49 protein-coding genes are annotated in these 44,388 nt (G+C 70.0%); 33 read left to right on the plus strand and 16 right to left on the minus strand.

Going from position 1 to position 44,388, the window contains the following annotated elements; all coding sequences use genetic code 11:
- Positions 1-25 precede the first annotated feature (25 nt).
- From hpaD to BIU99_RS14120, 6 genes are read right to left on the minus strand one after another with little or no spacing between them, the layout of a single operon-like run.
- A complete protein-coding gene (gene hpaD, locus BIU99_RS14095; protein WP_071261783.1) occupies positions 26-1,165 on the minus strand; it encodes a 3,4-dihydroxyphenylacetate 2,3-dioxygenase in 1,140 nt (379 codons plus the stop codon).
- 52 nt (positions 1,166-1,217) lie between these two features.
- Positions 1,218-2,732 (minus strand): 5-carboxymethyl-2-hydroxymuconate semialdehyde dehydrogenase, encoded by a 1,515-nt coding sequence (hpaE, locus tag BIU99_RS14100; protein ID WP_071261784.1) that lies wholly within the window; start codon positions 2,730-2,732, stop codon positions 1,218-1,220.
- On the minus strand, positions 2,729-3,475 hold the full coding sequence (locus BIU99_RS14105; RefSeq protein WP_071261785.1) for a GntR family transcriptional regulator: 747 nt from the start codon (positions 3,473-3,475) through the stop codon (positions 2,729-2,731). Before BIU99_RS14105 ends, hpaE begins: the two co-directional genes overlap by 4 nt.
- Positions 3,472-4,968, minus strand: coding sequence for a fumarylacetoacetate hydrolase family protein (locus BIU99_RS14110; protein WP_071261786.1), 1,497 nt, complete (start codon positions 4,966-4,968; stop codon positions 3,472-3,474). The genes BIU99_RS14105 and BIU99_RS14110 overlap by 4 nt, the downstream gene beginning before the upstream one ends.
- Before the next feature lie 59 nt (positions 4,969-5,027).
- Complete coding sequence (locus tag BIU99_RS14115; RefSeq protein WP_071261787.1) at positions 5,028-5,840, minus strand: HpcH/HpaI aldolase/citrate lyase family protein; 813 nt, start codon at positions 5,838-5,840, stop codon at positions 5,028-5,030.
- A complete protein-coding gene (locus BIU99_RS14120) occupies positions 5,825-6,607 on the minus strand; it encodes a 2-keto-4-pentenoate hydratase (RefSeq protein WP_071261788.1) in 783 nt (260 codons plus the stop codon). The genes BIU99_RS14115 and BIU99_RS14120 overlap by 16 nt, the downstream gene beginning before the upstream one ends.
- A 157-nt stretch (positions 6,608-6,764) precedes the next feature.
- Between BIU99_RS14120 and BIU99_RS14125 the strand changes: the two genes are divergently transcribed.
- Positions 6,765-8,138, plus strand: coding sequence for an MFS transporter (locus BIU99_RS14125; RefSeq protein ID WP_071261789.1), 1,374 nt, complete (start codon positions 6,765-6,767; stop codon positions 8,136-8,138).
- Between the two features lie 6 nt (positions 8,139-8,144).
- On the opposite strand, the gene BIU99_RS14130 is transcribed toward BIU99_RS14125, so the two are convergent.
- The 3 genes from BIU99_RS14130 to BIU99_RS14140 form a co-directional block, all read right to left on the minus strand.
- The gene (locus BIU99_RS14130; RefSeq protein WP_083397368.1) at positions 8,145-8,843 is read right to left on the minus strand and encodes an IclR family transcriptional regulator; all 699 of its coding nucleotides are present in this window, start codon (positions 8,841-8,843) and stop codon (positions 8,145-8,147) included.
- 48 nt (positions 8,844-8,891) lie between these two features.
- Complete coding sequence (locus BIU99_RS14135) at positions 8,892-9,776, minus strand: biopolymer transporter Tol (protein WP_071261791.1); 885 nt, start codon at positions 9,774-9,776, stop codon at positions 8,892-8,894.
- Between the two features lie 66 nt (positions 9,777-9,842).
- Positions 9,843-10,415: an NADPH-dependent F420 reductase gene (locus BIU99_RS14140; RefSeq protein WP_071261793.1), complete on the minus strand. Its 573-nt coding sequence runs from the start codon at positions 10,413-10,415 to the stop codon at positions 9,843-9,845.
- Positions 10,416-10,520: 105 nt separating this feature from the next.
- Here BIU99_RS14140 and BIU99_RS14145 point away from each other — a divergent pair, with 105 nt between their 5' ends.
- Complete coding sequence (locus tag BIU99_RS14145) at positions 10,521-11,003, plus strand: MarR family winged helix-turn-helix transcriptional regulator (RefSeq protein WP_071261795.1); 483 nt, start codon at positions 10,521-10,523, stop codon at positions 11,001-11,003.
- Positions 11,004-11,100: 97 nt separating this feature from the next.
- A complete protein-coding gene (locus tag BIU99_RS14150) occupies positions 11,101-11,382 on the plus strand; it encodes a hypothetical protein (protein WP_139205460.1) in 282 nt (93 codons plus the stop codon).
- A gap of 64 nt (positions 11,383-11,446) precedes the next feature.
- Here BIU99_RS14150 and BIU99_RS14155 read toward each other — a convergent pair whose 3' ends face one another.
- On the minus strand, positions 11,447-12,655 hold the full coding sequence (locus tag BIU99_RS14155) for a cysteine desulfurase-like protein (RefSeq protein WP_071261797.1): 1,209 nt from the start codon (positions 12,653-12,655) through the stop codon (positions 11,447-11,449).
- A 327-nt stretch (positions 12,656-12,982) separates the two neighbouring features.
- Here BIU99_RS14155 and BIU99_RS14160 point away from each other — a divergent pair, with 327 nt between their 5' ends.
- Positions 12,983-13,477, plus strand: coding sequence for an FBP domain-containing protein (locus tag BIU99_RS14160; RefSeq protein WP_071261798.1), 495 nt, complete (start codon positions 12,983-12,985; stop codon positions 13,475-13,477).
- Between the two features lie 59 nt (positions 13,478-13,536).
- Here BIU99_RS14160 and BIU99_RS14165 read toward each other — a convergent pair whose 3' ends face one another.
- Positions 13,537-14,412, minus strand: a complete 876-nt coding sequence (locus BIU99_RS14165) for an endonuclease domain-containing protein (protein WP_071261799.1) — start codon at positions 14,410-14,412, stop codon at positions 13,537-13,539.
- A 139-nt stretch (positions 14,413-14,551) separates the two neighbouring features.
- On the opposite strand from BIU99_RS14165, the gene BIU99_RS14170 reads away from it, so the two are divergent.
- From BIU99_RS14170 to BIU99_RS14205, 8 genes are all read left to right on the plus strand, one after another.
- On the plus strand, positions 14,552-15,430 hold the full coding sequence (locus BIU99_RS14170) for a CPBP family intramembrane glutamic endopeptidase (RefSeq protein WP_071261800.1): 879 nt from the start codon (positions 14,552-14,554) through the stop codon (positions 15,428-15,430).
- Between the two features lie 43 nt (positions 15,431-15,473).
- Entirely contained in the window at positions 15,474-16,139 is a 666-nt protein-coding gene (locus tag BIU99_RS14175; protein WP_071261802.1) for a YigZ family protein, read from the plus strand.
- Positions 16,140-16,224: 85 nt separating this feature from the next.
- Positions 16,225-16,836, plus strand: coding sequence for a DUF1349 domain-containing protein (locus tag BIU99_RS14180; protein ID WP_064297117.1), 612 nt, complete (start codon positions 16,225-16,227; stop codon positions 16,834-16,836).
- A 113-nt stretch (positions 16,837-16,949) separates the two neighbouring features.
- Complete coding sequence (locus tag BIU99_RS14185; protein ID WP_064297118.1) at positions 16,950-17,327, plus strand: PadR family transcriptional regulator; 378 nt, start codon at positions 16,950-16,952, stop codon at positions 17,325-17,327.
- A complete protein-coding gene (locus tag BIU99_RS14190) occupies positions 17,324-18,085 on the plus strand; it encodes a hypothetical protein (protein WP_071261804.1) in 762 nt (253 codons plus the stop codon). The genes BIU99_RS14185 and BIU99_RS14190 overlap by 4 nt, the downstream gene beginning before the upstream one ends.
- Entirely contained in the window at positions 18,082-18,735 is a 654-nt protein-coding gene (locus BIU99_RS14195) for a hypothetical protein (RefSeq protein WP_071261805.1), read from the plus strand. Before BIU99_RS14190 ends, BIU99_RS14195 begins: the two co-directional genes overlap by 4 nt.
- A gap of 51 nt (positions 18,736-18,786) precedes the next feature.
- Complete coding sequence (locus tag BIU99_RS14200) at positions 18,787-19,380, plus strand: short chain dehydrogenase (protein WP_071261806.1); 594 nt, start codon at positions 18,787-18,789, stop codon at positions 19,378-19,380.
- A gap of 117 nt (positions 19,381-19,497) precedes the next feature.
- Positions 19,498-19,911: a phage holin family protein gene (locus BIU99_RS14205; RefSeq protein ID WP_064297122.1), complete on the plus strand. Its 414-nt coding sequence runs from the start codon at positions 19,498-19,500 to the stop codon at positions 19,909-19,911.
- A gap of 23 nt (positions 19,912-19,934) precedes the next feature.
- On the opposite strand, the gene BIU99_RS14210 is transcribed toward BIU99_RS14205, so the two are convergent.
- A complete protein-coding gene (locus BIU99_RS14210; RefSeq protein WP_071261807.1) occupies positions 19,935-21,227 on the minus strand; it encodes a LuxR C-terminal-related transcriptional regulator in 1,293 nt (430 codons plus the stop codon).
- 101 nt (positions 21,228-21,328) lie between these two features.
- Between BIU99_RS14210 and hxlB the strand changes: the two genes are divergently transcribed.
- From hxlB to BIU99_RS20025, 5 genes are all read left to right on the plus strand, one after another.
- On the plus strand, positions 21,329-21,940 hold the full coding sequence (hxlB, locus tag BIU99_RS14215; protein WP_071261808.1) for a 6-phospho-3-hexuloisomerase: 612 nt from the start codon (positions 21,329-21,331) through the stop codon (positions 21,938-21,940).
- A gap of 69 nt (positions 21,941-22,009) precedes the next feature.
- Positions 22,010-22,636, plus strand: coding sequence for a 3-hexulose-6-phosphate synthase (hxlA, locus tag BIU99_RS14220; protein WP_071261809.1), 627 nt, complete (start codon positions 22,010-22,012; stop codon positions 22,634-22,636).
- Between the two features lie 270 nt (positions 22,637-22,906).
- On the plus strand, positions 22,907-24,430 hold the full coding sequence (locus BIU99_RS14225; protein ID WP_071261810.1) for a carboxylesterase/lipase family protein: 1,524 nt from the start codon (positions 22,907-22,909) through the stop codon (positions 24,428-24,430).
- A 104-nt stretch (positions 24,431-24,534) separates the two neighbouring features.
- Positions 24,535-24,711: a hypothetical protein gene (locus BIU99_RS20020; protein WP_157583609.1), complete on the plus strand. Its 177-nt coding sequence runs from the start codon at positions 24,535-24,537 to the stop codon at positions 24,709-24,711.
- A gap of 352 nt (positions 24,712-25,063) precedes the next feature.
- Positions 25,064-25,228 carry a hypothetical protein gene (locus BIU99_RS20025; RefSeq protein WP_162852292.1) on the plus strand — a complete coding sequence of 55 codons (165 nt, stop codon included), beginning with the start codon at positions 25,064-25,066 and terminating at the stop codon, positions 25,226-25,228.
- 90 nt (positions 25,229-25,318) lie between these two features.
- On the opposite strand, the gene BIU99_RS14230 is transcribed toward BIU99_RS20025, so the two are convergent.
- Positions 25,319-26,068 carry a type 1 glutamine amidotransferase gene (locus BIU99_RS14230; protein ID WP_071261812.1) on the minus strand — a complete coding sequence of 250 codons (750 nt, stop codon included), beginning with the start codon at positions 26,066-26,068 and terminating at the stop codon, positions 25,319-25,321.
- A 137-nt stretch (positions 26,069-26,205) separates the two neighbouring features.
- Between BIU99_RS14230 and dcd the strand changes: the two genes are divergently transcribed.
- Both dcd and BIU99_RS14240 read left to right on the plus strand, forming a co-directional pair.
- Positions 26,206-26,796, plus strand: a complete 591-nt coding sequence (gene dcd, locus BIU99_RS14235) for a dCTP deaminase (protein WP_056009122.1) — start codon at positions 26,206-26,208, stop codon at positions 26,794-26,796.
- A gap of 63 nt (positions 26,797-26,859) precedes the next feature.
- Complete coding sequence (locus tag BIU99_RS14240) at positions 26,860-27,387, plus strand: hypothetical protein (protein WP_071261813.1); 528 nt, start codon at positions 26,860-26,862, stop codon at positions 27,385-27,387.
- Between the two features lie 24 nt (positions 27,388-27,411).
- Here the strand turns inward: BIU99_RS14240 and BIU99_RS14245 are convergent, their stop codons facing one another.
- Positions 27,412-27,897: a MarR family winged helix-turn-helix transcriptional regulator gene (locus tag BIU99_RS14245; RefSeq protein WP_064297129.1), complete on the minus strand. Its 486-nt coding sequence runs from the start codon at positions 27,895-27,897 to the stop codon at positions 27,412-27,414.
- A 45-nt stretch (positions 27,898-27,942) separates the two neighbouring features.
- Between BIU99_RS14245 and BIU99_RS14250 the strand changes: the two genes are divergently transcribed.
- On the plus strand, positions 27,943-28,884 hold the full coding sequence (locus tag BIU99_RS14250; RefSeq protein WP_071261814.1) for an EamA family transporter: 942 nt from the start codon (positions 27,943-27,945) through the stop codon (positions 28,882-28,884).
- Positions 28,885-28,888: 4 nt separating this feature from the next.
- Positions 28,889-29,326, plus strand: coding sequence for a YdeI/OmpD-associated family protein (locus BIU99_RS14255; protein WP_071261816.1), 438 nt, complete (start codon positions 28,889-28,891; stop codon positions 29,324-29,326).
- A 60-nt stretch (positions 29,327-29,386) separates the two neighbouring features.
- Here the strand turns inward: BIU99_RS14255 and idi are convergent, their stop codons facing one another.
- Positions 29,387-29,932 carry an isopentenyl-diphosphate Delta-isomerase gene (idi, locus tag BIU99_RS14260; RefSeq protein ID WP_071261818.1) on the minus strand — a complete coding sequence of 182 codons (546 nt, stop codon included), beginning with the start codon at positions 29,930-29,932 and terminating at the stop codon, positions 29,387-29,389.
- 85 nt (positions 29,933-30,017) lie between these two features.
- Between idi and BIU99_RS14265 the strand changes: the two genes are divergently transcribed.
- Genes BIU99_RS14265 through BIU99_RS14290 form a run of 6 tightly spaced genes read left to right on the plus strand, consistent with a single transcriptional unit; the run spans position 30,018 to position 35,226 of the window.
- The gene (locus tag BIU99_RS14265) at positions 30,018-31,091 is read left to right on the plus strand and encodes a polyprenyl synthetase family protein (protein ID WP_079001229.1); all 1,074 of its coding nucleotides are present in this window, start codon (positions 30,018-30,020) and stop codon (positions 31,089-31,091) included.
- Entirely contained in the window at positions 31,088-32,056 is a 969-nt protein-coding gene (locus BIU99_RS14270) for a squalene/phytoene synthase family protein (RefSeq protein ID WP_071261820.1), read from the plus strand. Before BIU99_RS14265 ends, BIU99_RS14270 begins: the two co-directional genes overlap by 4 nt.
- Positions 32,053-33,633 carry a phytoene desaturase family protein gene (gene crtI / locus BIU99_RS14275; protein WP_071261821.1) on the plus strand — a complete coding sequence of 527 codons (1,581 nt, stop codon included), beginning with the start codon at positions 32,053-32,055 and terminating at the stop codon, positions 33,631-33,633. Before BIU99_RS14270 ends, crtI begins: the two co-directional genes overlap by 4 nt.
- Complete coding sequence (locus BIU99_RS14280) at positions 33,633-33,986, plus strand: lycopene cyclase domain-containing protein (RefSeq protein ID WP_071261823.1); 354 nt, start codon at positions 33,633-33,635, stop codon at positions 33,984-33,986. The genes crtI and BIU99_RS14280 overlap by 1 nt, the downstream gene beginning before the upstream one ends.
- Positions 33,983-34,363, plus strand: a complete 381-nt coding sequence (locus BIU99_RS14285; RefSeq protein WP_071261824.1) for a hypothetical protein — start codon at positions 33,983-33,985, stop codon at positions 34,361-34,363. The genes BIU99_RS14280 and BIU99_RS14285 overlap by 4 nt, the downstream gene beginning before the upstream one ends.
- Positions 34,360-35,226, plus strand: a complete 867-nt coding sequence (locus tag BIU99_RS14290) for a prenyltransferase (protein WP_071261826.1) — start codon at positions 34,360-34,362, stop codon at positions 35,224-35,226. Before BIU99_RS14285 ends, BIU99_RS14290 begins: the two co-directional genes overlap by 4 nt.
- A 99-nt stretch (positions 35,227-35,325) precedes the next feature.
- Here the strand turns inward: BIU99_RS14290 and BIU99_RS14295 are convergent, their stop codons facing one another.
- Entirely contained in the window at positions 35,326-36,126 is an 801-nt protein-coding gene (locus tag BIU99_RS14295) for an isocitrate lyase/phosphoenolpyruvate mutase family protein (RefSeq protein WP_064297138.1), read from the minus strand.
- A gap of 205 nt (positions 36,127-36,331) precedes the next feature.
- Between BIU99_RS14295 and BIU99_RS14300 the strand changes: the two genes are divergently transcribed.
- From BIU99_RS14300 to BIU99_RS14325, 6 genes are all read left to right on the plus strand, one after another.
- Positions 36,332-37,441, plus strand: coding sequence for a LacI family DNA-binding transcriptional regulator (locus BIU99_RS14300; RefSeq protein WP_064297139.1), 1,110 nt, complete (start codon positions 36,332-36,334; stop codon positions 37,439-37,441).
- 188 nt (positions 37,442-37,629) lie between these two features.
- Complete coding sequence (locus tag BIU99_RS14305) at positions 37,630-39,306, plus strand: ABC transporter substrate-binding protein (RefSeq protein ID WP_079001241.1); 1,677 nt, start codon at positions 37,630-37,632, stop codon at positions 39,304-39,306.
- Positions 39,307-39,314: 8 nt separating this feature from the next.
- A complete protein-coding gene (locus tag BIU99_RS14310; RefSeq protein ID WP_064297181.1) occupies positions 39,315-40,286 on the plus strand; it encodes an ABC transporter permease in 972 nt (323 codons plus the stop codon).
- The gene (locus BIU99_RS14315) at positions 40,283-41,203 is read left to right on the plus strand and encodes an ABC transporter permease (RefSeq protein WP_064297140.1); all 921 of its coding nucleotides are present in this window, start codon (positions 40,283-40,285) and stop codon (positions 41,201-41,203) included. The genes BIU99_RS14310 and BIU99_RS14315 overlap by 4 nt, the downstream gene beginning before the upstream one ends.
- A complete protein-coding gene (locus BIU99_RS14320) occupies positions 41,200-42,969 on the plus strand; it encodes an ABC transporter ATP-binding protein (protein WP_071261828.1) in 1,770 nt (589 codons plus the stop codon). The genes BIU99_RS14315 and BIU99_RS14320 overlap by 4 nt, the downstream gene beginning before the upstream one ends.
- A gap of 100 nt (positions 42,970-43,069) precedes the next feature.
- Positions 43,070-44,248 (plus strand): glycoside hydrolase family 1 protein, encoded by a 1,179-nt coding sequence (locus BIU99_RS14325; RefSeq protein ID WP_071261830.1) that lies wholly within the window; start codon positions 43,070-43,072, stop codon positions 44,246-44,248.
- Positions 44,249-44,388 lie beyond the last annotated feature (140 nt).

The raw sequence follows: 44,388 nt of genomic DNA on the forward strand, positions 1-44,388 counted from the left end.
CAAAGATGGGCGAATGAACCGAGGCCTAGAGGGTGTTGCCGAGCTTGAAGCCCTGCGCCTCGTCGCCCTTGCGGGTGTAGGAGAAGCCGTCGGCGCCGATCGTGACCTCGAGTTCGGAGTCGTCGGTCCTGGAGACCACGGGCTTCGGCTCGCCGTCGAGGTCGAGCACGAGCGACGCGTCCGTGTACCAACTCGGCACGACGGCATTGCCCCACCAGTCGCGACGCTGGTTGTCGTGCACGTCCCACGTGACCACCGGGTTGTCGGGGTCACCCGTGTAGTAGTCCTGGGTGTAGATCTCGATCCGGTGGCCGTCGGGGTCCCGGATGTACAGGTAGAACGCGTTCGAGACGCCGTGTCGGCCGGGGCCGCGCTCGATGACGTCCGACATCCGCAGCGCGCCGAGCTTGTCGCAGATCGCGATGATGTTGTGCTTCTCATGCGTCGCGAACGCCACGTGGTGCATGCGCGGTCCGTCACCGCCCGTCATCGCGGTGTCGTGGACGGTCGGTTTCCGCCGCATCCACGCCGCGTACGTCGTCCCGGCCTCGTCCTGGATGTCCTCCGTGACCCGGAACCCGAGGTCCTCCATGTACGCGACCGCCCGCGGCACGTCGGGCGTCACCTGGTTGAAGTGGTCGAGCCGCACGAGCGCGCCCGGCGTGTACAGGTCGTAGCGCCACGCCAACCGCTCGACGTGCTCCACGTCGTAGAAGAACTCGTAGGGAAACCCGAGCGGATCCTCGACGCGCACCGAGTCGCCGATGCCCTGCACATACCCCTCGGCACGACGCTCCACCCGGCACCCGAGTTCCGTGTAGAAGGCGACCGCGCGGTCGAGGTCCTCAGGACTCCGCACCCGGTAGCTGAACGCGGCGACCGCCGCCACCGGCCCCTGCCGCAGCACGAGGTTGTGGTGGATGAACTCCTCGAAGCTCCGCAGGTAGACGGTCGTCTCGTCCTCCTCCGTGACCACGAGGTCGAGGACGTCGACGTAGAACTTCCGGCTCGCGGCGAGATCCGTGACGACGATCTCCATGTACGCACAGCGGAGGATGTCCGGCGGGGTGGCGGCGGGCGTCGGGATGCGGTTCACCGGCACGGGGATCGGGTCGGTGGCGGTCACGACGGGCTCGGCCGACGACGGGGTGATGGGGTTCGACATGATCTGCGTCCTTGCTGATCTCGGTTGCTGGGTGGAAGTCGACCGGGAGCGGTCAGTGCGCGGCCTGCAGCGGCCCGCCGGTCCCGAAGCGTGGGGAGTGCGCCTGGTTCAGCGTGATGTGCACCGCCTGCTGGTCGGTGTAGAAGTCGATCGAGCGGTAGCCGCCCTCGTGCCCGAGACCCGAGGCCTTCACGCCGCCGAACGGCGTGCGGAGGTCGCGCACGTTGTTCGAGTTCAGCCACACCATCCCGGCCTGCACGTTCTGCGAGAAGGTGTGAGCCCGCTTGAGGTCGTTCGTCCAGATGTACGCGGCGAGTCCGTACTTCGTGTCGTTCGCGAGGGCGAGTGCCTGCTCGTCGGAGTCGAACGGGGTGATGGCGACGACCGGCCCGAAGATCTCCTCCTGGAAGATGCGGGCGCTCGGCGGGACGTCGGCGAAGACCGTCGGCGCGACGTAGTTGCCGGTCGGGAATCCCTCGGGGCGACCACCACCGGCGACGAGGCGGCCCTCGGTCTTGCCGATCTCGACGTAGCCCATGACCTTCTCGTAGTGCTCCGGGTGCACGAGCGCGCCGACCTCGGTGGCCGGGTCGTTCGGGTGCCCGACGACGATGTTGCGGGCCCGCTCGGCGTACCGCTCGACGAAGTCGTCGTAGACACTCCGCTCGACGAGGATGCGGCTGCCGGCGGTGCAGCGTTCGCCGTTCAGGGAGAACACGCCGAACACCGTCGCGTCGAGGGCGTCGTCGAGGTCGGCGTCGGCGAACACGACGGCCGGTGACTTGCCGCCGAGCTCCATCGAGAGCCCCTTCAGGAACGGCGCGGCGTTCGCGAAGATGAGCTGACCGGTGCTGCTCTCGCCGGTGAACGAGATGAGCGGCACGTCCGGGTGCTTCACGAGGGCGTCGCCGGCGTCTTCACCGAGCCCGTTCACGAGGTTGAACACGCCGTCGGGCACGCCGGCGTCGCGGAAGATGTCCGCCCACAGGCTCGCCGAGAGCGGGGTGAACTCCGCCGGCTTCAGGACGACCGTGTTGCCGGTCGCGAGGGCCGGAGCGAGCTTCCAGCTCTCGAGCATGAACGGCGTGTTCCACGGCGTGATGAGCCCCGCGACACCGATGGGCTTGCGGTTGACGTAGTTGACCTGCCGCCCCGGGACCTTATAGGTGTCGTCGTGCTGGGCGACGATCAGATCGGCGAAGAACCGGAAGTTCTCGGCGGCGCGCTTCGCCTGACCGAGCGCCTGCGTGATCGGCAGCCCGGTGTCGAAGCTCTCCAGCTCCGCGAGGCGGGCGTCCTGCGCTTCGACGGCGTCGGCGACCCGGTGCAGGATCCGGCTGCGCTCGCGGGGGAGGAGCCGCGGCCACGGACCCTCGTCGAAGGCGCGCTTGGCGGCGGCGACGGCGAGGTCGATGTCGGCCTGCTTGCCGGCGGCGGCTTGGACGTAGGTCTCGTTCGACACCGGGTCGAGGACGTCGAAGGTGTCGCCGTCGACCGAGTCGACGAACGCGCCGTCGATGTAGTGCCGGATACGGTCGGGCAACGCTGCCGGAACGTGCTGGGTCATGGGTGGTTCCTCCGGTCGGTGGTGGACGGCGGTGACGACGGCGGGCGGGCCGTGGTGGGCGGCTGGTGCTCCGCCTGGTACGCGAGCATGGCGTCGAGCGTCGCGGTGCGGTGGTCGCGGGCGGCGATCTCGATCTCGAGCGGCTGCGCGCCGGCGGCGATGAGTTCGAGGATGCCGTCGTGCTCTGCGACCGACTCCCGCGCGCGGCCGGGCACGAAGCTGAACGTGGAGTCGCGGAGCGCGTTCAGCCGCCGCCAGCCGCGGTGGACGAGGTCGAGGACGTGCGGGTTCGGGCACTCCTCGAAGAGGACGGTGTGGAACTCCAGGTTCAACGCCGTGAACGCGTGCGGGTCGAAGTCGTCGAGCGTGCGGCGCATCCGCTCGTTGATCTCGCGGGCGCGGGCCAGGTGGTCGTCGGTCAGGTAGGCGGCGCTCATCGAGGTCGCTGCGCCCTCGACGAGGGCGAGCGTCTGCATCGTGAAGAGGTACTCGGTTTCGTGCAGCATCGCGACCTGCGCGCCGACGTTGCGCTCGAACGTCACGAGCCCCTCGGCCTCCAGCCGACGGATCGCCTCGCGCACCGGGACCACGCTGATGTCGAGCTCACCGGCGATCTGGCCGAGCACCAGCCGGTACCCGGGGACGAAGCGCCCCTCGTCGATGGCCTCGCGGATGAACCGGTAGGCGCGCTCCGACTTGCTGAGCGACGCCTCCTGCCCGGTGGTCGGGTGCGGTCCGCTCATCGTCCCTGCTCGCTCTCGTATCGCGCCCGCCACTCGGCGTTCAGCGGGAAGAGGCCGTCGACCGCGGCACCACCACGGACCTGCTCGGCGATCCAGGCGTCCTCCGCCTCCTGCACGACCGCCTCCGCGGCGACCTCGGCGGCGAGCGCCCGGGGGATCGCGATGACGCCGTCACCGTCCCCGACGATCACGTCGCCGGGCAGGACCGTCGCCCCGCCGCAGGTGACCGCGACATCGGTCTCCCACGGCACATGGCGGCGCCCGAGGACGGACGGGTGCGGACCCTGCGAGAAGGTCGGCAGGTCGAACGCCGCGACCTGCTCGGCATCGCGGATGCCGCCGTCGGTGACGACCCCGGCCGCTCCCCGCTGCTGTGCCCGAAGCGCGAGGACGTCGCCGACGGTGCCCGTGCCGCGCTCGGCGCGTGCCTCGATCACGATGACCTCGCCGGCCTCGACGGTGTCGAAGACACGCTTCTGCGCGTTGAAGCCGTTGCCGCGCTCGGCGAAGAGGTCGGGTCGGTAGGCGACGAAGCGGAGGGTGCGGGCCACGCCGACCATGCGCGTGTTCGGTCGCGAGGCGTGGACGCCCTCGATGAAGACTTCGGTGTACCCGCGAGCCCGCAGCTTGGCGCTGAGCGTCGCCGTCGAGACCGAGGCGAGCTGTTCGGCGACCGTGGGGTCGAGCGGTTCGGCGGGCGATGCAGCGGTGAGAGGCTCAGCCGGTGCAGGCAGACCCGCCGCCGCAGCGTCCCCCCAGGCCTCGATGCGCTGATGGTCGTCGACGGCCGGCTTCGCGCCGAACCCGCCGAAGGGCTCGGTGCCCTCGACGACCGTCGTCACGAGTCGACCGCTCGTCGGGGTGCCTGGTGCGGTCGGTGCGTCGACCTCGACCTCGACGACGTCGCCGGGCACGACGACGGATGAGCCGGCGGGCGTCCCGGTGAGGATGACGTCGCCCGGCTCGAGCGTCGAGAGCTGTGAGAGGTCGGCGATGAGCTGCGCGAAGGGGAAGAGCAGTGTGTCGCTCGTGTCGTCCTGGACCACGACACCGTTGACCCAGGTGCGCACGCGGAGGGCGGCCGGATCGATCTGCTCGGCGGGGATGACGGACGGGCCGAGGGGCGTGTAACCGTCGCCGCCCTTCGAGCGCAGGTTCGACCCCTTGTCGGCACTGCGGAGGTCGTAGAGCCCGAAGTCGTTCGCCCCGGTGACGCCCGAGACGTGCTGCCAGGCGTCCTCGACGCGGACGCGGCGGGCCGCGGTCCCGATGATGATCGCGATCTCGCCCTCGAAGGCGAGCAGTTCCGCGCCGGCCGGGCGCTCGACGGTGCCGCCCGTGCCAGAGACGGAGGACCACGGCTTGAGGAAGTACGAGGGGTACTCCGGCGTGCGGCCGCGCTGGGCCGCCCGTGACGGGTAGTTGAGGTGGACGGCGATGATCTTGCGGCCCCCGCTGTTCGGGAGGCCTTCGATGCCCTGGTGGCTGCTCATCACACGTCCTCGTCGTCGGTATCCAGAATCGTATACGATCTGGACGCAGTGGGAAAGGGTCAGTACCCGTCGCCGCGGCCCGCGTCGCTCCGGCCGTCGATGAAGCGCTCGGCCAACCCCTCGGATGCGCGGGCGAGGAGCGACACATCCGCACCGACGAGGACAAAGGACGCCCCGCGGTCGAGGTAGTGCTCGGCCATGACGGGGTCGAAGGCGTTCACACCGGCGGGCTTCCCCGCGGCGGCGGCGGCATCGAGCACCCGCTCGACAGCGCTGACCACGGTGGGGTGCCCCTGCTGGCCGAGCAGGCCGAGTGACGCCGAGAGGTCGGCCGGACCGACGAACACCGCGTCCACGCCGTCGACCGCGAGGATGTCCTCGACCTGCTCGACGGCCTCCGCCGACTCGATCTGCACCGTGAGCGACACCGAATCGTCCGCCTGCGCGAGGTAGTCGTCGACGCGGTTCCAGCGGGAGGACCTTGCGAGCGCGCTGCCGACCCCACGGACGCCCTGAGGCGGGTACCGCACGGCCTGCACGAGCGCCGCCGCCTGCTCGGCCGACGACACCATGGGCACGATGAGGTTCTGCGCCCCGAGGTCGAGCACCCGCTTGATGACGACCGCGTCGCCGAACGGCACCCGCACCAGCGGACACACCGGGAAGGCGGCGACCACCTGCAGCTGCAGTTGGATGCTCTCCAGGGTGTTCGCCGAGTGCTCGCCGTCGATGAGGAGCAGGTCGAGGCCGCTGCCCGCAGCGATCTCCGCCGCGATCGGGCTCCCCGACACCACCCACATCCCGGCGAGGGGGCGATCCGCGGTGCGCAGGCGCTCGCCGAAGGTCGGCGGCAGGGTCATTCGAATCGGCATGTCACGGCTCCCAGTCCCTGGTATTCGGCGTGGACGGTGTCGCCCCGTTCGACCCACATCGGTCTCGTGAACGACCCCGACAGGATGATCTCCCCGGCGGCGAGACTCCCGCCGTGCTGGGCGAGCTTGCCCGCGAGCCACGCGACGCCGAGTGCCGGGTGCCCGAGGACGGCGCCGGTGACCCCCGACTCCTCGATGGTCTGGTTGCGGTAGAGCAGGGCCGAGACCCATCGCGGGTCGATCGCGTCGGGGCGGACGGGCGTTCCGCCGAGCACCATGGCGCCGAGAGCCGCATTGTCGGCGATGGTGTCGACGATCGTGCGACCGTCGAGTTCGATGTGTGAGTTGAGGACCTCGAGCGCGGGCACGATGTGGTCGGTCGCGTCGAGCACCTCGAAGATCGTGCAGTGCGGTCCCTGCAGCGGGCGTCCGAGGACGAACGCCAGCTCGACCTCCACGCGGACGTTGGAGTAGGCGTCGAAGTCGAGCGTCGCGCCCGAGTCGAAGACCTGGTCGTCGAGGATGACGCCGTAGTCGGGTTCGGTGATCCCGGTGGCCTGCTGCATCGCCTTCGAGGTGAGGCCGATCTTGTGGCCGACGACGCGCCGACCGGCGGCGATGCGGCGTTCGGCCCACAGCGCCTGCACGGCGTAGGAGTCCTCGACGGTCATGTCCGGGTGCCGGGCGGTGAGGAGGGGGATGACGCTCCGCTCCTCGTGCGCCGCCGCCAGTTCGTCGGCGATCGCCTGCCGTTCGTGATCCTGCATCGCATCCCGTCCTCATCTGCGTCGACTGCGGCCTGCGATCACGATACGGTGCGTCGTCGTCGACTGCCTCTTGCGCGGTGAGCATGATTGTATACGATGTGGTGTACATTCTGGCGGTCCAATGGCGGGCCGCGACGGACAAAGGGGTCTCGAGACAATGACAACCGCATCTCTGGCGCGAGCGACGACGCCCGCGGAACTCCGGCGCGTGGCCTTCGCCACCGTCATCGGCACCACGGTCGAGTGGTACGACTTCTTCCTCTACGCGAGCGCCGCCGGACTCGTCTTCTCGCAGCTCTTCTTCCAGCCGGCGGGACCGCAGGCCGCGCTGTTGCTGTCGTTCGCGACCGTCGGTGTGAGCTTCCTGTTCCGGCCGCTCGGCGCGTTCGTCGCCGGGCACTTCGGCGATCGCATCGGCCGGAAGAAGATGCTCGTCATCACGCTCTTCCTCATGGGAGCTGCCACGACGCTCATCGGTCTGCTGCCGACCTACGACCAGATCGGGATCATCGCCCCCGCCCTGCTCGTGCTCCTCCGCATCCTGCAGGGGCTGTCCACCGGCGGCGAGTGGGGCGGCGCCGTCCTCATGGCGGTCGAGCACGCTCCCACCGGCCGCCGCGGCCGGTTCGGGGCGTTCCCGCAGATCGGCGTCCCGATCGGACTCCTCCTCGCCTCCGGCATGCTCGCCCTCATGACGGGCGTGATCTCGCCCGGCGCGGCGTTCCTCGAGTGGGGCTGGCGGATCCCGTTCCTGCTGAGCTTCGTCCTGATCATCGTCGGCTACGTCGTGCGCCGGAAGGTCGACGAGAGCCCCGTCTTCGTCGCCCTCGCCCGCAACAAGGAGCGTCGCCGGGTCCCGATCGTCGAGCTCTTCCGGCACCACTGGCTGCTCGTGCTGCTCGCGGCGCTCACCTTCGCCGGCAACAACGCCGCCGGCTACATGACGACGGGCGGCTACATCCAGAACTACGCGACGACGCCGCTCGCCGACGGCGGCCTGGTGGGCATGGAGCGGACACCGGTCCTGCTCGCGGTCACCGGGTCGGCCATCGTCTGGCTGATCGTCACGTGGTTCGCGGGCTCGCTCTCCGACCGGATCGGCCGACGCAACACCTACATCATCGGCTGGGTCGCGTTCCTGGCAACCGTCTTCGTGCTCTTCCCGCTCGTGAACACCGGTGACCCGTGGCTGTTGTTCCTCGGGCTCGCGCTGTTCACGATCGGCAACGGCTTCACCTACGGGCCGCAGGCGGCGTACTTCGCCGAGCTCTTCCCCGCATCGATCCGCTACACGGGCGTCTCGGTCACCTACGCGATCGGCGCCATCCTCGGCGGAGCGTTCGCCCCGACGATCGCGACCTGGCTGGTGCAGGTCACGGGGTCGGCGACGAGTGTCGCGTTCTACATCGCCGGCATGATCGTGATCGCCTTCGCGGCGACCCTCCTCTTGCGCGACCGCACCGGCATCCCGCTCGGTGGCGAGGCGGAGGAGCAGCAGGGACGCGGCCAGGTCTACGGCACCCGGATGTAGGCGCGGTCAGACCGACGACGCGATGGTCGCGGCCCCCTCGATGAGGCGGGCCGCGATCTCGGTTTCGGGGCGGCTGCTGGAGACGTAGACGACCGCGAGGGCGGCCGCCGGCGAGCCGTGCGCCGAGAGCGGGGCGGCAACGGCGCGGAGGCCGGTGATGACCTCGTCGTGGCTCGACGCCCAGCCCTGTTCGCGGACCACCGCCAGCTCGGCGCGGTGGTCGTCGTCGAGGGCGTCCGGCCACTGCGCCTCGGAGAGGCGGGACGCGATCGCCTTGCCGGGCGCGCCGACACCGACCGGGTGCCGGGTGCCGGGTCGCTGCGCGATCGACCCCATCGTGTGCCGTGGCTCGACGCTGACGAGGGTGACGATCTCGTCGCCGTCCAGCACGGTGAGGAAGCAGGTCATGCCGAGCTCGTTCGCGACGGCCGTCAGCTCGGGCAGGGCGGCGGCCTGCAGGTCGTGGGAGACACCGGCGGCGAGGGCTGCCAGGCGCGATCCGAGTGCGATCCGTCCCGTACCGTCGCGGACGACCAGGCGGTGGTCTTCGAGCGTCCGCAGGAGCCGGTAGGTGACGCTCCGGTGCAGGCCGAGCGTCGCGCTCAGGGTGTCGATCGTCAGCGGGGTGCGCGCGTCGGCCAGGACCTCGAGGATCCGGATGCCGCGCGAGAGCGTCTGGGAGTGGGCGCTGCTGGCATCGGTCACGCTCCGACAGTACCGACTGACGGCCCGCGCGCCCGGAGTTCCGGTGCCTCAGTCGTCGATCGGGTAGGCGACGAAGGCGAACCGTGAGCTGTCGGGGGACCAGCTGTTCACGTTGAGGGTGCCCTGCCCGCCGAACAGCGGGTAGCGACGGAGCGGGGTCGCCCAGTCGTCGGTCGAGATGAGCCGGACCTCGACGTCGAGGTCGGCCGGGTGCCCGATCGTGCCGGCGGGGAAGGCGATGTACGAGGCCAGTCGGGCGTCGGGGGAGAGGTGCGGGAACCAGTCGACGGTGTCGCTCACGACGAGCTGCTCGAGCTCGCCGCCGGCGTCGGGGATCCGTGCGAGTTGCGCATGGCCGGGGCCGGTGCCGAAGTGCTCCGTGTTGCAGAGCAGCAACCGGCCGTCGGGCGACCATTCCGGACCGTCGAGGTGGCCGTCGCCGGTGTCGAGGATGGTGACGGGGCCGCCGCCCTCGACCGCCGGAGCGATCGCGAGTCGACCGGGATGCTCGAAGCCCTCGAGCTCGACGTACGCGATCCGCGTGCCGTCGGGCGAAACGCCGTGGAGGAAGTGCCACCGGTCGTCGTCGGCGGTGAGCTTCGTGACCGGCCCGCCGGTGAGCGCGCCGCGGTAGATGTGACCGTCCATCGCTGAGAGGAGGATGTGCTCGCCGTCGGGGTCGAGGACGTGGTCGTTGTTGAGTTCGGGGAGGCCGTGGAACTCGATCGGCGCGAGCCCGGCGGTCGGATCGTCGACCGGGAGCGCCCAGAGCCGCCCGTTGCCGTTGAGGAGCAGCGTCCGGCCGTCGAGCGACCAGTTCGGTGCTTCGACGAGGAGCTCGTCGGTCTCGAAGAGGAGCACGGGCGCATCATCGTGCGGCCCGCCGAGCAGGATGCTGGAACGCTGGCCGGGGGCGAGGGCGCGGAAGGTCATGCGCCCATCGTCCTCCAGTCCGTCGTGATCCGGGAGGATCGTTCCTCCCGGATCACGATCCGACGGCTACTTGACGAGCGCGAACCCCGCGGTCCAGGAGATCTTCTCCGAGGCCGCCAGCGTGAGCTGCAGGAAGCCGATCGCCTCGAGTTCGTGGGCGCGCTTCAGCGACCCGGCGTCGACGGCCTCGAGGCCGCCGGCGGTCACGAGCTGCTGGAGGGCGGCCTTGGCGTCGGCGTCGTCCCCGGCGATGAGGACCGTGGTGGCCACGTCGCCGACCTGCTTCGATGCGAGGGTCGCGGCGAAGTTCGTGTTGAAGGCCTTGAGGACGTGGGAGCTCGGGAGCTTCGCCTGCAGTTCCGCTGCAGCCGAGCTGCCCGCGGGGACGGTGAGGGCGTCGAAGGTCGAGAAGTCCAGGGGGTTGGTGATGTCGACGACGACCTTGCCCGCGAGCTGGTCGGCGTACTGCTCGACGATCGACGCGAGGGCCGGGTGGGGGACGGCGAGGACGACGATGTCGCCGGTGATCGTGCCGGTCTCGGCCGATCCGAGGTGGTCGACGGAGGCGCCGCCTGCTGCGAGGACGCCGGCGATGGCGGTGCCCATGTTGCCGGTTCCGAAGATGGTGACGTTCGTCATGACGATGCTCCTTCTCGTGGCCGCCTGGTCACGGGTCAATTGGTTGTTGGTACAACTAACGTAACACCGGTTAGTTGTAGGCGCAACTATTGCTACGCTGGAGGCATGACCGACACGCGATGGCTGAGCGACGACGAGCAACGCTCCTGGGTGCGCTTCGCCGCGGTGCTCGAACTCCTGCCGGCTGCCCTCGACCTCCAGCTCACGCGGGACGAGCACCTGACGCACTTCGACTACTTCACGCTCGCAATGTTGTCCGAGACGCCGGACCGCACGCTGCGCACCTCGGCGCTCGCGGCCCGGACGAACGCGACGCTGCCCCGCTTGTCGCGGGTGCTGACGCGCTTGGAGGACGCCGGCTTCGTGGCGCGGACGCCGTGCCCGGAGGATCGACGGGCGACGAACGTGACGCTCACCGATGCGGGCTGGGACAAGGTCGTCCAGGCTGCGCCGGGCCACGTCGAGCACGTGCGGTCCTTGGTCCTCGACGCACTGACGCCGGCGCAGATCGAGCAGCTCGGCGAGATCTCCGCCGCCCTCCTGACGAAGCTCGACCCCGACGGACGGATGTTCGCCAGCGAGGCCTGATCTCCGTCACCTGGGGGATTCGCGGCGCTCGAGGGCTGCGTAGCGTGGGGTTCGACGTCGTGGACACCACCGAGCGCGACGCGGATCGGAGCGAATGATGACCGGATCGACGCAGCCCGAACCTGCACCACACGGGGACGAGGTGCCCCAGGACGGTCCCGCCTCGGCGGAGCCCGAATCGACGCCACCGCCCACGTCGCTCAACGGTGGGACGACCTCCGTCTGGTACTTCGTCGGCGCCACGTTCCTCTTCGCCGGACCCCTGATCTTCGGTGTCGACGACTTCGGGTTCTTCCGGATCATCACCCTCGTCCTCGGGGCGGTCGTCATGGTCGCCGGGTTCGTCGTCCTGCGACGCGAGAGCACCAAGCGGTCCTGAGGGCGCTGACGCAGGGTCGATCCGCCAACCGTTCAATCGGCGGGCCGTTCAATCGGCGAGCCGTTCAATCGGCGAGGAAGGCCCTGATGCCGCCGAGCAGGCGGTCGACGTCCTCGTCCGAGGTGTACGGGGCGACGCCGACGCGGAGGCCTCCGACGTCGTCGAGGCCCAGTGCCGCGAACGGCTCGACCGCGTAGAACGAGCCGGCCGGTGCGAGGACGTCGCGTGCGGCGAGGAAGGCGGCCGCATCGGCTGCACGCCTGCCGGGGAACGTCATGAACAGCGTCGCCGTGCGTTCTGCGGCCCGCGAGTGCAGCTCGACGAGCGGGCCGAGCTCCGCGAGGGCGCCTTCGATGCGGGTGCGCAGCGCGAGTTCCCGTTCGTGGACGGCTGCAGCGGAGGCGACCAGACGGTCGCGTCTCGTCGTGGCGTCACCGGGGTCGATCGACGCGAGCACGCCGATGGCCGCCGTCACGCCGGCCATGAGCTCGTAGGGCAGCGTGCCGAACTCGAAGCGCTCCGGCACCACGTTCGTCGACGGCAGCAGCTTGTCGGGGTGGATCGACTCGAGCAGCGCCGGCGACGCGGCGAGGACACCGCAGTGCGGCCCGAAGAACTTGTACGGCGAGCAGACGAAGAAGTCGGCACCGAGGGCCTCGACGTCGACGACGTGGTGCGCCGTGTAGTGGACGCCGTCGACCCAGACGAGCGCGCCGACCGCGTGCGCCCGATCGGCGATCGTCCGCACCGGCGGGATGGTGCCGAGGAGGTTCGACGCAGCGGTGACGGCGACGAGCCTCGTCCGTTCGGTGACGAGGTCGTCGAGGTCGGCGAGGTCGAGCTCGCCCGTCGCCGGGTCCAGGTCGATCCAGCGGACGGTCGCGCCCGTGCGGTCCGCCGCCTGCACCCACGGGCGCACGTTCGCGTCGTGGTCGAGTCGGGACAGGACGATCTCGTCGCCGGCGATCCAGTCGCGCGACAGATGCCTGGAGAAGTCGTACGTGAGCTGGGTCGCGCTCCGACCGTAGACGATGCCCCGCTCCTCCGCGGCGAGCAGGTCGGCGCACGCTGCGCGGAAGGCGGTCACGGCGTCGTCCGCCCGGCGCTCGGACGCGACCGACGAACCCCGGTTGGACAGTGGCCCGGTGAGGGTGTCGAGGATGGCCTGGCCGACGGCGAGCGGCGTCTGGGTGCCGCCGGGGCCGTCGAAGTGGGCGATGCCCGAGGCGAGGGACGGGAACGCGGTGCGGAGGAGGGCGACGTCGAGGGTCATACGTCCATCCTGCCGCGCCGGGAGCCAGAACGTGCGGATCGGGGGAGCGAGCGCGCCACCGCTTGATACAGTGCCAGTGTGTCCATGCTCATCACTCCGCCCCGTGTCGGGCGTCTGGAGGTCGTCGGCGTCCGCAACGCCGGCCCGAGAGAGCAGCGCACCCGGTCGACCACCTCGCCCACCCGGTGAGGACGTCGGCTTCGTCAATCGCGCTCGTCCGAGCGACGACGACGGGGCCGCGCACCCTGACGTACCCGCCGCAGCGCACCGACGCGCGGAGGGTCTCTCCGCCGTCGCCACGACGGCCCAGCCGAAACCGGTGAACCCATGATCTCCCTGAACGAATCCCAGATCCGAGCCTCCTTCGTCAACGCGTCGCGCAAGGAGGTCAGTGACGTGAGCCTTCCCGTCGACCTCGACGCGATCGACTTCGAGGTGCGTGACTTCCTCGGGTGGCGCGACAAGAAGCTGCCGCGACGCGCGTACGTGGTCACGATCGTCGACGGCGAACCCGTCGGCATCCTCCTCCGACAGGCTGACGCGACACCCCGCACCCGGCCGCAGTGCGCGTGGTGCCAGGACATCACGCTCAGCAACGACGTCGTGTTCTACAGCGCGAAGCGGGCCGGGCAGGCCGGCAAGAACGGCGACACCGTCGGCACGCTCGTCTGCGCCGACTTCCAGTGCTCGGCCAACGTGCGGAAGCTGCCACCGCTCGCCTACGTCGGTTTCGACGCGGAGGCGGCCCGCCAGGAGCGCATCGCGACGCTCGGCGTCCGTGCCGCCTCCTTCGCCTCCTCGGTCCTGAACGGCGTCGGCTGACCTGCTGAGTCGCCCGGATCTGCACAAGATCCAGTGATTCTCGTGCAGATTCGGGCGACTCAATGGCCGGTGAGGGCGGCGCGCACCGAGGCGACGACGGTGCGGAGGTCACGGAGATCGTCGGCCGTCAGCTCGATGACCGTCCAACCCGCGGCCCGCAGGCGGTTCGAGCGAGCGCGGTCCTTGCGCCACCGGTCGACCTCGACCCGGTGGTAGTCGCCCTGGTACTCGATGACGACCCGCGCTGCCCGGTGGCAGAGGTCGGCGCGCGCGAGGAACGAGCCGTTCGCCGCCCGGATCCCCTGATTCGGCTCGAACCCGGTGACGCCGCCGCGCGCCAGCGCGACGCGGACGATGGACTCGGGCGGCGATTCCGCGCGGTGATCGAGGAGGGGGAGTGCGGCGGCGATCGCGCGACGGCCGCGCCGACCCGGATAGTGGGCTGCTGTCTCCTCCAACTCGTCCAGGCCTGCGGTTCGAGTCCGAAGCAGGTGGTCGCCCGCTGCGACGAGATCGGCGAGCGGGAGCGTCGCGGCAAGGTCGAGCCAGGTTCGAACCGGACTCGTCAGTCGGATGTCGCCGCGGACGATCACGTCGTCCTGAGGATCGATCGTGATCGACCGACCGGCGATCCCGGCGGCGTGCGGAGCGCGGGCCGGCGCGGCCACGGCGAGGTCGAGGCGTTCGGGGGTGGAGAGGCGGTACGGAAGCGGCAGGCCGAGCAGGAGCGCGGCGGTCGGACCGCAGACGAAGACCTGGTCGGACAGGCGGTGGAGGAATGCGCGGCAGCGATCCTCGACCGTCTCCACCGGACGGGCGGACCGGATCCCGTGACCCGGCTTCTCGAGCCGACGACTGCGGAGTTCGCCCGGTGTCATCCCGCGGCGGAGCGCGTCGCCGACGAGGAACGGTCCGTCCGGAAGGTCAGGTGACATCCCCTCACTGTGCCTGCGCGGACCGGTTTTCTGCCACGTTCTCCACAGCCCCACTGAGTCGCCCGGATCTGCACGAATTGCGGCCGGCTCCGCGCAGATTCGGGCGACTCAGGCGGGTGCTCCGTGGTTGGATCGATGCATGGGCGAGCACAGGGGTCACGAGCACCGACGTCAGCGGACACTCACCACCAGCGGATGGCACGACTTCTGGGCGAAGGGCGGGATCGGCCGGGCGTTCCTGTTGGCCATCGGCTACCTCGCCCTGTACCTCGGTGCGGGCTGGGTCGTCGGGCAGCTCTTCGGCTCGCAGATCGGCGAGGACCTCTTCGCGACCCCGCAGAGCGTGTTCTTCGGGCTCATGCTGCCGCTCATCGTCGGTTCCCTCATCCTGGCCGGGTTCGTGCTCTCGGTCGGCTGGTTCCGGGAGCTGTTCGCGAAGCAGCCGATCCGCGGACGCTGGTGGATGTGGGCCGCTCCGATCGTGATCCTCGCCGCGGTCGTCCTGCGGTTGCTCGGCATCGACTACGGGAGCTACGAGGGTTCTGTGGTCGTGGTCGCGATGCTGTCCGGCGTGTTCATCGGGTTCGCCGAGGAGATCCTGACCCGCGGACTGGTCGTGAAGATGCTGCGCGACGCCGGGAGTTCGGAGTGGATCGTGATGGTGATCTCCTCGCTGGTCTTCGCGCTGCTGCACGCCTCCAACCTCCTGTCGGGCCAGCCGGTCGTGACCGTGCTCGTGACCGTCGTCTACACCTTCGGATTCGGCGTGTGCATGTACCTGACGCTCCGGGTGACCGGCAACCTCATCTGGCCGATCCTGATCCACGGACTCTACGACCCGACGCTCTTCCTCTCGACCGGTGGGATCGACCACGCGGGAACCGCCGCCGGTCAGAGCGTGTTCCTGGCGATCGCCGGTCCGGCCAACCTGCTCATCATGCTCGTGGCCGTGATCGGCTTGATCTTCGTCCGTGGACACGTGCAGGCCCACCCGGCCGACGACGTGCTGCGGCCGTAGGCCGAACGGGTCTCGTCGACCGGCCGCGAGTACGCTCGGACGGATGACCACCGCGCGGCAGTACCCGGCGACGATCGCCGCGCCGGTCGAGCACGAACTCGTGATCAAGAAGTCGCGCTTCCTCGGCCTCGCCCACCCGGTCGCGTCGCCGGAGGACGCGGAAGCGGTCATCGCGCGGGTGAAGAAGCAGGCGTGGGATGCGCGACACCACTGCGTCGCGATGGTCACCGGGCTGCTCGGCGACCAGGCCCGCTCGTCCGACGACGGTGAACCGTCCGGCACGGCGGGGATGCCGATCCTCGAGGTCATCCGGCGGCGCGAACTGACCGACGTGGTCGTCGTCGTCACACGGTACTTCGGCGGCGTCAAGCTCGGGGCCGGTGGGCTCGTCCGCGCGTACTCCTCGGCGGCCTCCGAGACGCTCGACCTCGCCGCGCTCGTGCGCCGTGAGACCCTGACCCGCGCGACCCTCGTCGTCCCCCACGCCGACGCCGGGCGGTACGACAACCTGCTGCGCGATTGGGCCGCTACCCACGGTGCGACGCTCGGTGAGCCGGTCTACGGGGCGCAGGCTGAGCTGGAACTCTGGGTGCCGCCGGCGGAGCTCGAGCGGCTCCAAGCGGACGTCGCTTCGGCCTCCAACGGTTCGCTCGTCGTGGCCGTCGGGGAGGAGCGCGTCGTCGACGTCCCCGCCGGCAGACCTCGCTGAGTCGCCCGGATCTGCGCGAAATCCGCCGGATTCTGAACAGATCCGGGCGACTCACGGGGACGGGCGATCCCGATAGGGTCGGACCATGCACACCGACGTGACCCGCATCGACGGGCTTCCCGACCTCGCCTGGACCTCGACCCGCGGAATCGCCGCGTTCGACGCCGATGCCGGAGCGCTCACCCTCACCTCCGCCGCCGGCGTCGACTGGAGCAACAGCTCGCTCGGTGGGCCGCGTGAGTTGCGTGCCACGGCGCTCGCCTTCGACGCACCCGAACACTTCACGCTCTCGGCGCGGATCGCGGTCGTGAGCGAGCGCAGCACCTTCGACGCCGGCGCCCTCGCACTCTGGATCGACGACGAGCACTGGGCCAAGCTCTGCTTCGAGCAGTCGCCGCAGGGGCAGGCGATGGTGGTGAGCGTCGTGACGAACACCTGGTCGGACGACGTGAACTCGACGCACGTCGCGGCCGACCACGTGTGGATGCGCGTCAGTCGTCTCGGTGAGGCGTGGGCGTTCCACAGCTCGACCGACGGCGTCACGTGGGACTTCGTCCGGGTCTTCCGTCTGCACAGCGACGCCCCGGTGCGCGTCGGCTTCCTCTCGCAGGCGCCGCTCGGTCCACCCTGCGAGGCGCGGTTCGACGAGATCGCCTTCGGAGCAGCACCCCCGACGGACCTCCGCGACGGGAGCTGACCGCCGCTGAGTCGCCCGGAAACGCACGGAAACCGGCGATGCGTGCGCAGTTCCGGGCGACTCAATGCAAGGGCGGCTTGACGGATCGGAACCTATCTTCCTATAGTGGCTCCATGGCACGCAGACGACCCGGCACGCTCTTCCCGCTCGAGCTCGACATCCTCGACGTCGGCACCGTGTTGCAGGCGACCGATGGGAGCTTCTACGGGTTCGCCCTCGCCAAGCAGCTCGCCGAAGCCGGGGATGCCGCCCTCACCGCGCACGGCACGCTCTACAAGGCCCTGTCGCGGATGGCGGACGCCGGCCTGATCGAGGCGACGTGGGAGGCTCCGGAGGTCGCCGAGGCGGAGGGCCGCCCCCGTCGACGGCTGTATCGGATCACGGGCGAAGGCGCGACGGCCCGGGATCGTGAGCACGCGAGGATCGCCGGTGAGCAGGCCTCCGCGGCGAGGCCGGCGGGTGCGGCGTGGACGCATGGGGCGATCGCATGACCGCCATCCGGACGCCTGAATACCGCACGGCCGCCCACCGCGTCCTGAACTGGTGCGGGTGGTACACCCGAGACCTCTCGCCCGACGTCGCCGGGGAGCGCCGCGACGAGATCGCCTCCGACCTGTACGAGCACGCCGTCTGGGCCCACGAGACGGGCGTCACGCCACAGCGGCTCCGGCGCGACATCATGCTGCGGGCCATCCGCGGGATCCCGCACGACCTCTCGTGGCGCTCCGGGCAGTTGCGCGCGGGCCACGGCGTCGATCCGATGCCGCTCGGCATGCGGCGGGCCGGTGACGTCCTCGCAGCCCTCGTGGTGACCGGCGGCGTCCTGGTCACCGGAGCAGCGCTGTTCCTCCTCGTCCGGATCCTGCGTGCTCTCGTCATCGGCGACGTCGTCGAGGTGCCGACGGGCGCGCTCGGTGTGGCGATCGCCGCAGTCCTGGGCATCGTGGGGCTCGCGCTGTCGCTGCGGCGACGCAGGCGATGGCTCGGCGCGGGGCTCCTGGCGCCCGCAGCGGTCCTCATCGGCGTGCTCGCGGGCGACATCATGTACCGCGTCAGCGCGACCGGCGTGCTCATCGTGTCCCGCCTGAGCTCGCACGGCGCCGGATTCGAACCGTGGTGGGTGATGAGCGTGGCGATCGGGGTCGGGGCGGCGCTCGGGTTCATCGGAGCCGCGGTGTGGTGGTGGCCGGGGGGTCGCCGAACGACGGAACGGGACGCAGTGGCGTCGATGCAGGGGGAGACGGTATGAGCGGCAGCGAGATCCACGACGGGCCGGACGCGGCGCAGGAGGCGGCACCCGTCCGCCGGAGTTCCGGAATGCTCCGACGACGGATCGGGCTCGGCATCGCGATGAGCGGGGTGCTCGCGGTGGCGGCAGGCGGGGTGTTCATCGGGGTGTCGAACGCCCAGGCGGCCGCTGACGACGCCCGATCCCTCGAAGCGGTCGCCGAGGCCGCCGCGTCGCTCGACGACCTCCCGCCCGTCGAACCCGTGGTGCCCGCGGATCCCGCTGCCACGCCGGACGCTGGCGAACCCGTCTCGCCGGCGTCCGGAGTCGACTACTCGCAGACGCCGGAGGGCTGGTTCGACGCGACCACCGATCCGGCGTCCATCGTGATCCCGCCGACCAACGAGTGGGGCGAGACGAATACCGGGATCTGGGAGGCGCAACAGCAGATCATCGCGAAGTGCATGGCTGATCAGGGGTTCTGGTACGCGTGGACGAACGACCGCTCCAAGATCCTCGATCCACTCTTCGGCATGGTCATGTCGGAGTCGTCCGATGCGGCGTTCCTGGCCCGGTGGGGGACGAACCCCGACGATCAACCGTACGACTGGAAGCTCGCCGGCTGCCACGGCTACGCCGTCCACGTCACCGGGATGGACGACGCCCACTGACGCCGTTGATCGGCGGCGCCGGCGTCCGACGCCGGTGCTAGCGTCGCCCGCATGAGAATCCTGTTGATCGGAGCCAGTGGACATGTCGGACGAGCGGCGCAGGACGCCCTTGCGGAACGTCACGAGGTGATCGCGGTGTCCCGCTCGACGGCGCCTGCCGTCGACACCACCGACGAGGCGTCGATCGAGGCGCTGTTCGCCGAGGTGGGCGAGGTCGACGCGGTAATCGTCACCGTCGGCTCGGTCCCGTTCAAGCCTGTGGGGGAGCTGACGCGCGACGACTACCGCGCGGCCTTCCTCGGCAAGGTGCTCAGCCAGCTCGACGTCGTGCGGATCGGGACGCCGTTCGTCCGCGACGGCGGCTCCTTCACGCTCACGACGGGCATCCTCGCCCGCGAGCCGATCGCGACCGGTGCGGCGGCCTCGATGGCCAACGGGGCGGTCGAGTCCTTCGTGATCGGTGCCGCCCCGGAACTCCCGCGCGGCATCCGCATCAACGCCGTCAGCCCCACGGTGCTCGCCGAGGCAACCGGGTACCACGACGCGTTCCCGGGCTTCCCGCCCGTCGCCTCCGACATGGTCGGCCTCGCCTTCGTGCGCGCCGTCGAGGGTGTCGGCACCGGTCGGGTGCTCGCGCTCGACTGAGCCGTCCCGGCACTCCCGAGGGGAGCCATGTCGTCGTCCAGCCGCGTGCTGAGCGACGATTCGCCTCCCCTCAGTCGCGCTCTCGACGCGGCCGACACCCAGCGCTAGGGTCGGCACATGACCCGCTTCCTGCTGAGCATCGCCGTCAGTCTGCTGTCCTCGGCGATCGGGCTGCTCGTCGCCGACTGGGTCGTACCCGGCGTCCGCTTGTCGCTCGGCGGCTTCGTCATCGCCGTCGTCGTCTTCACGATCGCGCAGGGCGTCCTCGGGCCCTTCATCCTGCGCCTCGCACGGCGCTACGCTTCAGCGATCCTCGGCGGCATCGGACTCGTGACGACGCTCGTGTCGTTGTTCGTCGCGTCGATCCTCCCCGGCGGCCTCCACATCCGCGGTGTCCTCGCCTGGGTGCTCGCCCCGCTGGTGGTGTGGCTGGTCACGGCGCTCGGGAGCTGGATCCTCGGCTGGGCGCTCATCACGCGACGGTTCGGCGACCGGGATCGCGATCGAGGCGGCAAGCGCACGAAGCGGTAGGCGGCGACGGAGCCCGGACGGGATCAGCGGCCGGCGGCCAAGGCGGCTGCCAGCTCGACGCGGCTCGCCACGCCGAGCTTCCGCAGGACGTTCGCGATGTGGAACTTCACGGTGTTCTCGCTGATGGTGAGGGTCTCGGCGATCGCCCGGTTCCGTGCTCCGCCGGCGGCCAGCTCGGCGACGCGCCATTCGCGCTCGGTCAACGCGGCGGCCGCCGAGTCGGAACGTGTCTGGGCTGCGGGCGGTGGGTCGAGCGGAAGCGTCACGTGCAGTTCCGAACCCCACCCGGGCGTCGCCTGGACATCGAGACTGCCGCGGAGTGCGGCGACGCGAGCGCCGAGCTGCTGCACACTCGGGGTGTCGACGGTCAACTCGCCGGGGCCGTCGTCGCGGATGCCGATGAGCAGGTTGCTGCCGTCGCAGTCCCACTGCACCCGGACCCGCCCGACCGAGGACTGCTCGACGAGCGCGAGGACCGTGCCGCGGACGATCGCCCGGCCGGCGTGCGCCACTTCACCGGGGAGGGCCCGACCGTCGACGGGCGGCTCGATGAACTGGACCTCGGGACCGCCGAAGCGGGCCAGCGGACGGAGATCCTCGCGGAGTCTGGCGAAGGCGCGCGCGACCGGTTCCTCGGCCAGTTGGCGGTCGCGGTCGGACACCGCCCGCAGCTCGACCATCGCGGCCGAGGCGATCTCGGTCACCGCCGTTCGGGCGTCCTCCGCCGACGTCTGCCGTGACCGGGTGACGGCGAGGATCGACTCCAGTGTCGTCGCATGGGCGTCGGTGAGTTCCGCGATGGCGCCGGCGCGCTCGCTCGACGCCGCCCGCGAGTCACGGAGGTAGTCGGGGGCCGCCGTCGCGACCTGCTGCCGGATACCGGCCGCGACGACCTCCCACAGGGCGCCGATGAGCCGGTCCTCGATCGGCCCCTGTGGGTCGGTCAGGACGAGGAGGGCGCCGGTGTCGGCCAGCCACGCGGCGATCGGACGTTCCGCGCCTGCGATCACCGCCGATGTCGGCCGGTCGGCGTGTGGTCCGGTGTCAGCGGTCGCTGTGGTGACCGGGCCGCGCGGGGTGCGCTGTCGAACGGCGTCGAGCTCGGCGATCGTGACGCCCTCGACGATCGCGGGGTCGCCGGCCTTCTTCCGGGGCCGGCCGGTGCAGTCCTCGGTGAAGATCACGAGCGCGGAATGGGCGACGACCGTCTCGAGGACCTCCCGGAACGCACCGGCGATGCGCAGCAGCGAGCTGGATGCGACGGAGGCCAGGCCGTCGAGCAGCTCGACCGGGTAGGTGACAGGGCGTTCGATCATGTCCGCACCCTATCCCATCCGCCTCATCCCACCCGTTCGGGTAGGTGAAACCGTTCGGCCGAGCAGCGGTGCACCTACCCGATCACGCCCAGGATGGAGGGATGTCGAACCCCTCCGTCCCTCCAGCCACGTCGGTGACGCCTGCGACCTCGACGGTCCAAGGGGCGCTCACCGCGATCGACGCCGAGCTGCACCGCACCGTGTCGAGCCTGCTGGAGGCCGATCCGGCGTCGTTCGCCGGCGCACTCGAGCGCCTGCGAACGGCGGACCGCGTGTTCGTGTCCGGTGCCGGGCGTTCCGGTCTCGCGCTCCGGATGACCGCGATGCGACTCATGCACCTCGGGCTCACCGTCCACGTCGTCGGCGAGACGACGACCCCCGCCATTGTCGCGGGTGACGTCCTCCTCGTCGCCAGCGGCTCCGGCACGACGACGGGCGTGGTGCGCGCCGCGGACACGGCCGTCTCCGTCGGGGCGCAGGTGATCGCCATCACGACCGACCCAGCATCCCCGCTCGCCGAGCTGGCCGCCGAGACGATCGTCGTCCCCGCCGCGCAGAAGACCGACCACGGCGGCACGCGTTCCGTGCAGTACTCGGGGAGCCTCTTCGAGCAAGCGGTCATGCTGCTCGGCGACGCGTTCTTCCATGCGCTCTGGCAGTCGGACGGTGTCAGTGCCGAGGAGCTGTGGCCGCGCCACGCGAATCTCGAGTAGTCACCCGATCCCTTTCAACGCGCCCGGCAGACGTCGGACGCCTCCCATCACGACAGAAAGCAGCACCACATGAAGCTCCAGGTAGCCATGGACGTCCTCACCACCGAGGCAGCCCTCGAACTCGCCGGGAAGGTCGCGCCCTACGTCGACATCCTCGAGCTCGGCACGCCCCTCATCAAGAGCGAGGGCCTGCGTGCCGTCACCGCGGTCAAGGACGCCCACCCCGACAAGATCGTGTTCGCCGACCTCAAGACCATGGACGCCGGTGAGCTCGAAGCCGACATCGCTTTCTCCGCCGGTGCGGACATCGTCACCGTCCTCGGAACCGCCGGTGACAGCACGATCGTCGGCGCCGTGAAGGCCGCGAAGGCGCACGGCAAGTCCGTCGTCGTCGACCTCATCGGGGTTGCCGACAAGGTGCAGCGCGCCAAGGAGGTCACCGCTCTCGGCGCCGCGTTCGTCGAGATGCACGCCGGTCTCGACGAGCAGGCGGAGGAGGGCTTCACCTTCCAGACGCTCCTGTCCGACGGTGAAGCGGCCGCCGTGCCGTTCTCGGTCGCCGGTGGCGTGAACGTGTCGACGATCGCGTCGGTGCAGCAGGCGGGCGCGCAGGTCGCGGTCGCCGGTGGGGCGATCTACTCGGCCGACGACCCGGCGGCCGCCGCAGCGGCGCTCCGCGCGGCAATCGTCGCGTAACCCCCTCCGCCAACCCCGCATTCGTCGGGTTGGCCAGCGCGGTGCGCTGACGTGAGCGCGGTGCATCGGACGTGAGCGCGGGTCTCCAGAGACCCGCGCTCACGGCTCCGGGGCGCGCTCGGGTCAGCGCACCGCGCTGGCGTATCTGGTGGGTCGGCTGGGTGAAGTCCGAACATCGGACGGGATTCGGGTGCGACGCGGCATACTGGGCGGATCACCACGCGACGCTCGTCGGATGAGCGCGCAGCCGAGTACCCGAAGGATCCGCCGATGACGACCGATTCCAGCCCAGAGCAGCCCATCGCACAGACGACCTCGGGAGCGGTTCGCGGCACGCGCCGCGCCGACGGGTCGGTCGCCTTCCTCGGCGTCCCGTTCGCCGAGCCGCCGATCGGAGCGAGACGGTTCCAGGCCCCCGAGTCCAAGGCGCCCTGGGATGGTGTCCTCGACGCGACCGCCTACGGTGCGACACCGCAGCGGAAGGCCACGGCCGAGATCACGACGATCCCGGAACCCTCGATCCCCGGCGAATCGACGCTCAACGTCAACGTCTTCACGCCCGACCCGACTCCGACCGACGAGGGCGCCGGCCTGCCCGTCCTCGTCTGGATTCACGGCGGCGGCTTCATCGCCGGGTCGCCCGCGAGCCCCTGGTACGACGGCCGGGCCTTCAACCGCGACGGCGTCGTCACGGTCTCGGTGTCCTACCGCCTCGGCTTCGACGGGTTCGGCTGGCTGCCCGACGCCCCCGCCAACCGCGGTGTGCTCGACTGGATCCTCGCACTCGAGTGGGTGCACGACAACATCGCGGCGTTCGGTGGTGACCCGCAGCGGGTCACGATCGCCGGCCAGTCCGCCGGCGGCGGGTCCGTCATGACCCTGCTCACGGTCCCGTCGGCCAGGCACCTGTTCGAGCGGGCGATCTCGGTGTCCGGAGTGCCCGGCGACGTCCCGCTCGTCGAGGCGCAGGCCCTGACCGCGCGACTCGCCGAGCACCTCGGGGTGCCCGCAACCCTGGCCGGTTTCGCGAGCGTCTCGGAGGCGACGCTGATCGAGGCTCAGGGCTTCGAGGTCGTCCCCGGTGGGGCGACCGATCCGGAGTCCGTGCTCCGAGGGATGACGACGATGAACGGCCGCCTCGGTCTCGGGCCCGTGGTCGACGGCGAGCTGGTCGTCGACACCGTCGAAGCGGGCATGATCGCGGGACGAGGTGCGGACAAGCCGTTGCTCGTCAGCGCGACCCGAGAGGAGTTCGCCGGGTTCTTCACCGGTCGGCTCGACGAGTTCGACGCCGTGGCGCCGACGCGTGCCCTCGAGCTCATGGGTGTGCCGGAGCCGCTCGCCGAGGCGTACGTCGCGACCCAGCCCGGCGAACGCACGGGACTCGTCGCGGGTCGCTTCGTGAGCGACGTCATGTTCCGGGAGCGCGTCATCCGCTGGCTGGCGCTGCGGGACGACGCCGAGACCTGGGTCTCCGACTTCGTGTGGCGCTCGGCGGTGAGCGGGATCGCGGAGCACTGCCTCGACGTTCCGTTCATCTTCGACGTGCTCGACGACCCGGACGTCACCCGGGTGGCGGGCCCGCACGCGCCGCAGGAGCTGGCTGATCGGGTCCACGGTGCAGTCGTGGCGTTCGTCCGAGACGGGTCACCGGGCTGGTCGAGGTCCGACCGCGACGCCTCCGGGATCGAGGTGTTCGACGCGGCCGGGGCACCGACGGTCGAACCGTTCGCGAGTGCACGCGTCCTCGCAGCGGCGAAGCGACTCGGGGAAGCGGCATCGACACCGTCCTGACGGACCTGGGCACCCGACTCGTAGGACGAATCGGACCGTTCTGCCAGGGGGTGTGGCTGTGAGGCGTCCCGCGTTACCGTCGGGACACGAGGAAAGGAATCAGCATGAGCGACCCACGAGACGAGATGGACGACCCGATCGGCGACGCGCAGGAGGCGATCTCCCGATCGCTGCCCGACAACGCTCCCGAGAGCGACGATCCGATGGCGGCACCGACGGTCGACGAGCCGGGCTCCGAGCCCGGCGACGGTGACCCCGCCGACCAGCCGGGCCTCCTCTAGCGCGGCTCGCCGGGGACGGTCTTCGGCTCGGGAATCCCTGGTCAGCGCGGTGCTGCCGACCGAGCTGTGGTGATTCGGTGCCAGCGCGGTGCGCTGGCCCGAACACGCGGGATCAGGCCTGAGCGCGGCCCATACGCGTGAGCGCGACCCTCCGGAGACCCGCGCTCACGCGTATGGCCCGCGCTCGCGTCAGCGCACCGCGCTGGCGCACACCGACACGGTGGAGGGCGGAGGTGTGCAACGCGGGGGCGCTCCGCGCGCGTAGCGGAACGACTTCGGACGATGTCAACCCCCGCGACGGAATGGTCGGGCCCCCATACGGTGGACGGAGTTCTGCGAAAGGAGCTTCACCATGAACATCCTGCTCATCATCGTCATCGTCGTTGCCATCGTTCTCGCCATCACCGGTGGGTTCGTCCAGTCCCTCAACTTCCTGCTGTGGGTCGGCCTCGTGCTGCTCGCGATCGCGATCATCGCGTTCTTGATCAGGACGATCACGGGTCGCAAGGCGCTCTAACTCGAATTCGAGTCCACGAAGCGGTCGGTCCCTCCGGGGGCCGGCCGCTTCGCTGTGTCCGGGGTGGTGCGTCCGGGCGGGATCCGAGCCCTATCGCAATGACGGATCGACGCTCGTCCGTCGGAGCACCGCATCGGCGAAGGCCCCGAACAACCGCTCGCCGGCTTCGCGCATCGGCCCCGCCACGGCGGCGACCTCGGACCGCAGCCGGTCGGCCGCCTCCTCCGCGGTCCCGGCGATGAACGGCAGGTCGCGGAGCATGAGCGGTTCCGCGAGCCATCGGTCGAGCATCGGCGGGTCGACCTCGAGGTGGAACTGCGTCGCGAAGACCCGGTCCTCGATCCGGAACGCCTGGTTCGGCGTCGACGGCGACGACGCGAGGACCGTCGCCCCATGCGGAGCCTCGACGACGTCGCCATGCCAGTGCAGCACCGGTAGCCGCTCTCCGCGCATACCGAGTTCGCTCTCGGTCAGGAGTTCGACGTCGCCGACACCCACCTCATGCGCCGCCGCCGAGTGGAGGGTGGCGCCGAGGGCCGTCGCGATGAGCTGGTGCCCGAGGCAGATCCCGAACACCGGGATGCCGAGTACCGCCGCATCGCGCACGAGCTGCGCTTCGAGCCCGAGACCCGGGTGCTCCTCCACGTCGAGCGCGCCCATCGGGCCACCGAGGAGGACGAGCCCGTCGAATCCGGTGATCTCGCGCGCCGGCGGCAGCTCACGGCGCTCGACGACCGTGTCCAGCGTCCAGTCGATCCCCGATGCCGTCAGCACCTCGCCGAGCACCGCCGGTCGCTCCCAGGGGACGTGCTGCAGGATGAGGACGTGCGGTCTGGTCATCGGAGGCCTCCAGGTCGCTGGGGCGGCGCGACCGGTCTCCGCCGGGTCGCGGAGGTCGTCACCGTGGGAGCATCGTAGCGAATCCGGGCGCCGCCACCGGCCCGAGGCTTCAGGCTCCCGGCCGATACACTGTCACCGTGCTGCTCTCGGACCGTGACATCAAAGCCGAACTCGACGCCTCCCGCATCGCGCTCGACCCCTACTCGCCGGAGATGATCCAGCCGTCGTCCATCGACGTGCGCCTCGATCGCTTCTTCCGCCTCTTCGACAACCACAAGTACCCCTTCATCGATCCCGCGGAGGATCAGCCCGAGCTGACGCGCCTCATCGAGACGCTGCCGAACGAGCCGTTCATCCTGCACCCCGGCGAGTTCGTCCTGGGGTCCACGTACGAGCGGGTGTCCCTCCCGGACGACGTCGCCGCACGCCTCGAGGGCAAGAGTTCGCTCGGTCGTCTCGGTCTCCTCACGCACTCGACCGCCGGCTTCATCGACCCGGGCTTCACGGGCCATGTCACCCTCGAGCTCAGCAACGTCGCGACGCTGCCGATCAAGCTCTGGCCGGGGATGAAGATCGGTCAGATGTGCTTCTTCCGGCTCACGTCACCGGCCGAGCGCCCGTACGGGTCGAGCGAGTACAGTTCCAGGTATCAGGGACAGCGCGGACCCACCGCCTCCCGTTCCTTCCAGAACTTCCACCGGACCGACGTCGGCGAGACGCAACGCTGACGCAGGACTGAGGCGGGCGTCCCGACGACGGGCGAGCAGGTGGACCAGCAGAAAGGCCCCGCCATGAGCACGTCAGAGCGACCCGACTTCGCCCGCGCGATCACCGCCGACGGGCCGACGCCGCTCTACCCGCGCCGCATGGTCCGGTTCGGCCAGTTCGTCGGGTCCTGGGACGTCCACTCGAAGCGCCTCGACGACGAGAGCGGCGAGTGGGTCGAGTCCGACTTCCGTTGGATCGTGTCGTACATCCTCGAAGGGCGTGCCGTGCAGGACGTCCAGCTCGTCGCGAACGACGCGGAGCCGTCGGGCTGGGAGACGGTCAGCACGGCTCTCCGCGTGTACGACCGGTTGATGGGCGCCTGGCGCGTGAACTACGTCGAGCCACGGCGCGGCGAGTTCTGCCAGCTCGTCGCGACGCCGCACCGCTCCGACGGCATCCGCCAGGACGGCACACGGAACGACGACAAGCTCATCCGGTGGAACTTCAGCGGCATCACCGAGGACTCCTACACCTGGGAGAGCTGGGTGTCCGACGACGAGGGCGTGACCTGGTGGCTGCAGGAGCACAACGAGGGTCGTCGCATCGCCTGAGTGGCTCCGTCTCCACCGCGACACTCAGGTGTCGGTGCGCGCCAGGCGCTCCAGGAACGACGCCAGCTGCTCGCGCTCGGCCGTGGAGAAGCCGTCGAGGATGCGCTCCTCGGCGGCGAGGTGATCGGGCAGGGCCGCTTCGACGAGGCGCTTGCCGGCCGGGGTGAGGGCGACGACCGTGCCGCGCCCGTCCTGCTCGCTCGGACGGCGCGTCACGAGACCGCGCTCGACGAGCTTGTTCACGCGCTGGGCGATCGCACTCGACGTCACCATCGACCAGTGGGCGAGGTCCTTCGGCGCGAGTTCGTGCGGTGAGCCCGAGCGGAGGAGGGTCGCGAGCACGTCGAACGACGCGCTGTCGAGCCCGTGCTCGGCGAAGGTCGTGGACAGCCGTGCGTCCACCGCCGTCGCGGCCCGTGACAGGCGTCCGATGACGGCCATGGGCGAGACGTCGAGATCGGGTCGCTCGGTCCGCCACTGGCCCAGGATGTCGTCCACGCGCGTGCTCATCCGGCCAGCATAGCGATTTGCTTAGCGCTGAGCTATTATTACTCAGTGCTTAGCAATCAACTCCGCATCGCCGCCGTCACCGCCATCGCCCCGATCAGCTGGGGAACGACCTACCTCGTCACGAGCGAACTGCTCCCGCCCGGACGACCGCTGCTGGCAGCCGTGCTCCGGGCGTTGCCCGCCGGACTCCTGCTCCTCGCGATCACACGAACCCTCCCGGTCGGTGGCTGGTGGTGGCGATCGCTCGTGCTCGGCACGCTCAACATCGGTGCCTTCTTCGCGTTCCTCTTCCTCGCCGCCTACCGACTGCCCGGCGGGGTCGCCGCGACCATGGGGGCGATCGGGCCCGTGCTCGTCGCCGTGCTCGCGAGCCTGCTGGTGGGGGAGGCGTTGACCGTGCGCCGGGTCGTCGCGGGATTCGCCGGAGTGGCCGGCGTCGCGCTGATCGTACTGCAGGCCGACGCTCGTCTCGATGTGATCGGCGTCGTCGCCGCACTCGCCGGTGCTGCGTCGATGTCGCTCGGATCGGTGCTGAGCAAGCGGTGGGGGAGACCCGAGGTCGGCCGCCGGATCGGCGCGCGCCGATGCACGAGCTCGAACCCGGACCCGTCCGAGGTCAGCGGCGTCTCGGTCTCCGGCCTCGCATCGACCGCCTGGCAGCTCGTCGCCGGCGGCATCGTGCTCGTGCCGGTGCTGCTCATCGTCGAGGGGCTCCCATCGGCCGCCCCGGACGCAGCTGCGATCGGCGGGTACGCCTACCTCTCCCTCGTGGGCACAGCCCTCGCCTACACCCTGTGGTTCCGTGGCATCGCCGCGCTCCCCGTGTCGTCCGTGTCGTTCCTCGGTCTCCTGAGTCCCGTCGTCGCCGTGCTGGCAGGCCTCGTGGTCCTCGGCGAGGCACTGAGCCTCGGACAAGTGCTCGGGATCGGGGTCGTCGCCGGCTCCCTCATCCTGGTCTTCACCGCGAGACGGCCCGAGCCATACTGAGCGCATGAGATTCCGCACCGTCATCGAACTCCAGGGCAACAACACCGGCATCCTCGTCCCCGACGCCGTCGTCGAGGGCCTGGATCGTGGCAAGCGCGTGCCCGTCGTCGTCACCGTCGGTGCGACCACCTACCGCAGCACCATCACGCCGATGGGCGGCCGGTACCTGATCGCGCTGAGCGCCGCCAACCGCGCCGCCGCCGGGGTCGCGGGAGGGGACGAGGTCGAGGTGGACCTCGAGCTCGACGAGGCACCGCGCGTGTTCCCGTTGCCGCCCGAGCTCGAGACGGCGCTCGCGGGAGACGAGCAGGCGCTCGCCGCCTACGGAGCTCTGTCGTTCAGCCGTCAGCGCGCGCTGGCCGAGCCGGTCGCGCTGGCGAAGACGGATGCGACGCGAGACAAGCGGATCGCCGCGGCCGTCGACGCACTCCGCGGCGCCTGACCTCGCTCAGTCGCCTGAATCTGCTCGAAAACCGGGGCGATCCGTGCAGATCCGGGCGGCTCAGCGGGCCGTGGACTCCGCGAGCAGCGGCACGACGAGCGGCAGCTGGAGCGTCAGCCACGGGCTGAACGCGAAGGGTGCCTGCTCGACGGACGCCAAGAGCGATTCGGGCTCGGCCCAGGCCCACTCCATGACCTCGTCGGGGTTCGGCTCGGGCGTCGCGTCCGTGTAGGCGACGTAGACCGGGCAGATCTCGTACTCGACCACGCCCGAGGCGTCGACGGCGCGATACCGGAAGTCGGGCAGCACCAGTTCCGGCGCGGAGATCGGCAGGCCCAGTTCGGCACTCGCCCGACGCAGCACGGCGTCCACGCTGTCCTCGTCCGGGCCGGGGTGTCCGCAGAACGAGTTCGTCCAGACGCCCGGCCACGTGAGCTTCGAGAGCGCGCGCCGGGTCACGAGGATGCGTCCGTCGGGCCCGATGACGTGGCAGGAGAACGCGAGGTGGAGCGGCGTCTCGTGCGTGTGGACGGTCGCCTTCGGCGTGGTGCCGATGCGGGTGCCGTCCTCGGCGAGCAGGACGACGAGTTCTTCGGGTACCGACATGCGTCCATTCTCCCCGACGAACGGGGCGAACGCGAATGGACAGCTAGCGTACTAATCTCGCCGCTCCGTGAAGTAGCCTCGTGATATGGAGACCCACCACGTCGTCGACGTGCCCTATCGACAACAGCATCAGGTCGAGGATGCCCTCGAGCGTTTCCTCGAACTGGCGAAGACGCAGGCGGTGTCGTTCGGCGGCGCCGGCTACCTGCGGCTCTGGGAGACCATCGAGCGCAGCATGGCCGGCGGCAAGCGGTTCCGTCCCCGGATGGTCATGACGGCTTACGAGGCGCTGGGTGGCGAGGACATCGTCGCGGCCGCCCACGTCGCCGCCGCCTACGAGCTCCTGCACACCGCGCTGATCGTCCACGACGACGTGATCGACCGCGACTTCGTCCGGCGCGGCAGCCCCAACGTCTCCGGCAGCTACCGCGATATCGCGCAGACCGCGGGCATCCCGCTGCCGCTCGCCGAGCACCGTGGCATGTCCGTCGCCGTCATCGCGGGCGACCTCGCCCTGTCCGCGTCCTACCGTCTGATCGACCGCGCCGGGAGCGCCGACTCGGTCCGCACCCGCCTCCGCGAGATCCTCGACGACGCCATCTCCGCTTCGGCAGCCGGTGAGCTCGCCGACGTCGACTTCACGGTCGGCGGCGTCGTCCCGACGGTCGACGACATCATCCGCATGGAGCGCCTGAAGACCGCCTACTACTCGTTCGAGGCGCCACTGCAGTCGGGTGGTGTCCTGGCCGGTGCTCCGGAGGCGACGATCGACGCGCTCGGGGCCTTCGGGCAGCAGATCGGCATCGCCTACCAGATCATCGACGACGTCCTCGGCGTCTTCGGCGACTCGAAGACGACCGGCAAGACGACGATCGGCGACCTCCGCGAGGGCAAGCTGACGGTCATGGTGGCGTTCGCAGCGGAGCAGCCCGAGTGGCACGCCGTCGAGCACCTCTTCGGCGACCCGGACCTCGACGAGGAGGGTGCCGCCGTCCTGCGCGACGTCCTCACGACGACGGGCGCCCGCCAGCACGCGACCCTGCTGGCCGGTGACTACGCCAACCGCGCCTGGGAACAGCTGGCCTCGCCGAGCATCCCGGCGCAGCTCCGCGACGAGCTCCGCCCCATCGTCGCCACCGTGCTCGAGCGGTCGCGATGACCGCAGCAGGGGACGGGACCGGGCGACCCGCGGACGACGCCTCGGCGGTCGGCGACGCACGACAGCTCTACGACCGGGTCGCGCAGGAGACCGCCAGCATCGTCATCCGTCGGTACTCCACGTCCTTCGGTCTGGCGGCCAGGCTGCTGGGTGGCGACATCCGCCAGGACGTCGAGAACGTGTACGCGCTCGTCCGCATCGCCGACGAGATCGTCGACGGCGTGGCCGCGGCGGCCGGGCTCGGCCCCGAGCGGGTCCTCCGCATGCTCGACGCGCTCGAGCAGGACACCGAGGATGCGATGGAGACGGGGTACAGCAGCAACCTCGTCGTCCACGCCTTCGCCATCTCGGCGCGGTCGGCGGGGATCGAGGCCGACCTCACCCGTCCGTTCTTCGCGTCCATGCGCGCGGACCTCTCGCGCACCGTCCACACCCCGGAGACGTTCCGCGACTACGTGTACGGCTCCGCCGAGGTCGTCGGGCTCATGTGCCTGCGGATCTTCCTGCGCGGCCACGACGTCGACGACGCCCAGCGCGCCGCGTTCGTCGTCGGCGCCAGGAGTCTCGGTGCCGCCTTCCAGAAGGTCAACTTCCTGCGCGACCTCTCGGCCGACCACGACGAGCTCGGCCGCAGCTACTTCCCGGGTGTCGCCGTCGACGAGCTCAGCGAGGCGCAGAAGCACAGCCTGCTCGACGACATCGAAGCCGATCTCGACCGTTCGGCAGCCGTCCTCGGGCGGCTGCCGAAGTCGAGCCGTCGCGCGGTCGCCCTCGCCCAGGAGCTCTTCTCGGAACTCGCCCGACGCATCCGGACCACGCCGGCCTCGGCCCTCGTCCGCACGCGTGTCCGGGTGCCCGACCCGGTCAAGCTCCGCATCGCCGCCGGCGCGCTCGCCGGTCGCACACCAGCCACGACCGGCACCACCGCCTCCATCCCGACGATCGACGAGAGCTCGCAGTCATGACCCCCTCCCACAACCGCACCGTCGTCATCGGCGGCGGCATCAGCGGTCTCGCCACCGCAGCCCTCCTCGCCCGCGACGGCCAGCGGGTCACCCTGCTCGAACGACGCGAGGTGCTCGGCGGCCGCGCCGGCACCTGGGAGCAGGACGGCTTCACCTTCGACACCGGCCCGAGCTGGTACCTCATGCCGGAGGTCTTCGACCACTTCTACCGGCTCCTCGGCACCTCCGCGGCCGAGCAGCTCGACCTCGGGCGACTCGACCCGGCCTACCGCGTCTACTCGGAGGGCCGCGACGGGCACCTCGACCTCGCCGCCGACCGGGCCGGCAACCTCGCCCTGTTCGAGTCGGTCGAGCCCGGTGCCGGCGCGAAGATGGACGAGTACCTCCGCAGCGCGAAGGAGACGTACGAGATCGCCATCCGGAGCTTCCTGTACACGACGTTCGAGTCGTACCGGACGCTCGCGAGCCGTGAGGTCCTCGCCCGGATGCCGAAGCTCGCGAAGCTCCTCACGGAGGACCTCGACACCCTGGCCGCGCGCACCGTCTCCGACGTCCGGTTGCAGCAGATCCTCGGCTACCCGGCCGTGTTCCTCGGCTCATCGCCCTTCGAGGCGCCGAGCATGTACCACCTCATGAGCTACCTCGACCTCGAGGACGGCGTGCTCTACCCGCAGGGCGGCTTCTCGCGGATCATCGACACGATCGCCCAGCTCGCCCGCGCCGAGGGTGTGGAGATCATCACGGGCGCCGAGGTCACCGGCATCACCACGATGCCCGCCGGCCGCCGCGCCAGGGTCGACGGCGTCAACTACCTCGACGCCGACGGTCGTCGGCAGTTGCTCCGTGCAGACCGCGTGGTGTCCGCCGCCGACCTGCACCACACCGAGACGACGCTGCTGCCCCGCGAACTCCAGACCTACCCGGCCGAGTACTGGGAGAAGCGCACGGCCGGTCCCGGAGCCGTGCTCGTCATGCTCGGCGTCCGCGGCGAGCTGCCGGAGCTCCTGCACCACAGCCTGTTCTTCACGGCCGACTGGCGCGACAACTTCGGCCGCATCTTCGGCGAGGAGACGAGCGTGCCCGACCCCGCGTCGCTCTACGTCTGTCGTCCGAGCGCGACCGATGCGGGCGTCGCACCCGACGGCCACGAGAACCTGTTCATCCTGGTCCCGGTCCCGGCCGACCCGTCCATCGGTGGCGGGGGAGACGCCCGGGTCGCGGAGATCGGTGACGCCGCCATCGCGCAGATCGCCGAGTGGGCCGGCGTCCCCGACCTCGCCGAGCGCATCGTGGTGCGTCGCGACGTCGGACCCGCCGACTTCGCGACCGACCTCAACGTCTGGAAGGGCACCGCCCTCGGGCCTGCGCACATCCTCTCGCAGAGCGCGATGTTCCGGAGCGGCAACGTCAGCAAGAAGGTCGACGGCCTGTTCTACACCGGTGGCTCCACCATCCCGGGCATCGGCCTGCCGATGTGCCTCATCAGCGCGGAGCTCGTCGTGAAGCGCATGCGCGGCGACATCACCACCGGCCCGATGGCTGAGCCGTTGCGCGCGCGCGCCGAGGCGACCGGCTGATGGGTCTGCTGTACCTGCTGGCGCTGCTCGTCTCGATCACCGGGATGGTCATGCTCGACCGGCGGTTCCGGCTGTTCTTCTGGGCCGACCGACGGCGGGCCGCGATCATCCTGCCGATCGGCGTCGTGTTCTTCCTCGTGTGGGACCTGCTCGGCATCGGTGCCGGCATCTTCTTCCGCGGTGAGACGGCGTTCATGACCGGGCTCCAGGTCGCGCCCGAGCTGCCGATCGAGGAGGTCTTCTTCCTGACGCTGCTCTGCTACCTCACGATGAACCTGTTCGGTGCGGCGCGACACACGCTCGGCCGGGTGTCCCGCCGGACGACCGGCGCCGCCGAGGTGAGCGGACGATGACCTACTGGGCCCTCAACGCATGGTTCCTCGCCGTCGTGGCGGTCGTCGCCCTGCTGGCGGTCGTGCGGCTCGATCGACGCCGTGCGAACGGATCGCGGTCCGCCGGCCTGACGGCGGGCACCTGGCTGCTCGCGGTGGGCGGTGGGCTCGTCGTCCTCCTGCTCATGACCGCGCTGTTCGACAACATCATGATCGGCATCGGGCTCGTCGGCTACGACCCGGCACTCATCTCCGGCGCCTTCGTCGGCATCGCGCCCCTCGAGGACTTCGCCTACGCCATCGCCGCGGCCGTCCTGCTCCCGTCCCTCTGGGTGCTCCTCGAGCGCCGAACCCCTGCTCCCGTCTCCCCATCCCCGTCCCAGGAGGACCCGGCATGAACCGACTCGGCCAGCTCGTGCTGTCCTCCCGACCGCTGTCGTGGATCAACACCGCCTACCCGTTCGCAGCGGCGTACCTGCTGACCACGCGCGAGCTCGACCTCACCTTCTGGCTCGGGACGCTGTACTTCCTCATCCCGTACAACCTCGCGATGTACGGCATCAACGACGTCTTCGACTACGAGTCCGACCTGCGGAACCCGCGCAAGGGCGGCGTCGAGGGCGCGGTCCTGGACCGTCGGATGCACCGGTTGACGATCTTCGCGGCGATCGTGACGAACGTCCCGTTCCTCGTCTACCTCGTCGTCATCGGGTCGCCGCTGTCGTGGCTCGTCCTCGGGATCAGCGTGTTCGCGCTCATCGCGTACAGCGCACCCGGCCTGCGGTTCAAGGAGCGGCCGTTCATCGACTCGCTCACCTCGAGCACGCACTTCGTGAGCCCGGCGGTCTACGGCCTCGTCCTCGCCGGCGCGGTCTTCACGCCCGCGCTCTGGGCGCTGCTCGTCGGCTACTTCCTCTGGGGGATCGCCAGCCACGCCTTCGGTGCGGTGCAGGACATCATCGCCGACCGAGAAGGCGGGATCGGCTCGATCGCGACGGTCATCGGTGCGGCGGCGACCGTCCGGTTCGCCTTCGTCGCCTACCTCGCGGGTGGTGCGCTGATGCTCGTGACCCCGTGGCCCATCCCACTGGCGGGCCTGCTCGCACTGCCCTACGCCGCGAGTGTGCTGCCGTTCTGGAACCTCCGCGAGGAGGACGCCGAGCGGGCCAACGCGGGCTGGAAGCGGTTCCTCCGCCTCAACTTCCTGACGGGCTTCCTCGTCACGATGCTCATCATCTGGTACTGGTTCCTGACGTCCTGACCGGAACCCGCGACCCTGTCTCAGGAGTCCCCGGGCGCGCCGCAGGCGTTGCACCGCGCCACGCCCGGGTTCTCCTGAGATCGGGTCGTCAGTCGAGGATCAGAGCTCGAAGGAGAAGCCGAGGTCCTCGGGATACTCGCCGAGCTCGGTGAGGCCTGTCGCCGCACGCTGGAGGGCGGCGAGCGTCAGGCCGAGGGTGCCGGGGCCGAAGCTGACGCGTGAGACGCCGAGTTCGGCCAGGCGCTTGAGCGGGACCGCGCCGGGGTAGCCGATGACCGAGATGCGTCCGTGCACCTGCTCGATGGCCTTGGCGACGAGTTCCTCCGTACCGAGTCCGAGGAAGAAGACGACGTCCGCACCGGCCTCGAGGTAGGCGTTGGCGCGAGCGACGGCCTCGTCCCACGCCTCAGGGTCACCGGCGAGGGTGTCGACCCGGGCGTTGATGACGAGCGGGATGCCGGCGTCCTCGGCTCCGGCGCGAGCGGCGGCGACGCGGGCCGCGGCCTCCTCGATCGGGAACTGCGGGGCCTTCGCGGCACCGACGGAGTCCTCGAGGTTGATCCCGACGGCACCCGACTCGACGATGAGGCGGCGGACGTTCTCACGAACGCCGGCCGCGTCGGACGCGTAGCCCTTCTCGAAGTCGATCGTCACCGGCAGGTCGACGGCGCCCACGATGATCTTCGCGGCGGCGATCGCCTCGTCGACGTCGAGGCCACCGCCGTCTTCGAGCCCACGGACGTTCGACACCGAGTGGCTCGCCGAAGCGAGGGCGACGACGCCGGGGGCCTCGGAGACGACCTTCGCGGTGATGGCGTCCCAGACGTTGGTGACGATGAGCGGGGAACCCGGCTCGTGGAGGGAGTTGAGGAGGACGGCTTTGGCATGCTGATCAGTCATGTCCGCAGTCTGCCAGCGGACGTCGGCCGCCCAGCCGACAAGCGTCGAGAATTCAGGGAACGTTCGGGTTCGATGCGGTTGCCGGCTCCTGTGGGGCGCTCCCGTGACGCAAGACGAGGGCGCTCCACGCGTCATCCCACGCCGCCGGTGAACCGGGCGGGCAGGATGCCGTGCGTATCATTGGTGGCCGAAGGAAGGCGCTCCCATGACGAAACCGCCGACGGTCTACGACGTCGCGCACCACGCCGGCGTCTCCATCGCGACGGTCTCGCGGGTGCTCAGCCGCCCTGACGACGTGAAACCGGCCACCCGAGACCGCGTGCTCGCCTCGGTCGGTGAACTCGGGTACGTCCCGAGTGGAGCCGCACGAGGGCTCGCCGCGCGCCGTACCGGCGTCATCGGCCTGTTCTTCCAGGGGCTCGACGCGATGGACGACCTCGGGGACATCGCCCTCGAGGGTGACGAGGCGGCGGCCGGGGGAGCGCGCATCGTCCGCGACATCCCGGAGCGGACCGACACGCGGACGCTCAACCTCTACTTCGACGAGGTGCTGCGCGGTTGCGAGCTGGAGTCCTGGCGGAGCGGGTTCGCGCTGCTCGTCGGCGTCGGGCGCGGGTCCACGGCGACGCAGACGGTGCGCGACATGGCGGGTCGGGTGGACGGCCTCATGGTGCTGGCCGGGAGCGCCAGCGAGGAGGAGCTCGCACGCCTGTCGCGGCACGTCCCGATCGTCGTGATGGCGGGGCCGCGGCGCGACGACGACCTCGACCACGTCTCCGTGAGCAACGCCGAGGGGATGCGCACGCTCACGGCGCACCTTATCGACGACCTCGGCGCCCGGGAGCTCGAGTACGTGGCGGGAAGCCTCGGCTCGCCCGATGACGCCGAGCGCTGGAGTGGGTTCCGTGCGGCCCTCGCGGACCGGTCGCTCGAGGCCCCGGAGGAGCCGACCCTCCGCGGCGACTTCACCCGGGAGGGCGGGCGACGGGTCGGTCGGGAGCTGTTCCGGCGCGACGGGCTGCCGCGGGCCGTCGTGTGCGCCAACGACCAGATGGCGCTCGGCGTGATCGACGCCGCCAGGATCGCCGGGGTCGCGGTCCCGGAGGAGCTCATCGTCACCGGCTTCGACGGCATCGACGCCGGCCGCCTGTCGGCTCCGCGGCTCACGACGGTCCGGCAGCCGATGGAGACGCTGGGCCGGGTCTCCGTGCAGGCGCTCGCCCGTCGCCTCGCCGAGCCCAAGCTGCCCGCGATGTCCGTCCGACTCCCCGTGGAGGTCGTCCTCCGCGAGAGCTCCGAGTCGATCACGTCCTGATCATCGCCTCCCCTCGCGTTCACCATTCAGGAAGCCCGCGGCGTGCCGCGGACGCGTTCGTCCGCCGCGAGGCCGCCACGCCGAGGGTCTCCTGGATTGCGAACAGGAGCGGATGTCCGACACGGGTTGCGTCGGACAATGTATGCGCTTACACTCAACCGGTACAGACTTCAGCAAGGACGGTGGCGATGACGCACACGACGCACGAGCGGACCAAGGTCCGCAGGCGCAGACGACTCGGAGCAGCGGCGATGATCGCCGCGGCGGCCCTGCTCGTCTCCGGCTGCAGCATCCAGATCAAGAGCGAGCCGGATCCCTCGATCCCCGCCGACACGATGCTGCTGGCCTCCGACAAGGGCACCCCGATGCTCGAGCGGAACTTCAACCCCTACCTCGTGAACAAGCGCTCGGCCTCGAGCTACATCTACGAGCCGCTCGTGATCATCAACGTGCTCGACGGCAAGGAGACGCCGTGGCTCGCCGAGAAGGTCGACCTCCCGGACGCCCGCACGATCGACTACACGATCCGCGACGGCGCCACCTGGTCCGACGGTGAGGCCTTCACCCCTGAGGACGTGAAGTTCACCTTCGACCTCATCAAGCAGTACCCGACGCTCGATCAGAAGGGCGCCTGGCAGCACATCGACACGATCGAGGTGAAGGGCCAGCACGTCATCATGCACCTGCTCGACGACGACGCCCCCGCGGCCGACATCGTCTCGCAGACGCTCATCGTCCCGGAGCACATCTGGAAGGACGTCAAGAGCCCCGACACCTGGCGGAACCCGAACCCGGTCGGCACCGGTCCGTACGTCCTCGGCAACTACACCTCGCAGCAGTACACGATGGACAAGAACGAGACGTACTGGCAGGCCGACAAGATCGAGGTCAACCACCTCGTGATCCCCGCGGCCACCGGTGAACTCGACATCGTCACGAAGGGCTTCGACTGGGCGTACTCGTTCCTGTCGAACGTCGAAGGCACCTGGGTTGCGGCCAACGACCACAACAAGTTCTGGTTCCCGCCGGGAGGCGTGATCGGGCTCGTGCCCAACATGGACGTCGCCCCCTTCGACAACGTGGACGTCCGTCGCGGCATCGCCCTGGCGCTCGACCGCGACAAGATCGCCGATGCGGCGACCGAGGGCTACCTCGGTGCCGCCGGCCAGTCGAGCCTCATGCTCCCCAACCAGGAGGACGAACTCGACCCGACCCTGCCGAACCAGGGCATGATCACGCAGGACACCGCCGGCGCCCTCGAAGCCTTCGCGGCCGCCGGGTACACCCAGCAGGGTGGCAAGCTCGTCGACGCGGCGGGCAAACAGTTCAGCTTCTCGATCACGACCGCCAACGGCTACGCGGACTGGCTCCGCGCGGTCCAGGAGGTCCGCAAGGAGCTCGGCGCCCTCGGCATCGACGTGCAGATCAAGCAGCCGCAGCCGCCGGGGTACCAGCAGGCCATCCAGAGCGGTGACTTCCAGGTCGCGATGGGCGGAATGGGCAACGGCATCATGTTCCAGGGTTTCAACAACAGCTTCAACAGCGAGTTCGCGAAGCCCATCGGCGAGACGACATCCAGCAACTTCGGTCGCTACCGCAACCCGCAGATGGACCAGCTGCTCGCCCAGTACAAGGAGACCACCGACGAGGCCACCCGTCTCGGGCTGAGTCACCAGATGCAGCAGATCGTCTACAGCGACTTCCCGGTCATCGGCATGTACTACGGCGGACTCTGGGGTCTCTACAACGACAAGAAGTTCACCGGCTGGCCGGACGCGGACAATCCGTACGCACCGCTCCAGACCTACGACCAGACCCCGCTCCTCGTGTTCACGCACCTCAAGCTCCGGAAGGACGGTGAGTGACCGTGTACATGGTGCGCAAACTCGGCCTCTTCGTCCTCACCCTGTGGGCGGCGGTCACGCTGAACTTCCTCCTGCCGCGGCTCATGCCCGGCTCACCGACGGACGCCGCGATCGCGAAGCTCGCCCAGAACGGTCCGGTCTCCGCGGCCACGCGTGCGGCGATCGAGGCCCAACTCGGTGTCCCCGGCGGCAACCTCTGGGAGCAGTACGTCACGTACCTCCACCAGGTCGTCACGCTCGACTTCGGGGTGTCGTACACCTTCTTCCCGCAGTCGGTCGGCGAGCTCATCTGGCAGGCGTTCCCGTACACGATCATCCTGCTCGGGATCGTCACCATCGTCGCCTTCATCCTCGGCACGCTCATCGGCGTGCTCGCGGCCTGGCGGCGGAACACCTGGCTCGACGCGCTGCCGACGCTGAGCGGCACCTTCGCCAGCACGTTCCCGTACTTCTGGACCGCGCTGCTCCTGCTGTTCTTCGCCGGCTACGTCCTCCACTGGTTCCCGACCTCGGGTGCCTTCGGGCCGACGGCTTCGCCGGCCTTCACCTGGGACTTCATCGTCGACGTCGCGTACCACGCGGTGCTGCCGGCGCTGACGATCCTCGTGACGAGCCTCGGAGGCTGGATCATCGGCATGCGCAACGCGATGATCAACACCCTCGGTGACGATTACGTGACCTTCGCCGAGGCCAACGGCCTCCGTGGTCGCACGGTCGCCATCAAGTACGCGGCCCGCAACGCGATCCTCCCGAACCTCACCGGCTTCGGGCTCGCGCTCGGCGGGGTGGTCGGCGGCTCGATCCTCGTGGAGCAGGTCTTCGGCTACCCGGGCATCGGCTTCCTCCTGTTCAACGCGGTGATCGGACAGGACTACCCGCTCATGCAGGCGCTCTTCCTGCTCATCACGGTGAGCGTGCTCGTCGCCAACTTCCTCGTCGACATCCTGTACGGCGTACTCGACCCAAGGACCCGCCGATGACCACCACACAGCACGTCAAGACACTGCAGTCCGACCAGGCCGTGCGTCCGCCGCGGAAGTTCGCCTTCATCGGTCGATCGGCGGCGACGCTCTGGGCCAACTGGAAGTCCCGCCTCGGGCTGATCATCCTCGCGTTCTTCATCCTCGTCGCGATCTTCGCGCCGGTGCTCGCACCCTACGGCGCGAGCCAGGACGGGTTCCCCCGGAACGCCGACTCGAGCCCCGAGCACTGGTTCGGGACGACGGCGGCAGGCGAGGACGTCCTCAGCCAGCTCATCTACGGTTCGCAGATCAGCGTCACGGTCGGTTTCATCGCCGGCATCCTGTCGACGATCGTCGCCGTGCTGATCGGCCTCAGCTGGGGCTACATCAAGGGCTTCGGCGCCGAGGTCGTGAACTTCATCGTCAACCTGTTCCTCGTGGTGCCCGGCCTGCCGCTCATGATCGTCATCGCCGCGTACCTCCAGAACGGTGGGCTCGTGATGATCGTCGCGGTCATCGTGATCACCGGGTGGGCGTGGGGTGCCCGCGTGCTCCGCAGCCAGACGCAGTCGCTGCGTTCGCGTGACTTCGTGACCGCGGCCCGCTTCTCCGGCGACCGACCGTTCCGCATCGTGTTCAACGAGATCCTGCCGAACATGACGTCCCTCATCGCCGGAGGCTTCTTCGGTGCCGCGACGAGTGCGATCCTCGCGGAGGCCGGCCTCGAGTTCCTCGGCCTCGGCGACTCGTCGATCGTCAGCTGGGGCACCATCCTCTACTGGGCGCAGAACTCCAACGCCCTGCTCACCGGTCAGTGGATCCTCCTCTTCGCCCCCGGTCTCTGCATCGCGCTCCTCGCGATGAGCCTCACCCTCATCAACTTCGGTGTCGACGCGATCAGCAACCCGCGCCTCCGTGAAGGGAAGTCACGATGAACGCCGTCAACCTCCAGGCCGAGAGCGCATCCGCGCCGGCAGCCGGGACCGGAGCGCTCCTCGAGGTCCGCGACCTGTCCGTCGTCTACGAGTCCGTCGGCGCCGCGCCGGTCCAGGCGGTCGACCACGTGTCGTTCTCCGTCGGTGCCGGTGAGTTCATCGGGCTCGTCGGCGAGTCCGGCTCCGGGAAGTCGACGCTCGGCTTCGCGGCCACCCGCTTGCAGAAGCCGCCGGCCCGCATCAACGGCGGGCAGATCCTCTTCGGCGGCAAGGACATCCGCGAGCTCGGCGACGAGGCGCTCCGTGAGCAGCGGCAGGGCGGGTTCGCCATGGTGCTGCAGTCGGGCATGAACGCACTCAACCCGGTCCGCACGATCCGCAACCACTTCGTCGACATCTTCAAAGCGCACGGTCACGTCTCCCGCGACCGCTGGGACGCCCGGATGGCCGAGCTGGTCGGCAAGGTCGGGCTGACGCCGCAGGTGCTCGCCCGTTTCCCCGGAGAGCTGTCCGGCGGCATGCGTCAGCGCGTGTCCATCGCGCTGGCCCTGTCGCTCGAGCCCCGCCTCATGGTGTTCGACGAACCGACCACCGCGCTCGACGTCCTCGTGCAGCACGCGATCATGGACACGATCACCGAGCTGCAGCAGGCCGAGGGGTTCACCGCCATCCTCATCAGCCACGACCTCGGCGTCGTGCTCGAGGCGACGCAGCGCGTGCTCGTCATGCACGAGGGCCGCATCGTCGAGGACGCCCCGAGCCGCGACATCCTCGAGCGTCCGCAGGACCCGTACACGCGGATGCTGCTCAGCCACTACGCCGACCCACGCGCCGCGGTCGTCGAGCTGCCCGGTTTCCCGTCGCGGGCCAACCGCGGGACGGCTCCCGTCTCCGGCACGACCACGAGCGTCCCGACCGCGACGAGCGCAAGCTCCGAGTCGGGGAAGGCGTCGTCGCGTGCCGGTCGCTCGGCCGAGTCGGCGGTCATCGTCGACGCCGTCTCGAAGGTCTACCCGCCGCCGCGTCGCGGTGAGTCCGCGGTGACGGCCGTCGACGACGTGTCGTTCACGCTCGAACCCGGTCAGTCGCTCGCGCTCGTCGGGGCCTCGGGCTCCGGCAAGTCGACCATCGCGAAGCTCATCACGGGCATCGAGAAGCCGACGTCCGGTGCGGTCCGCTTCGGCGACCTCGACGTCGCCCAGCTGAACCGCAAGGGCATCCGGAACCTGCACAAGAACGTGCAGATGATCTTCCAGGACCCGTATGCGGCGCTCAACCCGCTGCACACGGTCGAGTACACGCTCACCCGTCCGGTGGTGAACTTCACCGGGCTGAAGGGTGACGCGGTGCGCAAGCGCGTGCTCGAACTCCTCGAGACGGTGGGCCTCTCGCCCGTCGAGCAGTTCGCGGCGAAGCTGCCCCACCAGCTCTCCGGCGGACAGCGGCAGCGCGTCGTGATCGCCCGGGCGCTCGCGAGCGACCCGCAGGTGCTCATCGCCGACGAGCCCGTGTCGATGCTCGACGTGTCGCTGCGTGCCGGTGTGCTCGCGCTGCTCGAGGACCTGCGTGAGCAGTGGGGCGTCTCGATGCTCTACATCACGCACGACCTGCTGTCGGCGCGACTCGTGACCGACAACATCATGGTCCTCAACCAGGGTCGTGTCGTCGAACGTGGCGAGACCGCGCACGTCCTGCAGCACCCGCAGGATCCGTACACGATCCAGCTGCTCGACGCCGTCCCCAACCCGGCCCGCGCCAAGCGCTGACGCGGACCCTCCCGCGTCCGTTCGCCCATTTTTGGGCGAGCGAACGCTCGTTCGCCCAAAAAGGGGCGAACGAATCGCACGACGAACAGGAGCAACACCCGTGCTGACCTTCCCCGACGGCTTCCTCTGGGGCGCCGCCACCGCTGCCCACCAGATCGAGGGCAACAACATCAACAGCAACTGGTGGGTGCACGAGCACGAAGCCGGGACGAACATCGTCGAGCCCTCGGGCGACGCGATGGACAGCTACCACCGCTACCGCGAGGACATGCAGCTGCTCGCCGACGCCGGGCTCAACACCTACCGGTTCAGCGTCGAGTGGGCGCGGATCGAGCCCGAGCGCGGCATCGTCTCGCGTGCCGAGATCGACCACTACCGTCGCATGGTCGACACCGCGCACGAACTGGGACTCAACCCGGTCGTCACGCTCATGCACTTCACGGTGCCGCGCTGGTTCGAGCGCGACGGGTTCTGGCGGGCGAAGGACGCCGCCGACCTCTTCGCGCGGTACACCGAGCTCACCCTGCCGATCGTCGGCGAGGGCGTCGAACACGTCTGCACGATCAACGAGCCGAACATCGCCGCGATGCTCGCCGGTGGAGAGGACGCGGCGAACCTCGTCGCGTACGGCCTGCCGAACCCGGACCTCTTCGTGGCCGACGCGCTCCTCGAGTCCCACAAGCGTTCGCGCGAGGTGCTCTCGCAGGTGTCCGGCCTGAAGTCCGGCTGGACGATCGCGACGCAGGCGTTCCGGTCGAACGGTGAGCCCGGCTCCGACGAGATGCTGCGCGAGTACGGCTACCCGCGTGACGACTGGTACCTCGAGCAGTCCGCCGGCGACGACTTCCTCGGTGTCCAGGCGTACACGCGCACGTTCATCGGGCCGAAGGGTCCGCTGCCCGTCGAGGACGGCGTCGAGACGACGCTCACCGGTTGGGAGTTCTACCCGCCGGCCGCAGCCGAGGGTGTGCGGAGCGCCTGGGAGCTGTCGGGCGGGGTGCCGATCATGATCACCGAGAACGGCATTGCGACCTCGGACGACACCCGTCGGATCGACTACACGGACGGTGCCCTGCGCGAGCTGCACGCCTGCATCCAGGACGGGATCCAGCTCGAGGGCTACCTCCACTGGAGCGCGCTCGACAACTACGAGTGGGCGAGCGGCTTCCGGCCGACCTTCGGTCTCATCGCCGTCGACCGTGAGACCTTCGTACGCACGCCGAAGCCGAGCCTCGCGTGGCTCGGGAACGTCGCGAAGGCGAACGGCCTCACGGAGTAGTTGAAGCCCCCGGTGCCGTCCCCAACTCAGGAGATGTCCGGTGTGTCGGGCTCGTGTGGGTAGCGACACGCGGCGGAGTCCTGAGAACGGGGCGCCGGGGTCGCGTGTGGTCCGTTCGACCCCGACTCAGGAGATGTCCG

The sequence above is a fragment of the Plantibacter sp. MMLR14_011 genome (assembly GCF_001865025.1).
Taxonomy (GTDB): Bacteria; Actinomycetota; Actinomycetes; order Actinomycetales; family Microbacteriaceae; genus Plantibacter; species Plantibacter flavus_A.

What these genes read in the sequence shown, in the direction of transcription:
- hpaD (WP_071261783.1), bottom strand. Translation starts at nt 1,165, where the DNA reads ATGTCGAACCCCATCACCCCGTCGTCGGCCGAGCCCGTCGTGACCGCC.
- hpaE (WP_071261784.1), bottom strand. Translation starts at nt 2,732, where the DNA reads ATGACCCAGCACGTTCCGGCAGCGTTGCCCGACCGTATCCGGCACTAC.
- BIU99_RS14105 (WP_071261785.1), bottom strand. Translation starts at nt 3,475, where the DNA reads ATGAGCGGACCGCACCCGACCACCGGGCAGGAGGCGTCGCTCAGCAAG.
- BIU99_RS14110 (WP_071261786.1), bottom strand. Translation starts at nt 4,968, where the DNA reads ATGAGCAGCCACCAGGGCATCGAAGGCCTCCCGAACAGCGGGGGCCGC.
- BIU99_RS14115 (WP_071261787.1), bottom strand. Translation starts at nt 5,840, where the DNA reads ATGCCGATTCGAATGACCCTGCCGCCGACCTTCGGCGAGCGCCTGCGC.
- BIU99_RS14120 (WP_071261788.1), bottom strand. Translation starts at nt 6,607, where the DNA reads ATGCAGGATCACGAACGGCAGGCGATCGCCGACGAACTGGCGGCGGCG.
- BIU99_RS14125 (WP_071261789.1), top strand. Translation starts at nt 6,765, where the DNA reads ATGACAACCGCATCTCTGGCGCGAGCGACGACGCCCGCGGAACTCCGG.
- BIU99_RS14135 (WP_071261791.1), bottom strand. Translation starts at nt 9,776, where the DNA reads ATGACCTTCCGCGCCCTCGCCCCCGGCCAGCGTTCCAGCATCCTGCTC.
- BIU99_RS14140 (WP_071261793.1), bottom strand. Translation starts at nt 10,415, where the DNA reads ATGACGAACGTCACCATCTTCGGAACCGGCAACATGGGCACCGCCATC.
- BIU99_RS14145 (WP_071261795.1), top strand. Translation starts at nt 10,521, where the DNA reads ATGACCGACACGCGATGGCTGAGCGACGACGAGCAACGCTCCTGGGTG.
- BIU99_RS14150 (WP_139205460.1), top strand. Translation starts at nt 11,101, where the DNA reads ATGACCGGATCGACGCAGCCCGAACCTGCACCACACGGGGACGAGGTG.
- BIU99_RS14155 (WP_071261797.1), bottom strand. Translation starts at nt 12,655, where the DNA reads ATGACCCTCGACGTCGCCCTCCTCCGCACCGCGTTCCCGTCCCTCGCC.
- BIU99_RS14160 (WP_071261798.1), top strand. Translation starts at nt 12,983, where the DNA reads ATGATCTCCCTGAACGAATCCCAGATCCGAGCCTCCTTCGTCAACGCG.
- BIU99_RS14165 (WP_071261799.1), bottom strand. Translation starts at nt 14,412, where the DNA reads ATGTCACCTGACCTTCCGGACGGACCGTTCCTCGTCGGCGACGCGCTC.
- BIU99_RS14170 (WP_071261800.1), top strand. Translation starts at nt 14,552, where the DNA reads ATGGGCGAGCACAGGGGTCACGAGCACCGACGTCAGCGGACACTCACC.
- BIU99_RS14175 (WP_071261802.1), top strand. Translation starts at nt 15,474, where the DNA reads ATGACCACCGCGCGGCAGTACCCGGCGACGATCGCCGCGCCGGTCGAG.
- BIU99_RS14180 (WP_064297117.1), top strand. Translation starts at nt 16,225, where the DNA reads ATGCACACCGACGTGACCCGCATCGACGGGCTTCCCGACCTCGCCTGG.
- BIU99_RS14185 (WP_064297118.1), top strand. Translation starts at nt 16,950, where the DNA reads ATGGCACGCAGACGACCCGGCACGCTCTTCCCGCTCGAGCTCGACATC.
- BIU99_RS14190 (WP_071261804.1), top strand. Translation starts at nt 17,324, where the DNA reads ATGACCGCCATCCGGACGCCTGAATACCGCACGGCCGCCCACCGCGTC.
- BIU99_RS14195 (WP_071261805.1), top strand. Translation starts at nt 18,082, where the DNA reads ATGAGCGGCAGCGAGATCCACGACGGGCCGGACGCGGCGCAGGAGGCG.
- BIU99_RS14200 (WP_071261806.1), top strand. Translation starts at nt 18,787, where the DNA reads ATGAGAATCCTGTTGATCGGAGCCAGTGGACATGTCGGACGAGCGGCG.
- BIU99_RS14205 (WP_064297122.1), top strand. Translation starts at nt 19,498, where the DNA reads ATGACCCGCTTCCTGCTGAGCATCGCCGTCAGTCTGCTGTCCTCGGCG.
- BIU99_RS14210 (WP_071261807.1), bottom strand. Translation starts at nt 21,227, where the DNA reads ATGATCGAACGCCCTGTCACCTACCCGGTCGAGCTGCTCGACGGCCTG.
- hxlB (WP_071261808.1), top strand. Translation starts at nt 21,329, where the DNA reads ATGTCGAACCCCTCCGTCCCTCCAGCCACGTCGGTGACGCCTGCGACC.
- hxlA (WP_071261809.1), top strand. Translation starts at nt 22,010, where the DNA reads ATGAAGCTCCAGGTAGCCATGGACGTCCTCACCACCGAGGCAGCCCTC.
- BIU99_RS14225 (WP_071261810.1), top strand. Translation starts at nt 22,907, where the DNA reads ATGACGACCGATTCCAGCCCAGAGCAGCCCATCGCACAGACGACCTCG.
- BIU99_RS20020 (WP_157583609.1), top strand. Translation starts at nt 24,535, where the DNA reads ATGAGCGACCCACGAGACGAGATGGACGACCCGATCGGCGACGCGCAG.
- BIU99_RS20025 (WP_162852292.1), top strand. Translation starts at nt 25,064, where the DNA reads ATGAACATCCTGCTCATCATCGTCATCGTCGTTGCCATCGTTCTCGCC.
- BIU99_RS14230 (WP_071261812.1), bottom strand. Translation starts at nt 26,068, where the DNA reads ATGACCAGACCGCACGTCCTCATCCTGCAGCACGTCCCCTGGGAGCGA.
- BIU99_RS14240 (WP_071261813.1), top strand. Translation starts at nt 26,860, where the DNA reads ATGAGCACGTCAGAGCGACCCGACTTCGCCCGCGCGATCACCGCCGAC.
- BIU99_RS14245 (WP_064297129.1), bottom strand. Translation starts at nt 27,897, where the DNA reads ATGAGCACGCGCGTGGACGACATCCTGGGCCAGTGGCGGACCGAGCGA.
- BIU99_RS14255 (WP_071261816.1), top strand. Translation starts at nt 28,889, where the DNA reads ATGAGATTCCGCACCGTCATCGAACTCCAGGGCAACAACACCGGCATC.
- idi (WP_071261818.1), bottom strand. Translation starts at nt 29,932, where the DNA reads ATGTCGGTACCCGAAGAACTCGTCGTCCTGCTCGCCGAGGACGGCACC.
- BIU99_RS14265 (WP_079001229.1), top strand. Translation starts at nt 30,018, where the DNA reads ATGGAGACCCACCACGTCGTCGACGTGCCCTATCGACAACAGCATCAG.
- BIU99_RS14270 (WP_071261820.1), top strand. Translation starts at nt 31,088, where the DNA reads ATGACCGCAGCAGGGGACGGGACCGGGCGACCCGCGGACGACGCCTCG.
- crtI (WP_071261821.1), top strand. Translation starts at nt 32,053, where the DNA reads ATGACCCCCTCCCACAACCGCACCGTCGTCATCGGCGGCGGCATCAGC.
- BIU99_RS14280 (WP_071261823.1), top strand. Translation starts at nt 33,633, where the DNA reads ATGGGTCTGCTGTACCTGCTGGCGCTGCTCGTCTCGATCACCGGGATG.
- BIU99_RS14285 (WP_071261824.1), top strand. Translation starts at nt 33,983, where the DNA reads ATGACCTACTGGGCCCTCAACGCATGGTTCCTCGCCGTCGTGGCGGTC.
- BIU99_RS14290 (WP_071261826.1), top strand. Translation starts at nt 34,360, where the DNA reads ATGAACCGACTCGGCCAGCTCGTGCTGTCCTCCCGACCGCTGTCGTGG.
- BIU99_RS14295 (WP_064297138.1), bottom strand. Translation starts at nt 36,126, where the DNA reads ATGACTGATCAGCATGCCAAAGCCGTCCTCCTCAACTCCCTCCACGAG.
- BIU99_RS14300 (WP_064297139.1), top strand. Translation starts at nt 36,332, where the DNA reads ATGACGAAACCGCCGACGGTCTACGACGTCGCGCACCACGCCGGCGTC.
- BIU99_RS14305 (WP_079001241.1), top strand. Translation starts at nt 37,630, where the DNA reads ATGACGCACACGACGCACGAGCGGACCAAGGTCCGCAGGCGCAGACGA.
- BIU99_RS14310 (WP_064297181.1), top strand. Translation starts at nt 39,315, where the DNA reads ATGGTGCGCAAACTCGGCCTCTTCGTCCTCACCCTGTGGGCGGCGGTC.
- BIU99_RS14315 (WP_064297140.1), top strand. Translation starts at nt 40,283, where the DNA reads ATGACCACCACACAGCACGTCAAGACACTGCAGTCCGACCAGGCCGTG.
- BIU99_RS14320 (WP_071261828.1), top strand. Translation starts at nt 41,200, where the DNA reads ATGAACGCCGTCAACCTCCAGGCCGAGAGCGCATCCGCGCCGGCAGCC.